Annotated in this window: 51 protein-coding genes and 1 pseudogene (1 of these 52 running past the window's edge); 27 read left to right on the top strand and 25 right to left on the bottom strand. The window is 65.7% G+C overall.

Annotation, left to right across the window (positions count from 1 at the left end):
* A protein-coding gene (locus QH195_RS28825; protein ID WP_280437709.1) for a hypothetical protein crosses the window boundary here: on the bottom strand, positions 1 to 76 show its 5' end (the start). The gene continues 1,952 nt to the left of window position 1, outside the view; only the first 76 of its 2,028 coding nucleotides appear in the window; its start codon is at positions 74 to 76; its stop codon lies beyond the left edge, outside the window.
* Between the two features lie 153 nt (positions 77 to 229).
* Positions 230 to 3,721, bottom strand: a complete 3,492-nt coding sequence (locus tag QH195_RS28820; protein ID WP_280437708.1) for an indolepyruvate ferredoxin oxidoreductase family protein — start codon at positions 3,719 to 3,721, stop codon at positions 230 to 232.
* A 154-nt stretch (positions 3,722 to 3,875) separates the two neighbouring features.
* Here QH195_RS28820 and QH195_RS28815 point away from each other — a divergent pair, with 154 nt between their 5' ends.
* Entirely contained in the window at positions 3,876 to 5,030 is a 1,155-nt protein-coding gene (locus QH195_RS28815; RefSeq protein WP_280437707.1) for a PucR family transcriptional regulator, read from the top strand.
* Positions 5,031 to 5,068: 38 nt separating this feature from the next.
* Here QH195_RS28815 and QH195_RS28810 read toward each other — a convergent pair whose 3' ends face one another.
* The 9 genes from QH195_RS28810 to QH195_RS28770 form a co-directional block, all read right to left on the bottom strand.
* Complete coding sequence (locus QH195_RS28810; RefSeq protein WP_280437706.1) at positions 5,069 to 6,298, bottom strand: CoA transferase; 1,230 nt, start codon at positions 6,296 to 6,298, stop codon at positions 5,069 to 5,071.
* A gap of 62 nt (positions 6,299 to 6,360) precedes the next feature.
* Positions 6,361 to 7,551 carry an acyl-CoA dehydrogenase family protein gene (locus tag QH195_RS28805; RefSeq protein WP_280437705.1) on the bottom strand — a complete coding sequence of 397 codons (1,191 nt, stop codon included), beginning with the start codon at positions 7,549 to 7,551 and terminating at the stop codon, positions 6,361 to 6,363.
* A 25-nt stretch (positions 7,552 to 7,576) separates the two neighbouring features.
* Complete coding sequence (locus QH195_RS28800) at positions 7,577 to 9,034, bottom strand: aldehyde dehydrogenase (protein ID WP_280437704.1); 1,458 nt, start codon at positions 9,032 to 9,034, stop codon at positions 7,577 to 7,579.
* Between the two features lie 76 nt (positions 9,035 to 9,110).
* Positions 9,111 to 10,505 (bottom strand): FAD-binding oxidoreductase, encoded by a 1,395-nt coding sequence (locus tag QH195_RS28795; RefSeq protein WP_432278298.1) that lies wholly within the window; start codon positions 10,503 to 10,505, stop codon positions 9,111 to 9,113.
* Positions 10,502 to 10,912: a Zn-ribbon domain-containing OB-fold protein gene (locus QH195_RS28790; RefSeq protein ID WP_280437702.1), complete on the bottom strand. Its 411-nt coding sequence runs from the start codon at positions 10,910 to 10,912 to the stop codon at positions 10,502 to 10,504. The genes QH195_RS28795 and QH195_RS28790 overlap by 4 nt, the downstream gene beginning before the upstream one ends.
* Before the next feature lie 7 nt (positions 10,913 to 10,919).
* Positions 10,920 to 12,047 carry a thiolase family protein gene (locus tag QH195_RS28785; RefSeq protein ID WP_280437701.1) on the bottom strand — a complete coding sequence of 376 codons (1,128 nt, stop codon included), beginning with the start codon at positions 12,045 to 12,047 and terminating at the stop codon, positions 10,920 to 10,922.
* A 76-nt stretch (positions 12,048 to 12,123) separates the two neighbouring features.
* Positions 12,124 to 13,092 (bottom strand): cyclase family protein, encoded by a 969-nt coding sequence (locus QH195_RS28780; protein WP_280437700.1) that lies wholly within the window; start codon positions 13,090 to 13,092, stop codon positions 12,124 to 12,126.
* Positions 13,089 to 14,672: a class I adenylate-forming enzyme family protein gene (locus tag QH195_RS28775; protein ID WP_280437699.1), complete on the bottom strand. Its 1,584-nt coding sequence runs from the start codon at positions 14,670 to 14,672 to the stop codon at positions 13,089 to 13,091. The genes QH195_RS28780 and QH195_RS28775 overlap by 4 nt, the downstream gene beginning before the upstream one ends.
* A 431-nt stretch (positions 14,673 to 15,103) precedes the next feature.
* Positions 15,104 to 15,745, bottom strand: coding sequence for a TetR/AcrR family transcriptional regulator (locus QH195_RS28770; protein WP_168436136.1), 642 nt, complete (start codon positions 15,743 to 15,745; stop codon positions 15,104 to 15,106).
* A gap of 405 nt (positions 15,746 to 16,150) precedes the next feature.
* On the opposite strand from QH195_RS28770, the gene QH195_RS28765 reads away from it, so the two are divergent.
* Genes QH195_RS28765 through QH195_RS28750 form a run of 4 tightly spaced genes read left to right on the top strand, consistent with a single transcriptional unit; the run spans position 16,151 to position 20,209 of the window.
* Positions 16,151 to 17,419: an MFS transporter gene (locus QH195_RS28765; protein ID WP_280437698.1), complete on the top strand. Its 1,269-nt coding sequence runs from the start codon at positions 16,151 to 16,153 to the stop codon at positions 17,417 to 17,419.
* Positions 17,420 to 17,441: 22 nt separating this feature from the next.
* Positions 17,442 to 18,332 carry an SMP-30/gluconolactonase/LRE family protein gene (locus QH195_RS28760; RefSeq protein ID WP_280437697.1) on the top strand — a complete coding sequence of 297 codons (891 nt, stop codon included), beginning with the start codon at positions 17,442 to 17,444 and terminating at the stop codon, positions 18,330 to 18,332.
* 15 nt (positions 18,333 to 18,347) lie between these two features.
* A complete protein-coding gene (locus QH195_RS28755) occupies positions 18,348 to 19,202 on the top strand; it encodes an HpcH/HpaI aldolase/citrate lyase family protein (RefSeq protein WP_432278299.1) in 855 nt (284 codons plus the stop codon).
* Positions 19,199 to 20,209, top strand: a complete 1,011-nt coding sequence (locus QH195_RS28750) for a MaoC family dehydratase (protein ID WP_280437696.1) — start codon at positions 19,199 to 19,201, stop codon at positions 20,207 to 20,209. Before QH195_RS28755 ends, QH195_RS28750 begins: the two co-directional genes overlap by 4 nt.
* 276 nt (positions 20,210 to 20,485) lie before the next feature.
* Here QH195_RS28750 and QH195_RS28745 read toward each other — a convergent pair whose 3' ends face one another.
* The gene (locus tag QH195_RS28745) at positions 20,486 to 20,860 is read right to left on the bottom strand and encodes a hypothetical protein (protein ID WP_280437695.1); all 375 of its coding nucleotides are present in this window, start codon (positions 20,858 to 20,860) and stop codon (positions 20,486 to 20,488) included.
* Between the two features lie 254 nt (positions 20,861 to 21,114).
* Here QH195_RS28745 and QH195_RS28740 point away from each other — a divergent pair, with 254 nt between their 5' ends.
* Complete coding sequence (locus QH195_RS28740; RefSeq protein WP_280437694.1) at positions 21,115 to 21,735, top strand: hypothetical protein; 621 nt, start codon at positions 21,115 to 21,117, stop codon at positions 21,733 to 21,735.
* Positions 21,736 to 21,840: 105 nt separating this feature from the next.
* On the opposite strand, the gene istB is transcribed toward QH195_RS28740, so the two are convergent.
* The 3 genes from istB to QH195_RS28725 all read right to left on the bottom strand — a co-directional run bounded on the left by istB (position 21,841) and on the right by QH195_RS28725 (position 23,836).
* Positions 21,841 to 22,635, bottom strand: coding sequence for an IS21-like element helper ATPase IstB (istB, locus tag QH195_RS28735; RefSeq protein ID WP_280437693.1), 795 nt, complete (start codon positions 22,633 to 22,635; stop codon positions 21,841 to 21,843).
* Positions 22,636 to 22,760: 125 nt separating this feature from the next.
* The gene (locus QH195_RS28730) at positions 22,761 to 22,928 is read right to left on the bottom strand and encodes a hypothetical protein (protein WP_280437692.1); all 168 of its coding nucleotides are present in this window, start codon (positions 22,926 to 22,928) and stop codon (positions 22,761 to 22,763) included.
* A gap of 170 nt (positions 22,929 to 23,098) precedes the next feature.
* Entirely contained in the window at positions 23,099 to 23,836 is a 738-nt protein-coding gene (locus QH195_RS28725) for an SDR family oxidoreductase (protein ID WP_280437691.1), read from the bottom strand.
* 95 nt (positions 23,837 to 23,931) lie between these two features.
* On the opposite strand from QH195_RS28725, the gene QH195_RS28720 reads away from it, so the two are divergent.
* Positions 23,932 to 24,528: a TetR/AcrR family transcriptional regulator gene (locus QH195_RS28720; RefSeq protein ID WP_280425932.1), complete on the top strand. Its 597-nt coding sequence runs from the start codon at positions 23,932 to 23,934 to the stop codon at positions 24,526 to 24,528.
* A 103-nt stretch (positions 24,529 to 24,631) separates the two neighbouring features.
* Here the strand turns inward: QH195_RS28720 and QH195_RS28715 are convergent, their stop codons facing one another.
* Positions 24,632 to 25,285: a TetR/AcrR family transcriptional regulator gene (locus QH195_RS28715; protein ID WP_280437690.1), complete on the bottom strand. Its 654-nt coding sequence runs from the start codon at positions 25,283 to 25,285 to the stop codon at positions 24,632 to 24,634.
* A gap of 122 nt (positions 25,286 to 25,407) precedes the next feature.
* Here QH195_RS28715 and QH195_RS28710 point away from each other — a divergent pair, with 122 nt between their 5' ends.
* Positions 25,408 to 25,971: a nuclear transport factor 2 family protein gene (locus QH195_RS28710; RefSeq protein ID WP_280437689.1), complete on the top strand. Its 564-nt coding sequence runs from the start codon at positions 25,408 to 25,410 to the stop codon at positions 25,969 to 25,971.
* A gap of 108 nt (positions 25,972 to 26,079) precedes the next feature.
* Here QH195_RS28710 and QH195_RS28705 read toward each other — a convergent pair whose 3' ends face one another.
* Positions 26,080 to 26,913 carry a TauD/TfdA dioxygenase family protein gene (locus tag QH195_RS28705; protein ID WP_280425030.1) on the bottom strand — a complete coding sequence of 278 codons (834 nt, stop codon included), beginning with the start codon at positions 26,911 to 26,913 and terminating at the stop codon, positions 26,080 to 26,082.
* Between the two features lie 236 nt (positions 26,914 to 27,149).
* Here QH195_RS28705 and QH195_RS28700 point away from each other — a divergent pair, with 236 nt between their 5' ends.
* The 9 genes from QH195_RS28700 to larC all read left to right on the top strand — a co-directional run bounded on the left by QH195_RS28700 (position 27,150) and on the right by larC (position 38,755).
* Positions 27,150 to 27,689: a TetR/AcrR family transcriptional regulator gene (locus tag QH195_RS28700; RefSeq protein WP_280437714.1), complete on the top strand. Its 540-nt coding sequence runs from the start codon at positions 27,150 to 27,152 to the stop codon at positions 27,687 to 27,689.
* The gene (locus QH195_RS28695; protein ID WP_280437688.1) at positions 27,689 to 28,594 is read left to right on the top strand and encodes an NADP-dependent oxidoreductase; all 906 of its coding nucleotides are present in this window, start codon (positions 27,689 to 27,691) and stop codon (positions 28,592 to 28,594) included. The genes QH195_RS28700 and QH195_RS28695 overlap by 1 nt, the downstream gene beginning before the upstream one ends.
* A gap of 95 nt (positions 28,595 to 28,689) precedes the next feature.
* Positions 28,690 to 29,361 (top strand): TetR/AcrR family transcriptional regulator, encoded by a 672-nt coding sequence (locus QH195_RS28690; RefSeq protein WP_280437687.1) that lies wholly within the window; start codon positions 28,690 to 28,692, stop codon positions 29,359 to 29,361.
* 221 nt (positions 29,362 to 29,582) lie between these two features.
* Positions 29,583 to 31,544: a hypothetical protein gene (locus QH195_RS28685; protein ID WP_280437686.1), complete on the top strand. Its 1,962-nt coding sequence runs from the start codon at positions 29,583 to 29,585 to the stop codon at positions 31,542 to 31,544.
* Between the two features lie 497 nt (positions 31,545 to 32,041).
* Positions 32,042 to 33,847 (top strand): beta-glucuronidase, encoded by a 1,806-nt coding sequence (gene uidA / locus QH195_RS28680; RefSeq protein ID WP_280437685.1) that lies wholly within the window; start codon positions 32,042 to 32,044, stop codon positions 33,845 to 33,847.
* Positions 33,831 to 35,168, top strand: coding sequence for an MFS transporter (locus tag QH195_RS28675; protein WP_280437684.1), 1,338 nt, complete (start codon positions 33,831 to 33,833; stop codon positions 35,166 to 35,168). The genes uidA and QH195_RS28675 overlap by 17 nt, the downstream gene beginning before the upstream one ends.
* Before the next feature lie 185 nt (positions 35,169 to 35,353).
* On the top strand, positions 35,354 to 36,904 hold the full coding sequence (locus tag QH195_RS28670; RefSeq protein ID WP_280437683.1) for an ABC transporter substrate-binding protein: 1,551 nt from the start codon (positions 35,354 to 35,356) through the stop codon (positions 36,902 to 36,904).
* 103 nt (positions 36,905 to 37,007) lie between these two features.
* On the top strand, positions 37,008 to 37,529 hold the full coding sequence (locus tag QH195_RS28665; protein ID WP_280437682.1) for a gluconokinase: 522 nt from the start codon (positions 37,008 to 37,010) through the stop codon (positions 37,527 to 37,529).
* Positions 37,526 to 38,755, top strand: a complete 1,230-nt coding sequence (gene larC, locus QH195_RS28660) for a nickel pincer cofactor biosynthesis protein LarC (protein WP_280437681.1) — start codon at positions 37,526 to 37,528, stop codon at positions 38,753 to 38,755. Before QH195_RS28665 ends, larC begins: the two co-directional genes overlap by 4 nt.
* Positions 38,756 to 38,799: 44 nt before the next feature.
* On the opposite strand, the gene larB is transcribed toward larC, so the two are convergent.
* Together larB and larE are read right to left on the bottom strand one after the other, a co-directional pair.
* Positions 38,800 to 39,477 carry a nickel pincer cofactor biosynthesis protein LarB gene (gene larB, locus QH195_RS28655; protein WP_280437680.1) on the bottom strand — a complete coding sequence of 226 codons (678 nt, stop codon included), beginning with the start codon at positions 39,475 to 39,477 and terminating at the stop codon, positions 38,800 to 38,802.
* Positions 39,474 to 40,337 carry an ATP-dependent sacrificial sulfur transferase LarE gene (larE, locus tag QH195_RS28650; protein WP_280437679.1) on the bottom strand — a complete coding sequence of 288 codons (864 nt, stop codon included), beginning with the start codon at positions 40,335 to 40,337 and terminating at the stop codon, positions 39,474 to 39,476. Before larE ends, larB begins: the two co-directional genes overlap by 4 nt.
* A gap of 208 nt (positions 40,338 to 40,545) precedes the next feature.
* Between larE and QH195_RS28645 the strand changes: the two genes are divergently transcribed.
* Positions 40,546 to 41,544 (top strand): LacI family DNA-binding transcriptional regulator, encoded by a 999-nt coding sequence (locus QH195_RS28645; RefSeq protein WP_280437678.1) that lies wholly within the window; start codon positions 40,546 to 40,548, stop codon positions 41,542 to 41,544.
* A gap of 41 nt (positions 41,545 to 41,585) precedes the next feature.
* Here QH195_RS28645 and QH195_RS28640 read toward each other — a convergent pair whose 3' ends face one another.
* Positions 41,586 to 42,191 carry a TetR/AcrR family transcriptional regulator gene (locus QH195_RS28640; RefSeq protein WP_280437677.1) on the bottom strand — a complete coding sequence of 202 codons (606 nt, stop codon included), beginning with the start codon at positions 42,189 to 42,191 and terminating at the stop codon, positions 41,586 to 41,588.
* A gap of 223 nt (positions 42,192 to 42,414) precedes the next feature.
* Between QH195_RS28640 and QH195_RS28635 the strand changes: the two genes are divergently transcribed.
* On the top strand, positions 42,415 to 43,500 hold the full coding sequence (locus tag QH195_RS28635; RefSeq protein ID WP_280437676.1) for a LacI family DNA-binding transcriptional regulator: 1,086 nt from the start codon (positions 42,415 to 42,417) through the stop codon (positions 43,498 to 43,500).
* A gap of 593 nt (positions 43,501 to 44,093) precedes the next feature.
* Here QH195_RS28635 and QH195_RS28630 read toward each other — a convergent pair.
* Positions 44,094 to 44,603 (bottom strand): annotated as a pseudogene (locus QH195_RS28630) (lactate racemase domain-containing protein); the annotation flags it as partial.
* Between the two features lie 183 nt (positions 44,604 to 44,786).
* Here QH195_RS28630 and uxaC point away from each other — a divergent pair.
* A complete protein-coding gene (gene uxaC / locus QH195_RS28625) occupies positions 44,787 to 46,211 on the top strand; it encodes a glucuronate isomerase (RefSeq protein ID WP_280437675.1) in 1,425 nt (474 codons plus the stop codon).
* A gap of 41 nt (positions 46,212 to 46,252) precedes the next feature.
* Complete coding sequence (locus tag QH195_RS28620) at positions 46,253 to 47,548, top strand: mannitol dehydrogenase family protein (protein WP_280437713.1); 1,296 nt, start codon at positions 46,253 to 46,255, stop codon at positions 47,546 to 47,548.
* A gap of 106 nt (positions 47,549 to 47,654) precedes the next feature.
* Here QH195_RS28620 and QH195_RS28615 read toward each other — a convergent pair whose 3' ends face one another.
* Both QH195_RS28615 and QH195_RS28610 read right to left on the bottom strand, forming a co-directional pair.
* On the bottom strand, positions 47,655 to 48,311 hold the full coding sequence (locus QH195_RS28615; protein WP_280437674.1) for an MspA family porin: 657 nt from the start codon (positions 48,309 to 48,311) through the stop codon (positions 47,655 to 47,657).
* 62 nt (positions 48,312 to 48,373) lie between these two features.
* Positions 48,374 to 49,066 (bottom strand): MspA family porin, encoded by a 693-nt coding sequence (locus QH195_RS28610; protein WP_280437673.1) that lies wholly within the window; start codon positions 49,064 to 49,066, stop codon positions 48,374 to 48,376.
* 643 nt (positions 49,067 to 49,709) lie between these two features.
* On the opposite strand from QH195_RS28610, the gene QH195_RS28605 reads away from it, so the two are divergent.
* The 4 genes from QH195_RS28605 (at position 49,710) to QH195_RS28590 (ending at position 53,956) form a co-directional block, all read left to right on the top strand.
* Positions 49,710 to 50,651, top strand: a complete 942-nt coding sequence (locus QH195_RS28605) for an ABC transporter permease (RefSeq protein WP_280437672.1) — start codon at positions 49,710 to 49,712, stop codon at positions 50,649 to 50,651.
* On the top strand, positions 50,648 to 52,450 hold the full coding sequence (locus QH195_RS28600) for a dipeptide/oligopeptide/nickel ABC transporter permease/ATP-binding protein (protein ID WP_280437671.1): 1,803 nt from the start codon (positions 50,648 to 50,650) through the stop codon (positions 52,448 to 52,450). Before QH195_RS28605 ends, QH195_RS28600 begins: the two co-directional genes overlap by 4 nt.
* Positions 52,447 to 53,304 (top strand): ATP-binding cassette domain-containing protein, encoded by an 858-nt coding sequence (locus QH195_RS28595; RefSeq protein WP_280437670.1) that lies wholly within the window; start codon positions 52,447 to 52,449, stop codon positions 53,302 to 53,304. The genes QH195_RS28600 and QH195_RS28595 overlap by 4 nt, the downstream gene beginning before the upstream one ends.
* Positions 53,305 to 53,449: 145 nt before the next feature.
* A complete protein-coding gene (locus QH195_RS28590) occupies positions 53,450 to 53,956 on the top strand; it encodes a hypothetical protein (RefSeq protein WP_280421408.1) in 507 nt (168 codons plus the stop codon).
* A gap of 24 nt (positions 53,957 to 53,980) precedes the next feature.
* On the opposite strand, the gene QH195_RS28585 is transcribed toward QH195_RS28590, so the two are convergent.
* On the bottom strand, positions 53,981 to 54,514 hold the full coding sequence (locus tag QH195_RS28585; RefSeq protein ID WP_280437669.1) for a VOC family protein: 534 nt from the start codon (positions 54,512 to 54,514) through the stop codon (positions 53,981 to 53,983).
* 162 nt (positions 54,515 to 54,676) lie between these two features.
* On the opposite strand from QH195_RS28585, the gene QH195_RS28580 reads away from it, so the two are divergent.
* Positions 54,677 to 55,447: an SDR family NAD(P)-dependent oxidoreductase gene (locus tag QH195_RS28580; RefSeq protein WP_280437668.1), complete on the top strand. Its 771-nt coding sequence runs from the start codon at positions 54,677 to 54,679 to the stop codon at positions 55,445 to 55,447.
* Between the two features lie 135 nt (positions 55,448 to 55,582).
* Here the strand turns inward: QH195_RS28580 and chrA are convergent, their stop codons facing one another.
* Positions 55,583 to 56,986 (bottom strand): chromate efflux transporter, encoded by a 1,404-nt coding sequence (gene chrA, locus QH195_RS28575; RefSeq protein ID WP_280437667.1) that lies wholly within the window; start codon positions 56,984 to 56,986, stop codon positions 55,583 to 55,585.
* 169 nt (positions 56,987 to 57,155) lie between these two features.
* Here chrA and QH195_RS35105 point away from each other — a divergent pair.
* Positions 57,156 to 57,671, top strand: a 516-nt coding sequence (locus QH195_RS35105) for a Chromate resistance protein ChrB (protein WP_348537362.1), incomplete at its 3' end; no start/stop codon positions are given.

Genomic DNA, 57,671 nt, shown 5'->3' with positions numbered 1-57,671 from the left:
AGGGATCCTGGTGAGTCGCCCGGATGAGCGGACCGATCGTCAGATCCGGGACGCTGTTGTCGTCGGGTGTCCGCATCTCGGCTCCACTCGTCGGCGCGGCGGTCGCGGTGGCGACCGGCTGCGTTCCTCTACTCCTATCGCCCGTTCATCCTGGCACGTCAGAGTCACGAGACCCGGTGCCCGACTTCCCTTCGCTGGAGATGATCCGGCCGGGCTCGGGTGTCGGTGGTCATACGGACACAGGCACGATGAGGTCGCGCGCTTCGTCGACCTTCCGGTGGTATTCGGCGACGTTGTCCAGCTTGATGTGTTCGTATCCCCGTATTTCCTGAGGCATGGCCAGAATGGCCTCGACCCGATCGGCGGTCAGTGGTGTGGCGAGGGGGACTATTTCCGCGGTGAGCTGGTCGAATTCCTCGATCAGCGCCCGCTCGACCTTCCGCACATGGGCGTAGCCGAACACATCGAGCCGGGTACCCCGGAGGCCGCGGCTGCGGCGCAGAATGTGCAGTGCGAGCTTGAACCACGGCCCGAGGGAGAGTTTGTTCTTCAGTCCCATCGCGCGGAACACGGGCGGATGTAGCTTGTACCGATAGGTCGCGCCGTCGCCGAACTGCTCGCGCACCGCCCGGTCGAACTCGGGATCCAGGTAGTGGCGTGCGGTCTCGTATTCATCCTTGTAAGCCATCAGTTTGAACATCGACTCCACGGCCGTCGCGGTCAGCGCGCCGGGGGATCCCAATGCCCGAGCTTCTCGAACAGCGGTGTTCTCGACGAAGCTGAGGAAGGACAGAGCGTACGTGACGTTCTGGTAATCCACGAGGTCCGCCGCCAGGAAGCCCACACGATCCCGCAGTGCCTCGCTGATGCCGTCGATTTGCGTGAGAGCCCGGTGCAACTCGGCCGAGTCGCCGGTTCTCCCGGACTTCTTCGCCCGCGGTTTCGCGGTTGTATCGGCGTATGGTTCGAGCACATGCCTGCGCCCGACTACGATCGCCCTGCGGTTCGCGGCAACCGCGACTCCATTGAGTTCGATCGCTTTCTCGATCGATGGCAGCGGGATCGGCAGGGCACCGGCCTGCACCGCAATCCCTACGAGCACCATATTGGCCAGCTGATCGGACCCGAATTCGCGGCGTGCGATCTCGCGGGCGTCGGCGTAGACCGAATCGTCTGCGCGGCTGACTGCGTCGAGCGATTTCCGGATCGATGCCACCGAGGGAAAGCCGGTGCCCGGGTCGAGGATCATCGAGCCCGTGGGCACCTGGGCTGTCGAGATCACCGCGATCGTTCGCCGGCTCGACGCGGCCGTCGAATTCTTTTCGTCGGCCGCGACCAGTAGATCGCAGCCGAGGTACAGATCGCATTCACCGTCGGCGAGTTTGTTGGTGCCGGTGATCGGGCCGGCCGAGAATTTCAGATCGGAGACGACTGCGCCACCCTTCTGCGCCAACCCCAGCTGATCGAGACCGCGGACGTGCAGGCCCGCGAGCGCGCCGGCGGTGGCGAGAATCTGTGCCGCGGTGACCACCCCGGTACCACCGACACCGGTGATCCGTACGTTGAAGGCCTCGGGGCTCACCTTCGGCGCCGGTCCCGGCGGTTCCGGCAGACCGGGATCGGCGGTTTTCTTTCGCGCGGATGTGCTCGGTTCGACAGCGACGAACGACGGGCAGTCGCCGTCGAGGCAGGAGTAGTCCTTGTTGCAGGACGCTTGATCGATACGAGTTTTTCGCCCGAACGCGGTCTCGACGGGCTGGACGGACATGCAATTCGACTTCTGTCCACAATCCCCGCAGCCCTCGCACAACCGTTCGTTGATGAAGGCCCGAGTCGGCGGCTCTGCGACAAGTCCGCGCTTTCGCTTGCGGCGCAACTCGGTCGCACATTCCTGATCGTGGATGAGCACGGTCACCCCTGGTGTCGCGGCCAGCTTCTCCTGGATCGGGATCAGCTCTGCGCGGTCGAGCACTTTCACCGATCGAGACAGCTTGATCTTGCGGTACTTCTCGACTTCGTCGGTAGTGATCACGACGCGGGTGACGCCTTCGGCCAGCAGTTCCTGGACGATCTGGGGTACGGACATCTTTCCGACGGCCGTCTGTCCGCCGGTCATGGCCACGGCATCGTTGTAGAGCAGCTTGTAGGTGATGTTCACCCCGGCGGCCACCGCGGCGCGGATGGCGAGGCTCCCGGAATGGTGGAACGTGCCGTCACCGAGGTTCTGGAACATATGTTCGTCGCTGACGAATGGTTGCATCCCGATCCATGTCGCGCCCTCGCCTCCCATCTGGCTGAGGGATGCAATGTTGCCCACGCGGTCTTCGGGCATCAGTTTGGCGAGTGTGTGGCAGCCGATACCGGCACCGACCAGCGAACCATCCGGTACGACGGTGGAGCGGTTGTGGGGGCAGCCCGAGCAGAAATAGGGGGTGCGGGTGAGTAAGGGGAGGGTCAGCCGCGCTGGTCGTCGCTCGATATCGGTCAACCCGAGCTCTGCTACTTTCCCCGGAACCACTGTCCGGATGCGTCGTGCCAGTGTCTCCGCCAGCAATTCGGGCGGTAGATCGGAATTTGCGCGCAGGAGCGGACGGGAATTCTCATCTCGCTTCCCGACGACCCGAGGTGCGCCGGGGGTACCGTACAGGGCGTCCTTGACGGCCAATTCCACGAAGGCCCTTTTCTCCTCGACGACGACGACCTCGTCGAGGCCCGTGCAGAAGTCGCGTACGGCATCCCGGTCGAGCGGGTTGATCACGCCCAGTTTGAGGATCCGGATACCGGATCGTTCGAGATCGGCCTGGGAAATCCCGAGGCGCTCGAGCGCCTGGAGGGTATCCCGGAAGGGTGCGCCGGCGGTGATCACGCCGAGCTTCGCGCGGCTGTCACCGATAACTCGATTGATCTCGTTGACCTGGACATACCGGGTGGCGAGTTCGTACCGCTCGTACACGAGGCTCTTTTCCAGCCGAGCCAGATTCGGCTGGAGAAAATCCGCGGAAACCTGATGCGTGAAGTCGGTTTCGTCGATGACACGGCTGGGCGAGGTCGCGGCTACTCGTGCACGGTCGAGTTGCACTGTCGCTGCACCGTCGACGACATTGGTGGCGAGTTTCATCCCGACCCACAGGCCGCTGAATCGCGACATCGCGATCGCATGCAATCCGAAGTCGAGGACCTCCTGAGGATCCGCGGGAACGAAGATCGGCAGGCCGAGCTCCGCCATCGCAGTCTCCGAACTACTCGGTACCGTGGAGGATTTCGCGATCGAATCGTCGCCGACGAGAACGAGGGCCCCGCCGTTGGGTGCGGCCCCGCCGAGATTCGCGTGGCGCAGCGCATCGCTGGCCCGGTCCAGCCCCGGCGCCTTGCCGTACCAGACGCCGATAACACCGTCGTATTCGCAGTTCGGCGAGGCGGCGGCCAGCTGCGAACCTTGCACAGCATTGACTGCCAACTCTTCGTTGACGCCCGGCCGGAAGACGATGTCCTGCTGGTCGAGGAGCTCACGCTGCCGGTTGAGTTCCAGGTCGTAGCCGGCGAGCGGTGAGCCTTCGTAGCCGCTGATCAGGATTCCCGAACGCAGTCCCGCCGCGGTATCCCGGCGGCTCTGTTCCAGCGGAACACGGACGAGCGCCTGCAGGCCCGTCAGGAACAGCTCGCCATCCGTCATGTTGTATCGGTCGCTCAGGGTGAAATCTCGCGTGTGCAACTCGGGCACAACCGCCTCCTGTCTGCCGAGCCGCGCCGCCCGGATGTCTGGGTATCTTTGTGACATTCTTCCGTGTATTGCAGCGCCATTCCACGGCGAAATTCGCGAAATATCGACGATCGTGACCGCTAGGATTGTGATAGTTACACAAAAGGAGACAACCGTGGGTCAAGCTTCTTGGGGGCCGGTGGTCGACGTCGTCGACTCGGTACTCGACCGGCTCGACACGATCACCGATGACGCCGTCGCCCGGATTCGCACCGAACTCTCCGACTTCGCGCTGGTCCCCTACGACGAGCACCGGGAAGCTGTCCACGAACAACTCCGGCGCAGACTCATAGCGTTCGGGGAACGGAGAACCTGGAACCAGGATGATCTCGGCGAGGTGCGGGCGCTGGCCCGGCGCCGCGCTCGCCAGGCGATCGCCCTGGATGTGGTCATCAGGGCGTACCACGTCGGTGACCGAGAACTCTGGCGGCATTTGAGCGCGGCACGCGGGGAAGTGCAGAAGCTGCTGCCGGAACTGGCTTCGCTCATGCTCGAATCGCTGCAATCGGTGACATCCACCCTTGCCCTGGCACATGGATCCGAGACCCGTGCCCGGGATCGAGTGCAGATGGCGGTGTCGCAGCGACTGATCGACCTGCTCGACTCCGATCCCCCGGACGCCGAGGCCACCCGGCTGGCGGAGTACCTCGGATTCGACTCCGCCCGGCCCTTCGTCGGACTCGCGTACGTGCGGGGGCGCGGGGGATCGGAGAGTGCTGTCGAAGCCGGCCCGCATTTCGCGGACGGGCCGATCATCGCTCGCGGCGGTATCGGCGCTGTCCAGGTTCTCGTGATCCAAGCCGACGACGACAGCATTGCCCAGGTGGTGGAGTCGCTCGCGACTGCCGCCTTCAGGGTCGGTGTCGGTTCCGGTCATCCCGGGGTCGCCGGGGCCGCACGGTCGTTGCGGCAGGCCCAGCTCGCCCTGTCTGCGACTTCTGCCCGGAACGCCGTCAGCAGGTTCGGCGTGGATTGGCTGATCGACTGCGTGATGAGTCTCGCCGACCTCCTCGATCACGACGTGTACCACGCCGCTGAGATCGCCGACGTCCACCCGGCCCTCCGCGAGACAGTCGTTGCTTTCGCCGAGGCCGATATGTCGATCACCCACTGTGCGCGAAGCAGTCACCTGCACGCCAACACGGTGGTCTATCGCCTCGGCCGCTGGCGCGAACTGACCGGCTGGGACCCGCGTACCTTCTCCGGCCTCACCCGGTCGGTCGCGGCATGTGCGCTCGCGGACTCACGGACGGTTCCACCGACGCGGTGACCCGCCGGCTCTCCGAAGCGAACCCACCAGTGCGCACCTCACCCTCGTGCGGACCTGCCCAGAATCCCCGATTCGACCAGTTCCGCTATCTCCGACCCCGGCAACCCGCTGACCCGGGCGAGGGCGTCTGCGGTGTCCTGTCCGAGTTCCGGTGCGGCTCCGCAGTGTAGGTGCCGATTGTCGAACAGGGCTGCCGTGCCGGCCGCCAGGTAATTGCCGATACCTGCCTGGTCGAGCTCGGCGAACAGCGGGTTGTCCTGGACATCCGGTGAGGCGAAGGTTTCGGTGAAGGTCCGGTAGCGCTCGTGCAGGACACCGCATTCGCGCAATGCGGAGGTGATCCGGTCGGCGGTGTGTTGTGCGAACCAGTCGGCGAACAGCGCGGTGAGCAGATCGCGGTAGCGGAACCTGTCGGCGTCCTGGGTGAAGTCCGCGCCCAGTGCCGACTCGAGCGCCTCGACGGTCGCGGTGGTGCCGGTCGCCGCGACGAGCCCGCGGAAATGTCTCGGCGTGAGGGCGACGATCATGAAGCGGGAGCCGTCGGCGGCCACGAAATCGGTTCCGTAGGTGCCGTACACATGGTTACCGGTCCGGGGTCTTTCGGTGCCGTCGACCTGAATTTCGGTGAGGTATCCGAGAGTTCCGGCAAGCGACAATGCGATATTTTCGAGAGGAAGTGTGATGTGGGTGCCCGCACCGGTTTTCGTGCGGTGCAGCACCGCTGCGGTGAGCGCGAATGCGGCGTAGAAGCCACACGCGATATCCCATGCGGGAAGCGTGTGATTGATCGGTTCCGGATTGTCGGCCGGGCCGGTGAGGAACGGGAATCCGACGGCCGCGTTGACGGTGTAGTCGACGCCGGGTGTGCCGTCGCGCCGGCCGAGGATCTCGAGGGTGATGACATCCGGCCGGATCCGTTCGAGGACGTCGTGTCCGAGCCATTCCCGTCCGCCGGCGTTGGTCACCAGGATGCCGCCGCCGTCGCCCGGTGCGGTGATCAGCCGCTGGATCACGCGCTGCCCTTCAGGGCTGCGCATATCGCATGCGACGGATTGCTTGCCTCGGTTCAGGCCGGTCCAGTAGATACTGGTGCCGTTGCCGGTGGTCGGCAATCGGGTGTGGTCGGCCGCGCCTCCCAGCGGATCGACACGAATCACCTCGGCGCCGAGTTGCGCGAGTGTCAGCCCGCACAGCGGCGAGGCGACAAAACTCGATACCTCCACGACTCGAAGTCCGGATAGGGGGAGCTTGTCGGAGTCGAGGGACATGAAGTTCCATCCTGTCGGTGGTGGGCTGTAGCGCGAGCCGTGGATGTGTCGGTGCGCTGCGTTCAGTTTCTCGGCCGGTATTCGCGGAGCAGGCCCCGGCTGATGATGGTCTTCTGGATCTCGCTGGTCCCTTCACCGATCAACAGGAAAGGCGCTTCTCGCATCAGTCGTTCGATCTCGAATTCCTTCGAGTATCCGTAGCCGCCATGGATTCGGAACGATTCCTGGGTGACTTCGGCGCAGTATTCGCTGGCCAGTAGTTTTGCCATACCCGCGCTGATATCGTTGCGTTCGCCGGTGCTCTTCAGGCGTGCGGCGTTGACCATCATGAGATGCGCGGCCTCGATTTTGGATGCCATTTCGGCGAGCTTGAACGCGATGGCCTGGTGTTCGGCGATCGGTTTCCCGAAGGTCTTGCGTTGCTGCGCGTAGTCGATGGCCAGTTCGAACGCCCGGATTGCGACCCCGCAGGCACGCGCCGCGACATTGACGCGGCCGACCTCGACGCCGTCCATCATGAAGGCGAATCCTCGATTCGGTGCGTCGCCGAGGACCTGGCCGGCCGGGATCCGGAAACCATCGAAAACGGCTTCGGTCGTGTCTACGCCCTTGTATCCCATTTTCTCGATTTTCGCGGGAATTGTCAGGCCGGGCGCGACCTCGCCGAACCCCTCCGGCTTCTCGACGAGGAAGGTGGTCAGCCCTCGGCTGGGCTTCAGGTCGTCTCCGCCGGTGCGCGCGAGCAGTGCGATGAGATTGGACGAGGCGCCGTTGGTGAGCCACATCTTGGCGCCGTCGATGATGTAGTCGTTGCCGTCGGGCCGGGCACGAGTTCTGACGGCCGCGACGTCGGAGCCCAGATCGGGTTCCGATATCGAGAACGAACCCCGGACCTCGCCGGTCGCCATCAGCGGCAGATACTTGCTCTTCTGTGCCGGGGTGCCGTGCCGAGCGATCATATGCGCGACGATGAAATGCGTGTTGATCACCCCGGAGACGCTCATCCAGCCGCGGGCGATCTCCTCGACGACCAGCGCGTAGGTGAGCAGCGACTCACCCAGCCCTCCGTACTCTTCGGGAACGGTCAGGCCGAACAGGCCCATTCTCTTCATGGTCTCGACGATCTCGGCGGGGTAGCGGTCGGCTCGTTCGAGCTCCGGTGCGTGGGGAATGATCTCCTTGTTCACGAAAGTTCGTACGGTGGCCAGAATCTCGGTCTGGACGTCGGACAGTCCCGCAGTCTGTGCAAGCACGATGTTCCTCCTTCGGGGGCCGGGTTCAACCGGCCTGTGCGGCGCCGGCGTAGATCGACTTGTACTCGAGATAACCGTCCAGGGCTTCCGGCCCGAGTTCACGTCCGATGCCGCTACTCTTCATGCCGCCGAAGGGCGCCCCGAGGTCCTGCATGTAGTAGTTCACGCCGATGGTGCCGGTGCGGACCCTGCGTGCGACGGCGATACCGCGGTCCTCGTCGGAGGTCCACACCGATCCGCCGAGGCCGTACTCACTGTCGTTGGCCAGCCGGACGGCATCGTCGTCATCGTCGTAGGGCGTGACGGTGACAACCGGCCCGAAGATTTCTTCCCGTGCGATGCGCTCCGAGTTGTCGACATCGGCGAAGACGGTCGGTTCGACGAACCAGCCATCCGGCAGGCCGCCCGGCCGGGCGCCGCCGGCCACGAGCCGGGAGCCGGACTTCTTGCCCAGCTCGATGTAGCCGAGCACGCGCTCCAACTGGGCTTCGCTGGCCATCGGTCCGCAGGTCACCGCGGGGTCCAAGGGGTTGCCCAGCACCACATCGCGCGCGTACTGGGCGACAGCGTCGACGACTTCGGAGTAGCGGGAACGCGGCGCGAGCACGCGCGTCTGCGCAGTACATGTCTGCCCGTTGTTCTGGAATGTGGCGTCGCCCAGCCCGGCGACGAAGGTGGCGAGATCGGCGTCGTCGAGCACGATGGCAGCGGACTTGCCGCCGAGTTCCAGGGTGCAGCGGCGGATCAGCCGGCCGCATTCGGCGCCGATGATCCGTCCGGCCGCGGTGGACCCGGTGAAGGCGATCTTGTCCACCAGTGGGTGCGACACCAGCGCCGCACCTGCCTCCCGCCCCGCCACGACGATGTTCAGCACGCCCGGCGGCAGACCCGCCTCGGTGGCGGCCTCGCCGAGAACGTAGCCGTCGAGCGCCGTTTCCGGAGCCGGTTTCAGCACGACCGTGCAGCCCGCGGCGAGCGCCGGAGCGATCTTCATCATCGCCAGAACCTGCGGATAGTTCCACGGTGTGATCGCCCCGACGACACCGACCGGTTCACGACGCACGAGGGTGGACCCGGCCTGGCTGGGCCGGGCCCGTTCCAGGGGTGTGGACTCGATGGTGTCGGCATACATCTGGAGCAGTCCCGCGGGCGCTGCACCGTTGAAGGCGTGGGACAGCGCGATGGGCATACCGTTCTCCCGGCTGACCAGGGCCGAGGTATCGTCGGCCCGGGCAGCGAGCGCGTCGGCGAACCGGCGCATGATGGTTGCTCGCTCAGCGGCTGTCGTGCTGCCCCACGGACCGTGCAATGCTCGTTCGGCGGCGCGGACGGCGACGTCGATATCGGCTGCCGACCCGAGAGCTGCCGTCCCCAATGGTTTTCCGGTGGCAGCTTCCAGGGATACCCGAGTATCGCCCGCCAGCGGTGTCACCCACTGTCCCTCGATGTAGAAGCGGGTGCGGTCGAGTTCGGTGCTGTTCATGGATATCTCTCCTCGAGTGATCGATTATTGGATGGTCGGTTCGGCGGGGGTGGCGGGCCGGAACCTTGTCGGCCGGTCAGCACTGCGGCGTGCACGGTGCGATCACTTTTCCGGGGTTGAAAATGCCGTGTGGGTCGAGCGCCCGTTTCACCGCTGTATGCATGGCCAGAACCGGCTCGGTCAACTCCCGGGTCAGCCCGTTGCGTTTCAACAGTCCGACACCGTGTTCGCCGGTGACCGTGCCGCCCAGCTCGATCGCGGAATCGAGTATCCGCTCGAAGGCAGCTTCGGCTCGTCGCCGCGCGTGAGCGTCGTCGGCAGGGACGATCAGAAGCGGGTGCAGATTCCCGTCACCGGCGTGGGCAACGTTGGCGATGGTGATTCGGTGCTGCTGCCCGATGGCCTCGATTCTGGTCAGCATCTCGGGGACGCAGGCACGGGGCACGCAGACGTCTTCGGTGAGGACAGGCCCGAGCCGCTCGAGGGCCGGGTACGCGAGCCGGCGAGCCGCGAACAGTGCTTCGGCCTCCTGGAGGTCGGACGAGATCGCCGCCCAGCTCGCACCCGACTCGGTGAAACAGGCCAGAATCGCCGCGGCTTCCTCTTCGCCGCCGGCCCCCGGTGTATCGGTGCGCGCGAGCAGGACGGCATCCGCTTCGTCGGACAGCCCCATGTTTTTCCATGCGTCGACGGCGAGAAGGGTGTGGCGATCGATGAGCTCGAGCGCCGACGGTACGAGACCTGCCGTCCCGACCGCCGCAACTGCGCGCCCGGCCGCGGCAAGTGAGTCGAAGTAGCCGGCGATCGTACGTTCCGGCGGACGTGCCGGGCGGAGACGTACCGTTACCTCGGTGATGATGCCGAGTGTTCCTTCGGAACCGACCATGAGACCCGCCAGGTCATAACCTGCGACCCCCTTGGCGGTGCGGCGGCCGAGCCGCACCAGCTCCCCGCGACCGGTGACCACCTGCATGCCGAGTACGTAATCGCGGGTGACGCCGTACTTCACGCAGCAGAGACCACCGGCGTTCGTCGCGACATTCCCGCCGATGGTCGACCACGGGGCGCTCGCCGGATCCGGCGGGTACCACAGGCCGTGATCGGCACATGCCTTCCGGAGATCGTCGTTCACCACACCGGGCTCGACGACGGCGAGTTGTTCCGTCCTGTCGATCTCCTTGATCGTTGTCATCTGTTCGGTGCACAGCACGACGGCGCCGTCGACCGAGTTGGCGCCGCCGGACAGCCCGGTTCCCGCGCCACGGGCCACCACCGGTGCGCGGTGTTCCAGGCAGATGCGAACGATCTGCTGAATCTCTTCCGCGTTTCGCGGCCGCACGACGGCCGCCGGCCGGCTGTGCGGGGCCCATACGGCTTGGTCGTGTGCGTAGCTGTCGAGAATGCCGGGGTCGTCGATGGTCCGGCTGGGTGGAAGCGCGCGGCGCAGGTCCTCGATCACAGCGGTACTCATCGCGAACATTCGCTGACCACCGGACCGAACTCCGGCAAGGTCGTGTGCTCGCCCACCGTCCGGAATGACACCGAAACCGCCTCGCCGATAACCGGGTCCGTGTCGCCGGCCCATGTCGTCGTGATGTTGGGTCCGCTGTCGAGCCGGACCTGTACCACGATGTAGGGCACCTTGTCCCCGGCGAAATACTGTTTGTGGAACCGGACCCAGCTGTTGACACGGCCGGTTCCCGGATCGTTGTCCCAGCCGATATCGCTGGTGAAGTCGTGGGGACATACGGGCCCGGGTGGCCAGAATCGCCGATCGCAGGTGCCGCATCGAGGGATGCGCAGCAGGGAATTCGCCGCCCCGTCGAGGTGCTCGATGTCCTCGGGGTAGCGGAGGGGGAGTGGGCGTCCGTCCGACACTGTCTGATCACCTGTCCTTCGTGAAAATGAGCGAATCCCCGAAAGGAGTGGCCCACTGGACGGTTTCGCAGCCGGCCACTTGCCGGGGCCCGGCCTGACCACGCAGCTGGCGGGCCGCCTCGACCAGGTGACCCCACCCGCAGATATGTGCCTCGGACAGCAGACCCCCGGCGGTATTGGCCGGGAGCTCACCGCCGAGCTCGATCCGGCCGTTCTGCAGCCAGTCGAGGGCCTGTCCTTCTCCGGCGAATCCGAAGCGCTCGAGGACGAACACCAGATTGGGTGAGAAGGCGTCGTACAGCTGCAGTGCGTCGATATCGGCCGGTCCCGTCAGCCCCGCCTGGGTGTAGACGGTGTTGTGCTCGACGCGCCGGGTGTCGTTCTGCGAGAAGACCCCGAGTCCGGGCGGGGCGAAGATGAATTCGTTGCGACCGGCGTGCAGTCCCTGCATTCCGGCCACGACCACGGCCGGCTGCCGCAGGTCGCGGGCACGTTCGACGGTGGTGACGAGCAGGCAGCCGCCGCCGTCGCTGAGGAGGGCGAAGTCCGGCCGGCGCAACGGTTCGACCACGAAGGGCTGCCGGCGGTACTCGTCGGTCCCCAGGGCATCGGTCTTCTGCGCGGCCGGATTCAGCCGGGCATGCTTGCGGAAGGCGATCGACACCGCGGCGATCAGCTCCGGGTCGTAGCCGTATCGGGCGCAATAGCGCTGGAAGGCCATCGCTGCCCCGGCGCCGGGTGCCGTCATACCGTAGTGCGGAAGTTCCCCGTGCGACCCGCCACCTTGGCGCATACCTTCGAGATCTCCGGCTCCCCCGACCATACCGAGTCCGGAAAAGGACACGCCCGCCACGCATGCCGCGATATCGGACATGCCCAGGGCAACCGATTGCACCGCCGCCTGCAGAGCCGGCCCGACAAAGCGTCCGTGGGTCCACGTCTGCACCGCTGCCCGAATTCCGAGACCGAACGCCTCGGCCATCCGGTCGTAGTCGACGGCCAACGGATAACCGACATTGGTGAACAGCCCGTCGACTTCGTGTACGCACAGGCCGGCATCGTCGAGTGCCAGCCGCAGCGCCTCGGCGGCGAAATCCAGTGCGGTGCGGGGTGAGCGCCGGGAGACTTCGGTCATCCCGATCCCGACTATGGCTACCTGTCGGAGCGGACCGAGTGGCACAGCGGAAGTTCCTTTCCTCGGTGAAGGCGGATCAGATGATGGCGTGGGCGTTCGCGGGGCTGCCCACTCCGCGTGGCAAGGGAAGGACTCCGGACACCAGCAGGAATTCATAGTGACCGCGGTCAGCACACGCGGCGGCGAGCTTTTCGAGATCCCACAACTCGCCCAGCGGCATGCCCTGCAGTGCGATCAGACGGCGGTGCAGGAATCCCTTCCGGCGGTCGATCGGGAAGACTTCCACGCCGACGTTGTCGGCGGCCACCGCGGCGAACTCGTTGTCCCAGAGATAGCCGGCCATCTGTTTCGATGAATCCAGCCCCGGGCAGGCGAACCCGGCACCGATCGTGCCGCGCATACGGAGCCGGTGCTGGAGTGGGCGCGTGCGGTACCACTCGGTCCAACCGGTGCGAACAACGAGTATGTCGCCCGACTCGAAGGTTGTTCCCTGTGCGGCCGCCGCCGCGTCGAGCATGGCCGCGGTGATCACGACCGGTTCGTCCGGAACCATCGGGGTTCCCACGTCGGCGAGGTAGCGGGCGATATCGACCAGGACGCCGCGCCCGCCGAACCCGTGGGCTGCCCAGTGATCGACACCGAGGGTGTCGGTGGTGGCGAGATCGGTCTCCTGCCGGCCGCCCCAGTAGCCGTGCCGTCCGGCACGGATATGCCTGAGCCCGTCCCATTGGGAGGAGCCCTGCAGATAGAAGCGGTCGAGCCGGTCGTCGTGTCCGGCTGCTGTGTCTTCGACGATGTGGTCGTAGGGACCGCGATCGCCGAACACACCCGGATTCGGCTCGTCCAACGGCAGGCACAGCGAGATCATCTCGCCGGTCCGGATGGTGCGGGCTGCGGCGAGCCGCTGCCCAGGTCCGATGAGGTTGAGCGTGCCGAGTTCGTCGTGGCGACCCCACACATCCCAGCCGTGGTGTTCGTCGCGGTCCGGCAGTACCGGAAGCTCGGCGAAGCGCGGCGTACGCCGGATTGCTTCGGCGGTGCTCATCGCACGCCCTCGGTAAGCATGTCGCGCAGTTTCAGCTTGCTCACCTTGCCGGTGGCAGTCTGCGGTACCGCCGCCGACTCCATCACGACGAAACGGCCGGGCACCTTATAGCTGGCGGCACGAGCGCGGATGTACTCGGTCAGCGTGCGGGCAAGCGCTTCGTGGTCGCCGACAGCGACGGCCGGCACCACAACGCAGGCCATCTCCTGGTCGCCTTCCCGGGTCTCCAGCCCGAATACGTACGCCTGGTCCACCGAGGTGTGGCCGGATATGATCTCCTCCACTTCGAGCGGCGCGACGTTGATCCCTTTGATCTTGAGCATTTCCTTCCAGCGCCCGCCGAAGGACAATCTGCCGTCGGCGTCCAGCACACCGAGATCACCGGTGCGGAACCAGTCGTCCGCGGTCCGGGTACCGGCGTTGATCTCGGTGCCACCCAGATAGCCGGGTATGACACAACCGCGGATCTCGATCTCGCCCACGGATCCGGGCGGGCACGGAGCTCCTGTGGAGTCGGTGATCCGAATTTCCTGGGTGGGAAGGCATTTCCCCTGCGTATCGAGCTTGATCGAGAGGTCGTCGTGAGCGTCGGACATAGTGACGAATCCGTATGACTCGGTCAGCCCGTAGGCACTGCACGCTTCGGTTATGTCGAGGCCCTCGATCGCCAGTCGCTTGTCCTCGGCATTGAATCCGACCGGTCCCGTCCGCAGCGACGAGATGTCCCGTCGTCCGAAACTCGGCGCAGCCAGCAGGGCGCGTACGGCGGTGGCCAGGCCGTAGAACACAGTGCAGCGCTCGGCCTCGATGAATTCCAGGGCCGCATCGCCTTCGACCTTCTCCTGGATACAGAGGGTGATCCCGTGGGCCAGTGCGACGGGGAGCGCGTTGCACGCGCCGTACCCGAAGAACAACGGCATCGCGAACCACAGTCGATCACCGGGCACCACGTGCATGCGATCACCCATTGCGCGACCGTTGCGCAGCAGTTTGGCGTGCTCGAGCGGTACTGGTTTGGGAAGCGCTGTGCTGCCGCTGGTGTAGAGAATCATCGCCGGATCGGACGGTCCACACGTCTGCGGTGGGCAGGGTCCGCGCTGCGCCGCAGGCGGAAAGGGCTCGGCGGCCGGCCACAGCAATGCCCCCAGGTATTGCTCGGCGTGGGTAGCGGATGTGTATGTTCGGGGATATCCGGCGGCGGCGAGTTCGGCGGGGATGTCCTTGCCGAAGACGAGATCCTCGGTCACGATCAACCGCAGATCCGCGGTGGCGATCAGATGTGCCAGTTCGTTGGAGCGATACCAGGTGTTGATCGGGACGGCAGTCAGTCCCGCGCGCTGGGCGCCGAGCACAGCGACGAGCCAGCGCAGGCCGTTCGGTAGCAGTACTCCCACCCGGTCACCGGGACGCAGGCCGGCCGCAGCCAGCGATCCGGCGAAATCTTCACAGCGGGAATTCAATTCGGCAAAGGTCAGTCGTCCTTCCGGCGCCACCACGGCTTCCGCATCGGCGAATGATTCGGACAGCGCGGCCATTGCCTCGGGGAAGGTCTCGGGCCGACCCCTGTGGATCTCGTTCACTTGACTGGTCCTGTCTTCCGGATTGGTGCACATCGGTGGGCATGCCACCGGTCGGAGAGGCGGTTCGTCATCGGATCGATGGCACCGCGCGGAGATCGGCGTAAGCGCGCAACAGGAACCCGGCTTCGAAAGGCCGGTCCGTCGGCGGTTTTCGCCATTTCACCATCTGTGGGGGACATTACGCGCAACATGATGGTGAGTCAAGCAACAGTATGTCGAGTGAATTTCGAGTGGCCGCTTCCGTGGGCAGGCGCCGATGACCGGCACGCCGCCGGGGGCGGTGTGCCGGTCTCGGTATCACGCTGTGGCGACGGGAGGGAGGTTGATGGCCGTGTAGGTGAACTCGGCTCCGGTTCTCGACTGCGCGAAAGTGTGGCGACTCGTCGAGCGTGTGTGTATTCGTAGACCGGAGAGCCCGGGCGGTGCAGCGGTCAGGAGCTACGGTCCTTCTTCAGGTTCAGGGCGTCGCCCCACAGTCCGGTCACCACATCGAGCAGGGTCGCGCGCTCCAGTATGAAAACCTTCTGCACGATGCATCGAAAGCACAGCTGATCGAGTTGCACCATCAGCAGTTCGATGCGCAGTTGCCGTTCGTCACGGTGCTCCGGCGGGATCGTCTGCAGGTATCCGTCGAGTTCGTGGGCGAGCTGGTCGATCTGGTCCTTCCAGCGTGCGGCGACCTCGAGATCGCCGGCCATGGCTTCGTGAATCGCGGGCAGCAGTTTCGCGTGGTCCTCCCACCAGGTCAAGGCGTTGTCGAGCCAATTCCGCAGCGCGGACTCGGTGCCTTCCTCGAGTGCGACGTTCAGCAGTGACCAGTAGCGTGCGCTTTGCTGTTTGCGGACGGCCTCGTAGACCTCGTTGAAAACTTCGGCTTTGTTGGCGAAGTGGAGGTAGAGGGTGGATCGATTGATCTTCGCTGCCTTGGTGATATCGCCGATGGACGCTTCCCCGTAACCGCGCTCTTCGAAAACTGTGCGTGCCGCATGCAATATTCGCCGGCGTGTCATCAACCGCTGCTGCTCACGCACCGGGAGCAGCTCTGTCGTCTCAGTCGATGCAGTGTTGTCCATGCTGCGAGCGTAGACCCGAGGGTTGTCGCCGACATGACGCAGCGTCGGCCGACGCCCTGGTGGCAGGCGTAACGGGACAAACTCAGCGACTGACTCGACATGGTGATGGTTGACACAACGGCCTGTTGTGCTTAGGCTCACTTCCGGACATACGCACTTGCCAGTGCACGCAGGTCGCCGCGCAGACAACCCGGCCGATCGCCGCGAGCCGAGGCCCCGGCCGATGCCGCAACGCGCTACTCGATATGCGGCCGGAGTCTCCGATTCGAACCGGTTCGTCGGCGAGGCATCACAGCCTCCCCACCCGTTCGGCCGATTCGGCCGCCGGGGGCCGAGGCCCGCGACGACAGCTCGGCACGCCTCGGCATATGGAGCGCGGAATGTCGTCGATGTGAGGGAGTTACCATGTCCAGAGTCAACGCCAGATTCCGAATCCCGGTACTGGCACTGTGTTTCGCCGGATTGGCATTCGAAGGGTATGACCTGGTCTCCTACGGGACAGTGCTGCCCCAGCTGGTGTCCCCCGAGGGATGGGATATCGGGCCGGCGACAGCGGGGCTGATCAGCACTCTCACGGTCGTAGGTATGTTGATCGGCTCGCTCGTCTCCGGTGCACTGGCCGATTTCATCGGCCGGCGCTTGCTGACCATCGCCTCGTGCGGCTGGTTCTCCGCGTGGATGGCGATCTGCGCCGTGGCGCCGACGGCTGAAATGCTCGGCGGGGCCCGTTTCATGGCAGGGCTGGGTATCGGCGCGTTCGTTCCGCTCGCGGCGGCGCTTGCGGTGGAATTCGCGCCGGAGGGGAAGGGGAATCGGTACAGTGCCATCGCCTGGTCCGGATACCCTGTCGGAGGTGTTGTCGCCGCGCTCGTCGGCGTGGTAGCGCTGGAGCCGTTGGGCTGGCGCTTCCTCTTCGCGCTCGGTGCTCTACCTCTGGTGACCCTGGTGCCGCTGATGTATTTCACCCTTCCCGAATCCTCGGCAACGCGCCGGCCCGCGGATTATGCAGACGCATCGCAGGACGACCGGAGCTCCGGCACTGCGCGGGGCCCGAAGGCGTTGTTCGTCGACGGAGTATGGGTGCGAACCATCGTCTTCGGACTGATGAGTGCGAGTGGGCTGGTGCTGACCTATGGGCTGAATACCTGGCTTCCGCAGCTGATGCGCGCGAACGGATACGAACTCGGGTCGGCACTGACCTTCCTGATTGCTCTCAATCTGGGTGCGGCCACAATTCCGCCGCTACTCGCCAGGCGCGCCGACGCCTCGGGGCCCCGGACGGTGATGATCGCAGTATTTCTCGCCGCCGCAGCGAGCATTCTCGCGCTGAGCATCGCGCTTCCGCTGGGTCTGGTCTATGTCCTTGTATTCGTCGCCGGCGCCGGAACTCTCGGAGCGCAGCTGCTGATGTCCGGATTCGTGGCGACGGACTATCCCGACAACTCCCGAGTCGCCGCACTGTCGTGGATTTCGTGCGCCGGCCGGGTCGGAGCCCTCGGCGGCCCGACGTTGATCGGATTCCTCGTCGCCGCCGGTAGCAGCGTCGAGACAAGTTTCTACGTCTTTGCGGGATTCGGAATTCTCGGTGCGATACTCGCTGCCGCGATTCCGCGACGGCCGCAAACATGGTCTGTCACAGATGCCGAGGGAAAAGCCGTGCGTTCCGAAGCCTGATCCAGGAAATGGAGTATTTTCGATGACTGTCAACTCTTCCTTCGAAGTCGTCGCCGACGGATACTCGTTCACCGAGTGCCCGCGCTACCACGACGGTCGCGTCTGGTTCGTCGACATGCATCTGAACCGAGTGATCTCGGTTCGGCCGGACGGTTCGGATACACGCACGATCGAGGTTGCGAGCGCGCCCGGCGGTATCGGGTGGTTACCCGACGGACGTCTCCTGGTGGTTCTCATGCAGGAGCGAAAAATCGTCCGGCTCGACGACGATGAAATGGTCGTGCACGCGGACCTCTCCGATTCGGTCATCTCGACGCTGAACGATTTGGCTGTGGACTCCGCCGGCCGATGCTACGTCGGCGAAACCGGATTCGACCCGCACGCCTTCCTGTCCGATCCGGAAGATATCGACAACGTATGCCACGGCCGGTTCACCCCGCCGGCGACCAGCCGGCTATTCCTGGTCGAAGTGGACGGCGAATACCGGGAGGTGGCTTCCGGGCTGGCATTCAGCAACGGAATCGTCGTCGACGAAACCCGGAAGTATCTATTCGTCGCCGAGTCGTTCGGCGCCCGGCTGACTCGTTTCCGCCTTGCTCCCGACGGCACTCTCACCGAGCGCAGGGAGCTGTTCGTCGACTTCGCGCCGGACGGCATCGGAATGGATACTTGGGGATATATCTGGGTATCGGATGTATTCGGCCGCGCCGCAGTTCGTATCGACGCGGAGGGCCGGGAAATCGAGCGGGTACGGTCCAGCCGACTCGTCCTGGCCTGCGCAACCGGTGGTGCACACGGTGATCAGCTCTACCTGTGCGCCTCGCCGGCGCTGGACAGCACCGAATGCCTGCGATTGCGCGAGTCACGGATCGAGGCAGTGACCATCGATTCGCCTACACGTGTCGCGAAGTGATCGGCAGGACTCATCGTGATTGCTACATGCCGGCGAGTAACTCTGGTGGCGCCCGGTTCGGACGAGCGTAAAGCCCGCAAGGCACTCGATTCTTCTGTCGACGAGGTCGTTCTCGATCTCGAAGACGCTGTCACTCCCGGTCGCAAGGATGAGGTGCGGGGGATCGTGGCCGAGTTGGTCGGTGAGTACGGACCCCGGCGGCCGGTCTCCGTCCGGGTGAACGGACCGGATACCCGATGGTTCGGCCGTGACCTGTCCGCACTCTGCGAAGTGGCGGATGCCCTGGCTTCGATCGTGATTCCGAAGGTCGGCTCGACCGCGGACCTCGAGGCCGCCGACCGGATACTCGACGAAGCCGGCGGCACGGAGGTGCGACTGCAGGCGCTGGTGGAAACCCCCACCGGAATCCGCAATGTCGACCGGATCGCCGCCGGTTCCCGGATCGAGGCCGTGATCATCGGATACGCCGATCTGGGTGCCGCACTGGGCCGGTCGCCCGCGTCCCCGCCCGAACAGTGGCTCTATGTTCAGGACCGGGTGCTACACGCCGCGCGTGCGGCGGGAGTGCAGGCAATAGACGGTCCCTTCCTCGGAATCGCCGACGACCCGGCCTTCCACCATGCGGGCCACTGGGCCGCGGATCTCGGGTTCGACGGCAAATGGGTTGTGCACCCGGCACAGGTCGGTACCACGCTGGAGTTGTTCACTCCGAGCGTTGAACAGGTCGACTTCGCCAGGCGGGTGCTGTCCGCACTCGAACAAGCGGAGGAACAGGGGGTGGGAGCCGTTCAACTCGACGGCCGGATGCTCGACGAAGCTCTCGCCGTCGCCGCCCGCCGTACGCTGACCAAGATCGGAGCCAGACGATGACAACTCTCGACCACGCGCGGACTGTTGTCGTCGGCGGGCCCTACTTCGACCGGTTGGCCGTCGGGCAGGTCTTCGATACCGCTCCCGCCGTCACCTTGACCGACGGGCTCGCTGCCGCGCACGGAGCGATCGTCGGCAATCGGTTGCGCCTGACGCTCGACAGGTCGCTGGCGGCAACGGTCGCCGGTGGCCCGGTCGCGCACCCGGGGCTTGTCACCGATATCGCGATCGGACAATCGACTCTGGCCACCCATCACGTCAAAGCGAACCTCTTCTACCGAGGCCTGCGGTTACATCGCCTGCCGTTGATCGGTGACACGCTGTCGACCACCACTGCGGTCGTCGGCCTGAAAAGCAACTCGATCAGACCCGGGCGGCCGGCGACAGGTCTCGCCGTATTGCGTATCAGCACTGTGGACCAGCACGGACGGACCGTTCTGGACTTCCACCGATGCGCCATGCTGCCGGTCGACCCCGCGGTCGATCCGGCCGAGGTGGCCCGCACCGACGATGTGTCCACGATCGGCGAATCGCATGCAACGGACTGGGCAGTGCCCGAAGGAATCGATCTCGATGCCTACCGATCCGCAGTGCCAGAACCGCATTTCGACCCGTCACTGGTGGGGGTCGGGTTCACCTCGAGCGGCGATGTCGTCAGCAGTGCACCCGAACTGGCCCGGCTCACCCTCAATATCGCCGCCACCCACCACGATGAGCGGACGAGCCCGACCGGTCGCCTCGTCTACGGTGGCCACACCATCGGCATCGCTCTCGATCAGGCAGTACGGGCGCTGCCGAACATGGTGACAGTACTCGGCTGGCAATCCTGCGATCATACGGCCGCAGTCGCCGAAGGGGATACGCTCACCAGCGACCTGTACGTCGAGAACGCGTCGATACTGCCGACCGGCGGCACCCTCGACCTGCGATCGATTGTTTTCTCTCACCGTCGGGACGCACCGCCACAGCAGGTGCTGGACTGGCGATTCACCGCTCTGTTCGCTTGACGTCCGGTAAAAGCTTCATCCTCCGCGAGCCGCACCCGAGTGACGGTCGCAAAGTCGCCATTGTCGCCACTGGGCAAAGATTCCTCGCTGGACGGTTGATACGCGGTACCGGGCCCGGGTTATGCCAGTGAATTTGGGCGTCGTTCGTCGGCGAATTTGGGCATCGGCGGCCGGGGTGATGGCGGTAGTGTGACGGCGAAATTTGACGTCACTGGACGGCCAAGCGAGAGGGTGCGGTACGCAGCACGATGGTGCCGTCGGGTCAATTGCGCGATGTCATACCGGGGGCTCGCAGCCCTGGCCTCCAGGACCAGACAGGAAGATGACAAGGCCAAATCCGCACATCATGGCGAGAATCCCACTGCTACTCAATGTAAGTCGCAGTAGGCTGATCTTATCGCGACGGGCCCACAGATTAGCCAGCAGGACAAGCCCGCCGGCCAGCATGGTGACGGCGCCTGTGACCTGGAAGCTTTCGACAGCTGTGAACTTCGCGTTGCGTGAAGCTGGTCCACCATGGGCCGCGTCACAGAAATCCGCGACACCTCCGGTGAACAATACGTAACCACCGAGGAAGATGGCAGGTCCAAAAAGGAACGAGCTCACGACATAGGTCAATGCGAGTACAACCGGACGTTCCAAGGGCTTCACCATACGTACCGTAGTTCGCCACCACCACTGGAGATGCCAGGAGAGGAAGAACGGCCAAACTGCAGTCCCGTGAATTCCGACGTCGTTGGCTGGCGAATCCTGGCGGCGGAGGGCGTGGATCAGGGTCGTGTTGATCGGCGGAAAGTGACGTCATCGGTCGGCGTGTCGGCAGCGGCGTCGGGATGGTGGATAGAGTTCGATCACGGTGCTTCTCGCGTGTGAGGGTGCCGGGGCGGAGGCGCTAGTGTCGCGCCGTGGTCGAGAGCAGGGGGATTCGGCTGGGGCGGGAACCCGCAGCCCGGTTGGCGGAGCTTGGTTGTTGCGAGATCAAGCCGGGGTTGACCGACTCCGAGTTCGAGCGGATCGAGAAACACTACGGGTTCGAGTTTGCTGATGAGCATCGTGCGTTCCTTGCGGCCGGGCTGCCGGTGCGCGACCTTGATGACGTCGATGCGGAATGGAAAACGTGGGAAAAGCCGTGGCCGGACTGGCGTGACGGTGCTTCTGAGGATCTGCAGCGGCATCTCGAGTGGCCGGTCGATGTCGCGATCTGGCAGGTCGAGCAGGAAGGGTTCTGGCCGCGGTGCTGGGGTGAGCGGCCGGCCGACCCCGCTGAGGCGGTGGCCCGGGCCCGGCAGCGGCTGCAGGGCGCGCCGCGGTTGGTTCCGGTGTATGCCCGCCGGTTTCTGCCTGCCGGACGTGGAAACTGGGGGCACCCTGTTCTGTCGGTGTGGCGGCTTGGGGACACCATCTGTTATGGCGGTGATCTGAACATGTGGGTTCGTCTGGAGTTCACCGAACGGGGTGACGACTGGCGCAGCGAGGAGTGGAAGTCGCGGGTGACCGTGCCGTTTTGGCGCGACTACCTGTTGTGAGGCACGACGGTTCACCTCGCGAACAGGCCAGCAGATCCGGGATATCGGTGAACCGTGACGTCGGCGCTGTGGGCTGGAGCTGGGTTCGGTCGGTGAATTTCGACGTCACCCGCCGACGGCTTTGGCTTGGGCGGTGCGGGCGAGGCGGTAGGAGTCGGTGCCGGTTTCGAGGATGTGGCCGCCGAAGGTGAGGCGGTCGACGATCGCGGCGCAGAGCCGGGGGTCGGTAAAGGTTTTGGTCCAGCCGGAGAAGGACTCGTTGGAGGCGATGGCGACGGAGTTCTTCTCCTCGCGTTCGGTGAGGACTTGGAACAGTAGTTCGGCGCCGCGGCGGTCGAGTTCCATGTAGCCGAGTTCGTCGATGCAGAGCAGGTCAACGCGTCCGTAGCGGGCGATGGTCTTGGTCAGCTGTTTGTCGTCGGCGGCTTCTACGAGTTCGTTGACCAGCTTGGTGGCCAACGTGTATTTGACGCGGAAGCCCTGCATGGCGGCTTCGGTGCCCAACGCGATGAGCAGATGCGATTTGCCGGTGCCGGAGTCCCCGATCAGGCAGAGCGGCAGACCTTTCTTGATCCAGTCTCCGCTGGCGAGGGTATTGATGGTGGCGGCGTCGATATTGGGGTTGGCGTCGAAGTCGAACGCGCGCAGCGATTTGTCCCGTGGGAAGCCCGCGGCGCGGATTCGGCGTTCGGAGCGTCGGCGGGCTCGGTCGTCGCATTCGGCGATCAGCAGCTCGGCCAGGAAGGCCCGGTAGGTCATCTGTTCGCGGCTCGCGTTCTCGGCGATCTCGTTGAACTGGGACCGGACGGTGGGCAGCCGCAGCATGCGGCAGGCTTGGTCGACTGCGGCGTCGGCGGCCTGTTCGGTCATGCCGTGACGACGGGGTGTGGAGGTTGTCATGCGGTGGTGGATCCTTTCGTCGTGGTGGGCGTTCGGCGGAGTAGCTGGTCGTAGGCCGCGACCGAGGGCAGCGGGCGCCGATCCGGCGGTAGCTGGGCGAGGCGGCGCTCGGTCAGAGACGGCACTTAGCCGGGTGCGTCGAGGTCGACCACCGCAGGTTCGGAATCCAGGGTTTCGCCGATCTTGCGGGCTTCGAGTGCGACCGCGTCGGCGGTCAGTGCGCCTGCCTGCTGCGCGGCTGCGAGGCCGGCGACGGCATGGTCGTGGGGCAGATGGGAGTGGAGCAGAAGCACTTCGATGAGAGCCGGAAGAACCCACCGGCGCCAATCTGCCTGAAATTCCTGTCGTAGAACTACTCTGCTCCCGAGCGCGACCGGTTGATCACCGGTCGACGACGTTCGCGCGCAGTCATCAGATACTCCCCACGGGCCGGGGTGCCGGCGGCCATGTCGTGGACAGTGCTTCAAAGACCGGCGCCGCCGGTGGCGTCCACAACACGTCCCGTCATCCATCGGGCGTCGTCGGAGGCAAGGAATGCCACGATATCGGCGATATCGGCGGGGGCGCCGACACGTCCCAACGCTGCCAGCGCCGCCGCACTGGTCTCTGCTTCCGCGTCGCGGTGCAGCCAGCCCGCGTTCATATCGGTATCGGTGATGCCCGGTGCGAGGGAATTGACTGTGATGCCGCGTGGGCCGAGCTGTGCGGCGAGGTTGAGGGTGAAGGTGTCCAACGCTGCTTTGGTCGACCCATAGGCGATGGCGCCCGGCAGTGCCAGTCGCGCTGCGCCGCTGGATATGTTGATAATCCTTCCGCCGTCGGGTATCCGGGGGAGTCCGTGCTGCACGATGAAGAACGGCGCGCGCACGTTGACGGCGAATACTCGGTCGAAATCTTCTTCGGTGAGAACGGAGATATCGGCGTAGCAACCGATTCCGGCGTTGTTCACGAGAATGTCCACGTGTGCGCCGGGGAGTGCTGCGTCGAACGCCGCCCATAGTTGTTCGGCATCGTTGTGGGTGCCCAATTCGGCCTGCAGGGCTACCGCGTGCCCACCTTCCGCATGGATCCGGGCTACGACGGCGTCGGCTGCCGGGCGGTTCGTGGCATAGGTGAAGGCCACGGTGGCACCGTCACGGGCGAGCCGTTCGGCTATGGCGCGGCCGATTCCGCGGCTGCCGCCGGTTACCAGTGCCGTCATGGTGTCGAGTGTTCCCACGGGTCCGCCTTCTATTTGGTGGTCGATCACTCAACAATTTATCACACATTGTTGAGTGATCGGCCTACAATGTCGGGATGGCAGCAGCGACACGTGGGCGCCCGCGCACCTTCGACCGTGCCGCGGCGCTGGACGCCGCAACCCGGCTGTTCTGGGAGCGCGGCTATCACGCCACCTCACTCGGTGACCTGACCGCGGCGATGGGTATCCGGCCGGGGAGTCTGTACAAAGCGTTCGGAGACAAACAATCGCTGTTCCGGGAAGTGGTCGACTCCTATTCCGCCACCCCGAACGCCGCGTTCGTGCGGCGCGCTCTCGACGAAACCTCCACCGCCCGAGCCGCCTTCGATCGCATTCTGCACGACGCCGCGCGCATCTACGCGGACCCGGCGCACCCGCCCGGCTGCCTGATCATCACCGCCGCGACCAACGTCACCGGGCAGGACGCCGAGATCGAGGCCTTCCTGCGCGATATCCGCAACGCCAATCTGCGGACATTCCGTGACCGGTTCGATACCGCCGGTAAGCAGGGCGAACTGGCGCCCGATGCCGACCCCGCGGCGCTGGCGAACTTCTTCGCCGTCGTGATCCAGGGCATGTCGCAACGTGCCCGCGATGGTGCGACAGCCGACGATCTCCACCGAGTGGCCGATCTCGCGATGAAGACGCTCTGACTCACCGGGCCGACGCCGGAACCCGATGTCACCGAGCCGGGCGGCTTCGTGCGCTTCTGCTTCCTGGACCCCCGTCTCCGCGCCTCCTGCCCGCACTGGGACCTCATGGCCGACGGTGCGGCGCTCGGTTTCGGCGGCGCGGCGACCGTCCGGGTTCGCCTTTCGTGCCGGTCGGCCGGCCCGGACCCAGGTACCGTTCGAACGTGTCGATCAGTTCCTGGTGGGCTGTCCGGACGCCGATTCCCTGCTCGAGCTGAAGAAGTTTCGGGATACCGGTGATGAGTAGCAGTAGGGCGCCCGGAGTGAGCTCCTGGTCGAGGGCCTTGCTTCCGTCGAAACCGCGGGACAAGGCATCGAGCTGCACTTTGCGTAACCGCTCGGTCGCTTCCGCGATTTCGGCTCGGACCGATTCGCGATGATTGCCCAGCGCCATGAACTCCGTGGTCAGCGCGCTGGTTGCCTCATCCCAACTGTATTCCCAGAGTGCGCGCGGCAATTGGTCGCCGGGCACTTGCAGGGCCTCGGTGAGATGTCTGATGTTGCGCTCGGTGTATCGGCGGATGGCGGCGTGGAAGATGCCGTCGAGTGTCCGGAAGTAGTACTGAACCAGGCTCGGGGTGACACCCGCTTCGGCGGCCACCGCGCGGAACGTCACCGCCGCGTAGCCCTCTTCCAGCATCAACTGCTCCACACAGTCCAGTAGGACGCCCCTGGTCTTCGACGTCTCGGCGCCGGTGCGCCGTGACGATGCCGCCATGCCTGCCTCCTGATCTCCCGGTGACACGCATCCTCCCACCTCTGCTGCTATACGATCGTATAGCAGCGTGGTGTGATCCCGGACGGGCAACCCGTGCTCGCCACCTGTCACAGAGGAGAGATATGACCACCGACAGCGATCTGGCAGTGCTTCAGCGAGATGTTCGATACCTGATGGACCGAACCGCGATCCTCGATTGTGTAGCGGGTCATGCGCGGGGCTGCGATCGCCACGACCCCGATCTCGTCACCGCGGCCTATCACCACGACGGGATCGACGAACACGGTGCCGCAGTCAACTCGGGGCCCGGTTACGCCGAATGGGCCAATCGGACACACGCGGCCACCTCCCGCGTGCACACCCACCACATCACGACACATAACTGCGAGATCGACGGCGATACCGCGCATGCGGAGAGCTATGTCATCGTCGTGCTGCTCGGGCTCGACGGCCGTAGCGCCCAGGTGATCACCGGCCGCTACCTGGACCGGCTCGAGCGCCGGGACGGCGAATGGCGAATCGCGGTACGGCGCTCCACTGTCGAGACGATGTTCGCGGCGGATGCGTCGGTGCTGCAATCGAGCTTTTTCAAGAAGGCGGGCTACCTCGTCGGTACCCGCGACGAATCCGACCTCTCCTACCGGCGGCCGTTGTCCATGGAAACCCCGGCGCCGGCGCGCTGGTAACGCGGAAACAGTGGCGGTGCGGGCTGGGCAGCTGTGACCAACTCGGACGAGTGGACCCGTTCCGTATGGAACGGGTCCACTCGTCCGAGGGGCTCGCGCGCCGTCGGGTCAGGCCACCAGTTCCTCGCCCGCGAGGGTTGTACGGTGCATCAGTCGCCGTGAGGTCGGTTCGAACGGCATTGCGCGATGCAGCATCCCCGTGTTGTCCCAGATGACCAGATCGCCCTTTCTCCAGCGATGACGCACGACGAACTCCGGTCGAGTCGACCAGTCGAGCAAACGATCGAGCAGTGTCCGGCTCTCCTCGGGTGCCATCCCGATCACCTCGCCCGCGGTCGCTCCCACGAGCAATGACCGGCGTCCGTTTCGCCGGGTCCACACCAGTGGATGGGTTCTGGTGGGGACACGGTCCCATGCCCGCCGCTCCTGCTCGGTGGCGGCGGGGTTGGCGCGGGCTTGGGCGGCAGCAAAACTGTGGATCACCTGCAACCCCTCCAGCCGGGCTTTTTCCTCGTCCGGAAGTGCGTCGTACGCCAGATAAGTATCGGCGAATTCGGTGTCGCCCCCGGCCTCGTCGACCTCCCGTGCGGTGAGCAGGGTCGCTCGTTGCGGAGTGTGGCCGGTGGCACCGTCGATATGCCAGAGGAAATTGCCGCGCCGATACGACGCCAGAGTGGCGGCAGTCTTCGCCGGGTCCAGCGTGATGGTCTCGATCTCGGAGAGGCGGTGCTCTCCGGTGCGGGCGGCTACCGGCCGGCCCAGCGCTCGGGTGAGAGCGACCAGGTCGTCATCGGTGATATCGAGATCGCGGTAGATCACGACCCCGTACTGCTCCAGGGCGGCCTGGCATTCCGCGGCTGCCGCTCGGCCGGTCAGTTCACTCCCGTGGGCTCCGATGATCTCGACGCCGAACGACGGTAGGGGGTTCACCGTGGCGCTCATCTCTGCTCCTTTATTGGTGATGTGTACAAGAAGACGATATCTCATTCATGAGAGTATGATTTCCGTTCATGGAGAGTGAACCGGTGGAAGGAGTCGGACGGCGGAGGCGCCCAGGACCCGGACGAACATCGGCGAGGACCGTGGCCCGCCACGACGGCACCGAGCTCGGGAGAACGAACTCCGCGTCCGCTGCGCGCGGTGTCGGCTCACGAAGCGCGGGCACTCGGGCCGAGCTCATCGCGGCGACCAGGAGGCTGATGGTCGCGCAGGGATATGCCGCGATCACCTATCGCAGCGTGGCAACCGAAGCGGGAGTCACACCCGGACTCGTCCAGTACCACTTTCCACTCCTGGACCAGCTGTTCGAAGCCGTGCTGGAAACGGGGACGGACCGGCTCGTCGAGCGGCTGGGGCGGGCAGTGGAATCCGAGCAGCCGTTACGGGCGGTGTGGGCCTACGCCAGAGACCCGGCGGGCACCGCATTGTTGCTCGAATTCATGGCCCTGGCCAGGCATCGCAAGTCCATCGCACCCGCGCTCGGCGCCGGCGGCGAACGTCTGCGCAAGGCGTTGCTGGCCGCGCTCGAGCCCACTCTGCAGCGATATCGCATCGGCGCGCACGACGTTCCGGCGTCGGCAATCGTCTTTCTGATGTCGGCGATCCCGCGAATGATCCATCTCGAGGAGTCTCTCGGCACCTTCACCGGGCACGTGGAAGTAGTGGACCTGATCGAGAAGTACCTGGACCAGGTGGAACCGAAAGCGCAGGAACAGTGATGAGGATTGTCAGCCAGCAGCGTTTCGGTGGCCCGGAAGTGCTGGAAACTGTCCAGGCTCCCATGCCGGTTCCCGGACAGGGAGAAGTTCTTCTCCGGCTCGGCGCCACCGCGGTGAATCCGGTCGACTGCAAACTCCGGGCAGGCCGAGTGAAATTCCTCGGTGACCCACCCTTCACTCTCGGTTTCGATGTCTCCGGGACGGTTGTCGAAGCCGGAGCCGACGTCACCGGAATAGGCCCGGGCGACAACGTTTTCGGAATGATTCACAGCCGCACCGGAACCTATAGCGAGTTCGTGACTGCGCGCGCTGACCTGCTCGTACCCCACCCGCCGGGCTTGGACCACATGACGGCTGCTGCCGTGCCCACCGCCGCACTCACCGCCTGGCAGGCTCTGGAAGCAGCGGACCCGAAACCCGGCGAGACCGTTCTCGTGCACGCCGCCGCCGGTGGGGTCGGGCACTTCGCCGTCCAGTTCGCCGAGCGCCGCGGCACGCACGTCATCGGCACCGCACGGGCCGACAACCATCGTTTCGTGCGCAGTATCGGCGCGGCCGGGGTCGTCGACTACACCACAACCGACTTCACCGAGGCGATCGATCAGGTCGACGTCGTGCTCGATCTGGTCGGCGGTGAATACGGCCGGCGATCGCTGCGGGTGCTTCGGAACGGCGGTCGCTACATCACGGTGCAGGAATCCGACGCCTACGACGATCCGCGCTTCCGGATGGTCACCGGTAAGCCGTCGACTACTGCGCTGACGCAGATCGGGGCTGCAGTCGCCCGGGGGCAGGTGCGAGTCCATATCGACCGCGTACTGCCGATGACCGAGGTGCGGGAAAGTCATCGGCTGAGTGAAGCCGGGCGAGTACGCGGCAAGCTCGTACTCACTCCGTGGTCTTGATGTCGGCCGGATGGTGTTGTGACAAAAGGTGCAGCTGACACGACTTCCTCGTGCGAGCATGCGATGCTCGTCTCGCGAAAGCGAGAGGAGCAGCGATGTCGATGGCTGAGCGGCGGACAAGTGCGGTGCGTCGCAGGGGCGAGATTCTGGATGCGGCATTGACGGAGCTGGCGGCCCACGGATATCAGGGGATGACGATCGGTGCCGTGGCCAAACGCGCAGGACTGACTCAGCAAGGCCTACTGCATCATTTTCCGACCAAAGAGACACTGTTGCTCGCGGCGCTGGAATTTCTGGCCGAACGCGATTCGGCGCAGATGCCGACTGCGCCGGACCGGCCGGCGTTGCCGCTGTCGTATCTGCCCGGTCTGGTCGAGCTCAATCAATCCCGGCCCGAGGCTGTTCGGGCGCGGACGGTGTTGTCGGCCGAGTGTCTCACCGACGACCACCCTGCGCGGGACTACTTCGCGGAGAGATTCCGGATGGCGAGGGTGTCGATGGCGCACTCGATTCGCCGCGAATTCGGATCCGGCCTTGCTCCGGGAATTACGCCCGAGGATGCTGCGACTCTCCTGTCGGCCACGATGAACGGACTTCTGCAGTTGTGGCTCCTCGACCCCTCCATCGGAGAACCCGCCGAGTTGGTTCGGAAGATGTTGCATCTCGTCGCTCCTTCGGCAGGTTGGAACACTGCGTCGGCGGTCGAAGAAATCGCTGATGCCGATCCCGGCGGGGAGGGTGGCCGTCCAGGCGGCATGCACACCTGACGTGCATGACTGCGATAGGGAAACCCAAAAGGTAACAAACGAATAGCGTTCCCTACTGAACGGTAGGTGAGCGGGCTATGGTTTCCCGCGGACTTGCTCATGTCGTTCAGAGGTAGCCGATGTCGATTCGCTGCAACCATCCGCGTCCGCGATCTGGACCGCGGCGCATCGGGCGTCTGCTGTGCACTATCGCGCTGGGCGTCGTGATGGTGTCGGCAACGGTGACGATCCCGAGCGCGAGGGTGGCCGCCGAGCCGGCGCTGTGTGTGCCTGCTACGGCAGGTGGCCCCGTTTGGGTGGACGCGGATTGTGTCGATCCGGAATTCGATACACCGGTGATCGACGATGTGGAGGATGTCGCCGCGCCTGTGCCGCACCGCCGGGTGTCGGGCTACTTCGAAGGCACCGACAAACGATTCAATTTCTATTTTCCCGCAAAAGGGAAATGGCAGGGACGATTCTTCCAGCTGGTGTATCCCCTGGTCGATGAGAACGCCGAGCCCGAAGACATCGAGTTCGGTGCGGACAGCGGCGCATACACCGTTCAGACCAACGGCGGGAGCGGCTACCGCGTAGACGCTGCGGCCGCGAAGTTCTCCGAAAAGGTCGCGGCGGATTACTACGGAACGACCGAGAAAATACACGGGTACCTCTGGGGTGGCAGCGGTGGTTCCTATCAGACCATCGGCGCGATGGAGAACAGCGTCGGAGTGTGGGACGGAGCGGTACCGTTCATCCCCGGTGTACCGGTTTCCATTCCGAACTTCTTCTTCATCCGGGCGTTCGCCCGAATGGTGCTGCACGACAAGGCTCCGCAGATCGCCGATGCGGTGAGCCCGGGTGGTAGTGGCGACCCGTATGCGGGGCTCGACCCGACCGAGCGCAGCGTCCTGGCGGAGGTCACGAAGCTGGGAATTCCGCTTCGCGCCTGGGAAGACTACGCCTATGTACTCGGGCTGGACGACGAGCAGGGCCTGCTCGGGTTCGCCGATGCGGTCCGAGGCGCCGATCCCGGCTATGTCGAAGACTTCTGGAATCTGCCCGGTTATCTCGGTACCGAGCGGTCCCCGCTGGGCGAGTTGTTCCGGGCAGCGGTTGTCGATGAGACGGTCACGGTCACTCGGGTAGAACGCGACGGCCGGAACACACCCACCGAATTGATCCTGGAATCTGTGCCTGTCGTCCCCGAATACACGCGCCCGGACTTTGTCCTCTACGCCCCCGACGGCACCGAAGTGGGTTCATTGACGGGTGTCCTCGACCCGGCCGGCAGGTCGTTCGCCATCGGCAGCGACAGTTCCGACGAGGTGCTCCGAGCGATCGACGTCGGTGCCCGGCTCCGTATCGACAACCGATGGGACGTTGCGCTACCTGCGTACCCTCGCTACCAAGTGCCGCAGCGCGAGGGCTTCTACGCTTTCGACCAGTACCGGAAAAGCGACGGTTCGCCGAAGTATCCGCAGCGGCCCATTGAGGTGGGCCCGGAGATCTCGACAGGGGTCAGCGGAGGCGGCGTACACACCGGCAAGATCAACGGGAAGGTCATCGTCGTCGCGAATCTGCTGGACGCCGATGCCTTTCCGTGGGACGGCGACTGGTACTCCCGCCAGGTCCGTCAAGCCTTGGGAGCGGATTTCGACGGCGACTTCCGTGTGTGGTTCAACGACAACGCCGACCACATCGGCCCACGGACCGATCGTCTCGTCGACTATCGCGGAATTCTCGAGCAGGCGCTACGCGATGTGAGCGCGTGGGCCGAGGAAGGGCGAATTCCGCCGGCGTCGACCCGATACGAAATCACACCCGAGAGTCAGGTCGTGGTACCGGAAACGGCGGGGGCGCGCCACGGCATTCAGCCTGTGGTCGACCTGACCGTGGACGGAAGAGATCGAGTCGAAATCAGCGCAGGGGAGAGTGTCACATTGCGGGCGAAAATCGAGGTACCTCCGAATGCCGGAAAAGTCGTGCGAGCCGAGTGGAGCCGCACCGGCGGACCGGATTTCGTGGCAGCGGAAACGGTCGGCCCCGCGCGCACATCGGTGGAGGTGACACAGTCTTTCACCTATGAGACGCCCGGCACCTATTTCCCTGCTCTGCGCGCGACTTCTCAGCGCGACGAGGAGGCGAACACCTCTTTTGCCCAGATCCGCAATCTCGGCAGAGTGCGTGTCGTGGTCCGATAGTCATCCGCGGTTCGGTCGGCCTGTTCGGCTGTCCTCGGGCGGAACGGCAAGTGCTGAAGCGGTAGATGGTCTGGGTATTGCGTTGCGGCGGGGGCGTATTCGGCCAGAAGTCCGTGCCCAGCTCGATACTGCGCAGTCCGGCCGAGGAATGCTGTGGCAAGTCCGTGCAACCACTTGCCAACTATATTGCGGCCGTGTTTCTCTGGGGTCGTTCGAATCGGTCGTTGTCGGGTCGTAAGGAGATAGCGGTGTTCCAGTTTGCACGGCATCGGCAAGTTCGCATCACTGTCCGTCGGTGAGATTCGTGCGCGTATTCGTAGGCATCCGCTGGTCGATTTCGCTTGTGGTATCGGTTCGAAGTATTCGGATAAACCGCTGAAACAACATATGGCCGGACGTCTTTTGTCGGCGCCCGCACGATCGGAAGTCAATGGCAAGCGATTTTCATCGCCAGCGCAAATCTCCAACTGAATGTGGAAGACCCCGGAAGGATCTCGATGCTCAAACCTCGAGTCACCGCGACTCGCGAACTGGTGAACCTGGACGGTATGTGGCGCTTCGCCATCGAAACCCGTCTCGCGCCCGAACCGTGGAAGCGGCCGTTCGATGCCGCCTACGAGGCTCCGGTGCCGGCCAGTTACAACGACCTCTTCCTCGACCCCGAGGTTCGTGACCATGTGGGTTGGGTGTGGTACCAGCGTGAGGCACGAGTCCCGCGCGGCTGGGCCGGGGAACGGATCCACCTGAGGTTCGATGCGGCAACGCACCACGGCAAGGTCTACGTCGGGGATGTCCTGGTGGCGGAGCATTCCGGAGGCTACACGCCATTCGAGGCGGATATCACCGATCTCGTCACCGCAGGCGAGGAGTTCCGGGTAACCGTGGGTGTCAGCGGCGAACTGACCGAGACCACTATTCCGCCGGGGCATATCGAGATCACCGAGGATGGGCGGCGCCGGCAGAAATACCACCACGATTTCTACAACTACGCGGGACTCGCGCGGTCGGTCTGGCTCTACAGCACGCCCGGATCCCACATCGAGGATGTCACGGTGGTCACCGATGTCGACGGCGCCACCGGCCTCGTCGACTACTCGATTACTGCTGTGGGCGAGGGTGGGATTCGGGTCCGCCTTCTCGATGAGAAGGGCCGGGAAGTCGCCGCCTCTCAGGGGACGTCCGGCACTCTGCGTGTTCCGGAAGTTCAGCTCTGGCAGCCCGGCGCGGCCTATCTCTACACACTCGTTACGGAATCGGTCGTCGACGGCGTGGTGGTGGACGAGTATCCCTTGCCGGTCGGCGTGCGGACGGTCGAGGTCCGGGGGACACAGTTCTTGATCAACGGAGAACCGTTCTACTTCACCGGGTTCGGTAAGCACGAAGATACGCCGGTGCGTGGCAAGGGCCATGATCCCGCATATCTCGTACACGACTTCGAACTACTGAAATGGATCGGCGCAAACTCGTTCCGCACATCGCACTACCCGTACGCCGAAGAGGTCCTGGAGTTCGCGGACCGGCACGGCATCGTGGTCATCGACGAGACCGCGGCCGTGGGCCTCAACCTCTACGTCACCGCAGGACTTCTGGGCGGTGCGCCGAAACCCACCTTTTCCGAAGAGACGTACGGCCGGGCCACCAGGGCAACGCATGAGCAGCACCTCCGGGAACTCATCGCCCGGGACAAGAACCACCCCAGTGTCGTCATGTGGTCGATCGCGAACGAGCCGGCGACGAATGAAGAAGGTTCGCGAGAATACTTCGAGCCGCTCGTCGCGCTCACCCGCCGCCTGGATCCATCGCGCCCGGTGACCTATGCCAATTACATGTTCGCGACACCGGAGAACGAGCTGATCGCCGACCTGTTCGATGTTGTGATGATCAACCGTTACTACGGCTGGTACATCGACAACGGTGATCTGCGGAGCGCCGAGCTGAAACTCGAAGACGAATTGCGCCGGTGGGTGGCCGAGTACGGTAAGCCGATCATCATGGGGGAGTACGGGGCCGATACCGCGGCCGGGTTGCATTCGCTGTTCGGCAGCAGCTGGACGGAGGAGTACCAGGTCGCTCACCTCGAGATGCATCATCGAGTCTTCGACCGCTGCCCGGCATTCGTCGGAGAGCACGTATGGAATTTCGCCGACTTCGCCACGGGGCCGGGAATCCACCGTGTAGACGGCAACAAGAAGGGCGTGTTCACGCGCGACCGCCGGCCCAAGGCGGCCGCCCATGCGCTGCGGACTCGATGGTCGGCACTGCGGAACCGGAAGCCGGATGCCACCGGTGCGGACCCGGGCTGACGGGGCTGCCGAGGCCACGACACGGCAGCGGCGCACCGGTGGCCTGATCGCGCTGGGAGCCGGGAGCGTGGTCGACGGCTTCGAGGGTGGTCTGGTGAACACGCTGTTCCCGGTGATTCGGGACGCGTTGCACCTGCAGACCAGTGCGCTCGGGATATTGACGGCAGTCAGCCGGTTCGCGCGGATGGTGGCCGGTCCGGCGTGGGCGGTGCTGGCCGACAAGTACGGCCGCAAGAAGATCCTCGTCCTCGCCACCGGCGTCTGGGGTTTGTGGACCGTTGCGGCGGGATTCGCGCAGAACTTCACCCAGCTGCTCATCCTGTTCGGAATCGGGGTGCTGGGTACGGTGGCGTCCGAGCCGATCAGCAACGGTTTGATCACCGATATGTACGGGCCGAGCGAGCGGGGCCGGGCGTTCGGGCTGCTGCGCACGATGGCGACGGGCGGGTCGGTGCTGGGCACCCCGTTGATCGGGCAGCTGGCGGAGAGCCCCGACGGCTGGCGTTGGGGCCTCTATCTGATGGGCGGGATCAGCGTGGCCTCGGCCCTGCTGATCTTGGCCTTGGTGCCGGAGCCGCGGCGGCACCTGCCGGTATCGGACCGGCGTGCTGAGCCCGGCTTCACGCTCCGTGCGGTCTCGGAGTTGTTACGGACCCGAACCGTCCTGTTCATGGCGGTCCAGGCGGTACTCACCACCAGCGTGGTTCTGTTGTCCTTTTTCGTGACGTACTTCGTCGACGAACGCGGGTGGAGCACGGCCGACGCGGCAACCCTGATGGCGGTCTTCATGGTCGGCGCGATCGCGGGCGGAGTGAGCGGCGGCATACTGGGGGACTGGTGCGACCGGCGGTTCGCTCGGTACGGGCGGATCGGCTTGATGCAGATCTACCTCCTCGCGTACGCGGTGTCGACCTTGCTGCTGTTCCAGCTGGATTGGGGCCACGGCGTCGCCGTCTACGCGGCCGCGTTCGTCACCGGTCTGATCGGCTTCATCGGCCACCCCGCAGCGGTACTACCCATCGTGGGTTCTGTCGTGCCCCATGAGGTCGTGGCAACCGCGTACGCGTTGATCTTCTCGTTCGTCCAGGGAATGGTCGCCGCATTGCTCAGCCTGGTTTTCGGTTTCCTCGCCGATACCGTGGGTCTCGAGGCACTGATGTTCTGGGGTATTTCCTTGCCTTATGCCCTCAATGCCGGGCTCTGGGCACTCATGTATCGGATCTATCCGAAGGATCTGGAGACCGCCCGGCACCGCGAAAGCGCGGCTGCGGTGCCCGGCCTCCGGGATCGGCGCCGGGCCGGTGGCGGTGCCGCCCCGTAGCCCGGGTACGAGATACCTGTGCCGAGGACCCGAGGCCACGAAGTACAGCCCGGTGACCTGCCACTACCTGAAAATTGGTTATCCGTCGCCCACCTTTGCCGAATGCAACCCGCGGCAACTGCTTGTGGCTTCGTGGGGCGAGAACGCGTAATTGACGCACGTCACAGCAGAAGGAAGTTCGACATATGTCCGGTCCAGTGCCACGACCAACGCTGTTCGCGCGAATCCTCGCCGTCGCCACCGTTCTGATCACGGGCGCTGCCCTCACTACCGGGTGCGCCGGGCAGATGGGCTCGAGTTCGGTCCCGGAGGGGACGCTGGCGATCTCCGTTCTGGGCGCCCCCAATTCGTTCGATCCGGCCCACCTCTCCGAGAGCGAGCCGGCCCTTATCTGGAGCGCCGTCTACGACACCCTGCTGTTGACCGACAATTATGGAAAGTTGCAACCCAACGCCGCTGCGAGCTGGGAATACACCGACGAGGCGCATACCTTGACCCTGCGGCTGCGCCCCGGGATGAGGTTCAGCAGCGGGGCTCCGGTCGACGCCACCGCGGTGAAAGTGACGATGGACCGCACCAAGGCGACCCCCGGCCAGGTCCAGGGCCTGCTGAAGAACGTGGCCGCCGTCCATGCGCCCGACCCGCTGACCGTGGTGCTGGAACTCGCCCGGCCGGACGCGGGGCTGTTGCCCGCACTGGCCTCGAGCGCAGGGGTGATCGCCGATCCGGCGACGGTGAACACCGAGCGCACCCCGCTGAACCCGGTCGCGTCAGGGCCCTACACGCTGGACACCGAGCACACGGTGCACGGTTCGAAGTACGTTCTCCAGCGTCGTGACGACTACTGGAACGCCGCCGCCCTGCCCTTCCCGACCGTCGAGGTCCGGGTGATCGGGGACCGGACCGCGGCGCTCAACGCCCTCCAGTCCGGGGAACTGAATGTCGGCAGCGTCGAGGGCGCCTATGTCGACCGGTTGAAGGCCTCCGGCTTCGCGGAGTTCCGGATCGAGGCGAACTCGCTCGCTTATGTGGCACTGGTCGACCGGGCCGGCGAAATGTTGCCACCGCTCGGCGATCTGCGGGTGCGCCGAGCCATCAATCTCGCCTTCGATCGTTCGCGGATCATCGAGACGCTGTTGCGGGACCAAGGGACCGCGACGAGCCAGCCGTTCAACCCGGACGGTCCCGCCTACGACGCGGCTCTCGAGAAGACCTATCCGTTCGATGTCGACGAAGCGAAGCGGTTGCTGGCGGAGGCCGGATACCCGAACGGGTTCGCCGTCACCATGCCGGAGATCTACTACTCCAAAACATTCGTGCCGACGGTGACCCAGTCGCTGGCCGCGATCGGGATCGAGGTGACCTGGGAGCCGATTCCGCCGCAGCAGACCAACGCGGTGCTGTCCTCGAAACGGTATCCGATGTATGTCGCCGTCGAGGGGGTCAATGTCTTTCCGCAGGAGTTGGCGTGGCGGTATCTGGTGGACAGTCCGCGAAATCCGTTCGACAGCCGCAGCCCGGAGCTCACCGCATTGATCGACAGGTACAACCGGGAGCTCGACGAGACCTCGAGCACGGCAATCGCGCGGCAGATCAGTGCATTCATGGTGGAACAGGCGTGGGATGCTCCGCTGTTCGCGGTACCGCGCCACTGGGTGACCAAAGACGGTGTGGTTCTGCTCGGCGACGGGACACGGATCATCTCGACCGTCCGGCAGTTCGGGCTCGCGCAGTGAGCGGCCCTCGAATCGAGTACCGACCTCGTGTCCGGACGGCTGCCCTCCTTCGGCCGGGAGCCGAGAGGGTGTCCGCCGCAGACAGTCTCGCACGGACGTCACGATGGTGATCGTCGTGATGGGCGTGTCCGGGTCGGGTAAAACGACGGTCGGTGTCCGGCTCGCCGAGCGGCTCGGTACCGACTACACAGACGCGGACGCCTTTCATCCGCCGGTGAACATCGAGAAGATGGCCGCCGGCATCCCGCTGACCGATGACGACCGGGCGCCCTGGCTGCGTTCGACCGCCTCCTGGATCGTGGAGCGGGGCGAGCGCGGTGGCGTGGTCTCGTGCTCGTCGCTCAAACGCCGATATCGCGACGTACTGCGCACCGGCGGTGACGTGTGGTTCCTGCACCTGGCCGGACCGATGGCCCTGCTCACCGCACGGATACAGGCGCGCCCGGATCACTTCATGCCACTCTCGCTGTTGGAATCCCAATTCGCGGATCTCGAGCCGCTGGGAGCTGGCGAATTCGGCCACGTCGTACCGGTGAACAACCCCGTCGAGAGTGTCGTCACCGAAGCGGTCGCGGCTTATCGCTTGGCACGAGCCGATATCGAAGCCCGGCGGGCCGGCCGATGACCCTGGCATGGATCGATGCCTCGGCCGGAGTCGCCGGCGATATGTTGCTCGCCGGCTGTGTCGATGCCGGTGCTCCGCTGGAGGTGGTGCAGCGGGCGATCGATGCCGTCGTCCCCGGCTCGGTCGAATTGCGGCGGACCGAGGTGATGCGCGCGGGGATGCGCGCCTGCAAGATCGACCCGGTGGTCCTGGCCGATGATCCGCCACACCGGCATTGGTCCCGGATCCGGCAGATGCTGGAATGTGCGGATTTACCGCAGGCGGTCCGAGCCGGCTCGCTCCGAGTTTTCCGACGGCTCGCCGAGGCCGAAGCGGGGATCCACGGCACCACGGTGGATGACGTGCATTTCCACGAGGTCGGTGCGCTCGACGCGATCGCCGATATTGTCGGAACCTGCGCCGCCCTGTATCACCTCGGTATCGACCGGGTCGTCGTGAGCCCGATCGCGGTCGGCTCCGGAACGATCGGCGCCGCGCACGGGCAGATACCGGTGCCCGTCCCCGCGGTCCTGACCATGACCCGAGGATGGCGAATCCACGCGGGCGGAAGCGGAGAACTGGCGACGCCGACCGGAGTCGCGCTGGTCACCGCGCTGGCCGTCGAATGCGGTCCGATCCCCGATATGCGGCCGGCTGCTGTGGGTATCGGTGCGGGTACCCGCGATTTTCCCGGCCGCGCCAATGTGGTCCGGATCGTCGTCGACTCCGGCGCCGCGGACTTCGGGGAAACCCTGACCACACGGGTGCTGATCGAAGCGAATATCGATGATCTCGACCCCCGGGTATGGCCGGTGGTGGTGCAGCGGCTGCTGGACAGCGGAGCCGATGATGCCTGGCTTGTTCCTGTTCTGATGAAGAAGGGGAGGCCGGCTCACACCGTCACCGCGCTTGTTCCGGCCTGGGCTGTGACTGCCGCTTCGGAAGTGCTCTTCGCCGAGACCAGCACGATCGGCGTGCGGTACCGCGAAGTCCGGAAAACCGAGCTGGCCCGGACCTGGGTACCGGTACCGGTGGATGGCGGACAGGTACGGATAAAGGTCGCCGGCCGGCACGGCTGTATCGACCAGGCGACGGTGGAGTTCGAGGACGCCTTCGCGGTAGCCCGGGAAACGGGCCGGCCGGTTCGCGCGGTCCTCGATGAAGCCGGTGCGGTAGCCGTTGCCGGCGGGCTGGTCACGGGGGCGCCCCTTCCCTTCCCGGGGAAGCCGATACGTCCGGCCGAATGAAGGGCCGTCCGGGCCCCCGGAAAGGGCTGGAGACTCCTTCCCCGTCAGGTGAACGGCGCAGCTATCTGGGCAGCGAGATGTCCTGCACCGTAACCGTTGTCGATATTCACCACACCGACACCGGGCGAGCACGAGTTGAGCATCGACAGCAGCGGTGCGATACCTCCGAATGCCGCACCGTATCCGACCGAGGTGGGTAAGGCGACCACCGGCGCGGTGACCAGGCCGGCCACGACGCTGGGTAGTGCGCCGTCCATACCGGCCACCACCACGAGCGCTCGCGCGCGGCGCAGCACCTCGAGATGAGCGAGTACTCGGTGGAGTCCGGCTACTCCGACATCGGCGATCAGCTCGGAGCCGCGGCCGAGGTAGGTCGCGGTGAGATGTGCTTCGAGGGCTACCGGCAGATCGGACGTGCCGGCGGTGACGACCACGACGCGGCCCCCGCTCGGTCGTGGGGGCGCGGGTGGCCAGGCGACCAGACGAGCGTCGGTGTGGTGGGCGGCGTCGGGAAGCACGCTCCGGATCGCCTCGGCTTGTTCGGGCTCGGCCCGGGTGAACAATGTCGCCGTATGCGGGTGCTCACGGACCTCGGCGGCGATGGCGGTGAGCTGCGCAACCGTCTTGCCGCGACAGAAGATGGCCTCCGGGTACCCGCGACGGCCGGCGCGGTCGTGGTCGAGCCGGGCGAAGATCGGTGGTGCCGGCCAGGACGCAGTCACCGGATTTCCACCAACGGCAGGGTGAACGCGCCGGACTGGATGCCCGCGAGGTCTACGGTGACGAAACGGAATCCTGCCGCCTGTATCGCCGCACGGATCCGGGTGCGGGCCGGCTCGACGACGGCTTTCTCGAACTCGTCGTCCGATAGTTCGATACGTGCGATATCGCCGTGATGTCGCACCCGGAGATCACGGAAGCCCAAGGACCGCATCGCTTCCTCTGCGCGTTCGACCTGTGCGAGTTTATCCGGGGTGACTTCGGCGAAATGCGGTATCCGCGATGCCAGGCACGGTGCGGCCGGTGTGTCCGCACAAGGCAACTGGAGAGCGAGCGCCAGCTTGCGGACGGTGAACTTGTCCACGCCCGCCTCGGCCAGCGGACGCAGGACGTCGAATTCGGCGGCCGCCCGTGCGCCGGGGCGATCAGGTCTGCGGAGATCGTCGGCGTTTTCTCCGTAGGCGATGGCTTCCAGGCCTTCCTGGTCCAGCACAGTTGTCGTGATGCCCTGGAACAGTGCATGTTTGCAGTGGTAACAGCGGTCCGGGCCGTTGGCGCGGTAGGCGGGCACATCCCCTTCACCCGTCGTCAGCTCGACGATGCGCACGCCGAGAAAGGCTGCGAGTTGGTGTGCGCTGCGGCGTTCGGACTGCGCGAGACTCGGGGATACGCCGAGAATCGCACATACCTGGTCCGGGCCCAGTTCCCGTACGGCCAGTGCCAGCAGCACTCCGGAGTCGACGCCCCCCGAGATCGCCACGCCGAGCCGTCCGCAGTGCCGTAACCGGGCGGCGACACGGCGTTCGGCCCGGGCTAGTGCGCCGGAAAGCCGGATCGGTGCCGCGATGTGCCGCTGGCTCATATGCCGTTCTCCCTCACATCCGGTAACTCTGTGTGTTCGCCTATTCAGACCCAGGCCGCCCAGGGGCGGCAAGCGGTTGCCCTGACTTGTTTTCCCGATGCGGAGTCCACGCAAAGTGGTCATCCATGCGGTCCTGGCACGCTAAATTCTTGTAGTGCTAAATTTTGGTGCCCCCGAGTATGCACGCGGCGCCGCGGCCACGGAACCGGTGCGACAGCGGACCTCGTCACCGACCATCTACGACATCGCGCAGGAGGCCGGTGTCGCACCGTCGACGGTGTCACGCGCCTTCTCCCGGCCGGGCCGCGTGAGCGCGGCGACCTCGGCGCATATCCACGAAGTCGCGGAGCGAATGGGCTACCGGACCGCCCCGCGGCCGGTCGCACCGGCGAAGGGCCGGACCGGCACACTGGCACTCGTCGTTCCCGACGTGACGAACCCGGGCTTCTTCGCCACCATCCGCGGTGTGGAAGCCGCGGCGGCGGAGGCGGGCTACCTGGTTCTGCTGGCCGAGACACAAGAATCCGCGATGCTGGAGCGCAAGTTGCTGGACCGCATCGTTCCGGATGTCGACGGGGTCGTACTGGTCAGTTCACGTCTCCCGGACCGCGCCGTGCGCACGGTTGCGAGCCAATGCCCGATCGTCGTACTGAATCGGATCGTTGCCGGGATGCGCTGTATCGTGCCCGACACCGCCGTCGGCGTCCGCGGCGCGCTCCGGCACCTGGCCGGACTCGGGCATCGGTCGGTGACCTACATCGCCGGACCGGAGGCGTCCTGGGTGGACGGTATGCGATGGCGTTCGGTGCAGGATCTCTCCGCCGAGTTCGGCTTGAAGGTGAGCCGACTCGGGCCGTGTCCACCGACGATGTCGGGCGGGCGGGATCTGACGACAGCGGTACTGCGCCAGTCGTCGAGCGCCGTACTCGCCTACAGCGACCTGATCGCCATCGGCCTGCTGCGTGGACTGCGCGGCCACGGGATGCGGGTACCGCACGATATGAGCGTGATCGGCTTCGACAATGTCGTCGGTTCGGACTTCTGTTCGCCGCCGCTGACCACCGTGGCCGCCCCGCTGCGCGCGATGGGCGCGGCGGCGTTTCGCGAACTGCGTCACCTGGTCCGCAGTGAATCGGCCGATTCGCGAGCGGTGGTCTCGGTACCGCCGCAACTCGTCGTCCGGGAATCCACCGGACCGTGCGGGTGACCGCGGACCGGTCCCGGGACGGTCGGCGGCCGCCTGTGCCATCAGTCCTGGTCACCGCCCGGGTCTGTGCGACGGGAGCACATGGCGACAAAGGTGTCGACCATCGCCGTCATATCGATCGACGAATCCATGAGCCACTGGACCTGTAGACCGTCGATCACCGCGAGGAGAAGGCGGGCCATATGCTCGACGGGAACGTCCTCGCGTACCCACCCGCCCTGCTTGCCGTCCTCGAGTGACCGGGTCACCGAGGTCCCGATGGTGCGATACCGGTCGACGAAGTAGCTGTGTGCGTGATGCCCGGGATCGGTAGCTGCCGCCGAAAGGGCGACGAACAACTTGATGATGCCGGGCTCGTCGAGTTTGCGTCGTACGGATTCGGTGGCGGCGGCGATCGGATCATCGGACCGGCGGGCGATCGCGATCCCGAGTTCGTCGCGCCGTTGCAGAATCGCGAGCAGCAGCTCCTCGCGCGACCCGAAATAGTGCAGCAGTGCCGGCTGGGTCACGCCCACCCTGTCGGCGATCTCCTGGAGTGAAGTACCACGATCGCCGTACTCGGCGAAAACACTCAGTGCGGTCTCGAGAATCTGTTCCCGCCGTTCGAGCCCCTTACGGTAAGGGCCACGCCGTTGTCGAGTCGTCACCGGGCCGACGCTACCCCCGGTCCCAACCTCGTTGTCGCGGTTGTCGTTCATTGTGCGCCCTTCACCCGGAGCTGGGAATCTCGGCAGATCGACTCTGCATGGACGATCGGTACCGATCATTCAGCGGGGACTTCGATCGTCCGGGCAACGGATTGCCGCCAGTTGCCCGCACATGGCAATCGGTTGCCACCGAGGTCGCCGCGGGGCTAGCGTCACCCACATCATGGAGAAAGCCGGGCGCGCACCCACGATCTACGATGTCGCCGCCGCTGCGGGGGTTGCGCCGTCGACCGTGTCACGGGCGTTCGCACGGCCCGGCCGGGTGAGCGCAGCGACCGCCGCACGAATCCACCAGGTCGCCGCGGACCTCGGATATCGGGTGAACCCCCTGGCCCGTGCGCTGCAGAACGGGGCGTCGTCCACCGTCGCGCTGGTGGTCTCCGATGTCACCAATCCGGTGTTCTTCGCCATAATCCGCGGTGTCGAGGCAGCGGCCGGTGCGGCCGGCTACACGATGATGCTGGCGGACACCCAGGAATCGGAATCCCTCGAACGGACCCTGCTCGACCGTCTCCTGCCCGCCGTCGGCGGGATCGTGCTGGCGAGCTCACGTCTATCCGACCGGGCGATTCGAGCAGTGGCCGCCCAACGGCCCACCGTAGTCCTCAACAGGGTCGTCGCCGGGACTCGATCGGTTGTGCCGGACACCGCCTCCGGTGTCGAAGCAGCCCTCCGGCAACTGTCCGAAATGGGACATCGGTCGGTGACCTACGTGGCGGGGCCCGAGGCATCGTGGGTCAACGGTGCCCGCTGGCGCGCGATTCTCGACGTATCCGGTGAACTGGGGCTGCGAGTGGCCCGCACCGGACCGAATCTGCCGACGGTGTCGGGTGGGCTGGCAGCGGCCGAGGCGATGGCGCGCCGGGTGCCTTCGGCGGTGCTGGCCTACAACGACCTGCTGGCCATCGGATTGCTCCGGGGCTTCGGGCACGCCGGCATCCGCGTACCCGATCGGACGAGCGTTATCGGGTTCGACAATGTCTTCGGCTCGGATTTCTGCTCCCCGCCGCTCACGACGGTGGCGACGCCGCTACGGGCGATGGGTACCGCCGCGTTCCAGGAGCTGGAGCGGGCGATGAAGGCGGAACCGCTGCCCGCGTCTCCGGTGGTCTCGCTGACCTCTCAGCTGGTCGTGCGTGGGTCGGCCGGTCCACGCAGCCGGAAGAGGACTTCGCCGGCTTCGCGCACGACCAGCGTATCGGCGTCGGCTTCCCAGAGTCCGGGTTCCACCGTGGCGGGGTCGACGTAGTCGAGATTCGCTGCTCGCACACGGTGTTCCGGAATGCCGGTGGCCAGCGCAACGGTGACCCGGCACTGTTCGCCGGTGTGCTCGTCGTAGGTGCCTGCCCCGCGGAGGTGGGTGGAATGTGCGAGTACGCCCCAGTGCAGATGCCGGAAACGGTCCCATTGCTTCACGAAATAGTCGCGGGTGTGGTAGCCGATCTCCTCGATCTCCGGATGCATCTGTGAGATCACGGAGATGTGCGGGCCGTACAGGACGACGGACCCGCCGTCCGCCACGATCGGTTCCACCTTGTAGAAGCCCTTGGCGGCCGTCCACATATCGTCGTACTTCGCCGGGATCAGCGAGAGTACGCGACGTACCGGTGCGTCGAGGTAGCGCACGTGAGTGTCCGCCGATATCTCTGCTGCGGCGGCCCAGGCGGAGAGCGGGTCGCCGAACGTCGCGCTGCGCAGGCGGCCGGTGCCGGATTGCACCACCAGGCACAGCGCATGGTGTTCGCCGGGTACCAGGGCAGCGGCCTCGTGAATGAGTGCCCGGACCGGTGTGATGCCCGTGGTCCCGATGATGTCCCGGCTCGTGATCAGGGCGCCCAGCCAGTGCGATACATCGATCACCTCGGGGCCGGACAGCCCAGGGAAGAAGTATTTGTACCCGCCGGAGAATCCGACCACTTCGTGTGGAAAGACCGGTCCCAGAACAATCGTCATATCGTGTTCCACTACTGCCCGGTTGATCCGCACCTCCACGTCGATGTGCAGCAAACCGTCGGACAGTTCCCCGATACGATCGGCCGGGATTCGGCCCACGGTGACGAAAGTCGCCGGATCCCACCATTCGTGGTTGCGGACGGTGAGACCCGGGTAGCGGTCCGCGCAGCCGCCGGCCGGATAACCCAGCCAGGTGGCCAGCCGTTCCTCGTCCATCGCCGCATGGGTGCCGAGCGCGATGAGCACGGTGATCCGGCTCGCGCGGCCGGACAATTCGGCGTGCAGAATCGATAACAGCATCGGTAGGGGACAACTACGGGTCGCGTCGGGAACCACCAGACAGACGCTGCGCTCGTCGAGGTGCAGCCCGTCCAGTTGTTCCGTGAGAAAGGCGCGCACATCGTCTTCGGACAGGTCGGCGCCGTTGTGGCCGGTAAGGGATACGCGAGGCACGGTCACACCCTCACTTTCTTCGCATGCTCCGGTCGGACGATGCACGCCGGCGAGCGAATCGGCAACGTACTACGGCAACTCGGGGCAAGGGGTTGTCGGTCACCACCGGTTCCGCAGAGCATGGCGGACATGGCTGCTGATTCCCGGCCGTCCCGCGGAACACATCCGGATCGCTTGTTCCCGGCCGATCCCGGTGTTCGTGCACTGGCGCGCCGCCTGCACGCGACCGTGCGGGACGAGCCCATCATTTCGCCGCACGGTCATGTGGATGCCCGGCTGCTGGCGGACAACGAACCATTTCCCGACCCGGTGAGCCTGCTGATCACGCCGGACCACTACGTCACGCGTGTGCTGCACGCGCATCGGGTGCCGTTGAACGCACTCGGGGTCGGGCGGGAGATCCTGGACGAAGCCGAGGCCCGCGCGATTTGGCGGATCGTCTGCGACCACTGGTGGGTATTCCGGGGAACACCGGTCCGCTACTGGCTGGAGAGCGAGCTCAGCGGGATATTCGATATCGCCGAACCTCCGGGCCGAGGACGGCCCGATGCGATCTACGACCGGATCGCCGAATGCTTGCGGCAACCGGAATACCTGCCGCGGCGGTTGTACGAACGGTTCGGCATCGATGTCCTGGCCACCACCGACGATCCTTGTGACGACCTGTCGGCGCACAGACAGTTGCGCTCGGATCCGACGTGGCGGGGTCGGGTGGTACCGACCTTCCGGCCCGACCGCTATCTCGAACCCGCGCAGCCGCAATGGAACCGGGACGTCGACCGGCTCGCCGCCACCACCGGTGTCGACACCGGTGACTATGCCGGGTACGTGACGGCGCTCGAGGAGCGTCGGCGCTACTTCGTTTCCCACGGTGCCACTGCGAGCGATCACAGTCACGAAGACGTGCGCGCCGATCCTCTGGCGCCCGCCGAAGCGCGCCGCATCTACCGTGATGCCCGATCGGGCACCGTATCCGAGGCGGCGGCGACGGCTTTCCGACGACATATGCTGTTCGAAATGGCCCGGATGTCGACGCAGGACGGCCTGACCATGATGCTGCATCCCGCGATCCGCCGAAATCATCACCAGCCGACCGCGGTGGCCTTCGGCGCGGACACCGGACACGATATTCCGCTGCGGGTGGAATTCACCGACGCCCTGCGCAGTCTGCTGGAGAACTTCGGTACCCATCCGAATCTGAATCTCGTCCTGTTCACCGCCGATGAAACGGCGTTCTCCCGGGAGATCGCACCGCTGGCAGGCTTCTATCCCACTGTGTTCGCCGGTGCGCCCTGGTGGTTCCTCGATGCTCCGGACGCGATCGGGCGCTTCCATCGCGCGGTCACCGAAACTGCCGGATTCGGCAAACTCGCCGGGTTCGTCGACGATACCCGCGCTTTCTGCTCGGTCCCGGCTCGGCACGATATGGCCCGGCGGCTCGATGCGAGCCGGCTGGCCGAGCTGGTCGCTCGGCATCAGCTATCCGACGACGAGGCGATATCCACACTTCAGGGACTCGTGTGCGAGCAGCCGCGCCGGGTCTTCAAGCTGTGACACCGCGGCTGGGGCGCCCGTCGCCGGGCGCGCCGGTGCGAATGATTCATCTCGGGCTGGGCAATTTCTTCCGCGCCCATCAAGCCTGGTACACCGCACGGGCCTCGGACGCCGAGGAATGGCGAATCGCCGCATTCGCGGGCCGCGGTTCGGATCTCGCCGCGAGACTCGATGCCCAAGGTGGGCTGTACACGTTGATCACCCGAGGTCGAACGGACGAATTCGAGATCGTCCCCGCTATCTCCCGGGCCCACCGGGCGACCGACCATTCTGCCTGGCAGACCTACCTGGCGGAGCCGATGGTGGGCGTGGTGTCGCTGACCGTCACCGAGGCCGGCTACACCCGGAACGCCGAGGGCGGTCTCGATCACTCCGACCCGTCGGTGCGGGCCGACCTGGCGGCACTTGGCACCGAAGTGGATTCGCCGGGGGCCCCCGCGGTGGCCCCCCAGGGGGGAGGGGTGGCGGCGCCGGGGCCGCCGGGGGCGGGCGGCCCTATCGGGGGGGTGCGGGGTCACAATCTCCCCGTAACCGGGCCGGCTCTGAAACGGGTAGTCCTGGAGTTCGCCGGATATGTGGCTCCCGATCTCGCGATGTGGATAGAGTCGAGCGTTTCGTTCGTCACCAGTGTGGTGGATCGAATCACGCCGGCCGGCGGTGGCGAGGATTCGTTACTGGCCGAATCCGTCACGGGTTACCACGATGCGGCACCGGTGGTGACCGAGCCGTACCACGAGTGGGTGTTGTGCGGCGAGTTCCCGGCCGGTCGCCCGCGCTGGGAGACGGCGGGTGCCGTCTTCACACGGAATATCGCCGCCTACGAACAGCGAAAGCTGTGGATGCTCAACGGTGCTCATTCGCTACTGGCGTACACCGCGCCGCTGCGTGGGCATCGAACCGTGGCGTCCGCCGTGGCGGATCCGGTGTGCCGGGCCTGGGTCGAACAGTGGTGGTCGGAGGTGACACCGCATATCGATCTCCCGGCCGGTGAAGTGCATCGCTACCGAACGGAGTTGATGAGCCGTTTCGCGAATCACCGTATACAGCACCATCTTTCCCAGATAGCGCGCGACGGTGCGCAGAAGTTGCCGGTGCGGATCCTGCCGGTGTTACGCCGAGAACGAGCAGCCGGGCGCATACCGGCCGGGGCCGTCCGGGCGTTGGCGGGCTGGGCCTGCCATATCGCGGCGCGCGGTACCGGCCTATCGGATGTCCGCGCAGCCGTGCGACCGGATGTCCGGGCGGCCCTGTCGGGTCTCGATCCCGCGCTCGGCGCGGACAGCGAGCTGGCGGCGGCTGTCGTCCGGGAAGCCGAAAATTTGTGCGGGAGAGTATGACTGTGCCGGGAATTCCCGGGCGGTAGACGTGGCACCCGTCGAATCCTCGATTCCGCAACGGGGAAAATGCACACGTCCACCGCATGAACGGGGTGATCGGTGGTGGTCAGCCCAGACTGAACGGTTGACCCCATACCGTGACGACCTCTTTGGCGGTCCCGGTCTCCACCTCCGCCTCGACGAACGCCCGGGCCTGCGCGTAGCCCGCGCAGCCGGCGAGGCCGATCGTACTGTTGCTCCAGGTGACGCTGCCGGTGGTGCCCCGGAACGGCGCGAAGTTCCGATGCGATTCCGCGCCGAAGGCATCGGGCGCCTCGAGGTCGAGGAGGTAGAACTTTTTCGCCTGTCCTGGACCGAGGCTGAGATTTCCGCCGAGACTGCCGCCGGCCGATGGGCTCTGGCCTTCCCAATCGGAGCTGTAGTTCGCGCCGCCGTTCGCCCCGCCGCCGGCGATATTGACCTGGCAGCCGACCACGTACCCCGGTTTGATCTTTGCCGTGCGAGCCGGTGCGGAAAGCTCGACCTGCGCGCTGGCCGATACCCAGGCATTGCGATGCAGGGGTGTCGCGCCCAGCGACGGGCTGATCGTGGCGGATTCGGCGGCGATGCGCACGGTGACGGTGGTGCCGTCGCCGAGGCTTTCGGTGATGCTGCCGCCGGGTAGGGGGACGAAGGTGTCGGCTTCGGCGACACCGGTGGCCGCGAATCCCAGAATTGCCGTGGCGGCAAGTCCGATGAGCGTGGATTTCCTGTGGTGGATCATGGTGCTAACCCCTCCGGGTTCGAATCGGCCAGGCCGGGAGCTGTGCTGAAAGTTCGCCCTGATCAGCCGATGCTGAACGGAGCCCCGTACAGAGTGGTCTTGGAGTAGTGGTCCCCGATGATCTCGAGGACCGTGTAGGAGCGGGCCTGGGCGTAGCCGCCACAACCCTGGATCTGTATTTCGAAATCGCGGTAGCCGAGGCTGTAAACGCCCGGCCCGAGAATGTCCTTGAAGCCGATACGGACGAACTCGACGTCACCGGGACCGAGCTGGATACCCGCGGAGCCGCTCAACCCGGCCCCGTTGGTGCTGACATTGCCCGACAGACCTGCGGAGATGGCCTTGTCGCCGATGCTGACCTGGCAGCCGACGATATAGCCCGTGTTCACCTGGGTAGCGCCGTGGGTGGAGGAGTTGTTGGTACCGGGCTGGTTCCCGGGGCTGCTGTACGGACCGGGGCGCTCGACGGTAGGGGTGGCGCGGACATCGGCGGTGACGGTGCCCGACACCCACACCACACGTCCTGCGCCGTTGGCTGCCATCGAAGGAGATACCACAGCCCGCTCGGCGGTCCGGGTGAGCGTGGCCCCGGGGGCATCCGTCCGTCCGTCCGGCAGCGGTACGAAGGTGTCGGCGTCGGCCGCGCCGGCGGACAACAGGCCGACGATCACCGTGACGGCCGTACCGATTCCTGCCAGGCGTGCGCCGTTGCGGAATGCGGCGGTGCGCACGCGGTCCGGGATTGTTGCTTTCATTTGCTGGACCCTCATCTCGATGGGAAACCGGTCGTGCCGGAGATCGGAAAGTGCCGGTTCCGGCGGATGACGCCGGAAGGTGGTGACGGGCGAAGTCCCCGGATTTTTCCTGGCTGGGCGGTCTTTTCAGGCCTGAGCGCCGCGCCGCCGAGAAGCGGTCTTCCGGATCCAGTGGCGCCGGTCACATGGTGTGGTCATGGTTGATGACGGATGGGATCAGGGGCAACCAGTTGCCGCGAGTTGCCGTAAGGCGCGGGTGGGCGCGTGGCTCAGGAGCTGGACGGTTGTCCGGTGTACTGCCCAGGCGTGGCAACACACGGCAACTCCTTGTGTGACGGGGGTCTCCGGCCGCGTAATGGACCCACATCGCAGAACAAGGAAGTTCGCCCCATATGTTTGATCAACCGCCCAGTCCACGGTTGCTCGTGCCTTCCCTCGCTGCTCGGAACGCGGGAACCACCTGCTCCTCTTTCGTTCGCCGCCCCGCGCCAGCTGTGGCCGGACGGTGCCCCGCACACACTTTCCGCCCGGAGACGGATCGGCTTACGAGGCGCGCCGACGACAAGGCCGGCCGGTCCGCCGCACCGACCGGCCCGGTGGCGGGTGCTACCGGCGTCCGCGGACCTGGGAACGAGGCCCCACGATGATCGGATATGCCGGGCGTCGCCTCGCCGCCGGTGTTGTGCTGGCGTTGCTCGTCACGATGATCACCTTCTCGATGCTGAGCCTGACCTTCGATGACGTCGTGGCCGGCCTGCTCGGTCCGGCCGCCACGCCGGAGACCATCGAAGCGCGCAAGGCCGCGATGGGGCTGGACCGGCCGCTGCCGGTGCAGTACGTCGACTGGCTGCTACACGCCGTGCGCGGTGACTTCGGCGTCTCCTATTTCACCAGCGAACCGGTCGAATCCGCGGTCACCGCACGGTTGAGTGTCACGCTGTCCATCGTGGTGGTCGCCGTGTTCTTCACCGCGGTCGTGAGCCTGACCCTCGGGGTGCTGGCAGCCACCCGGGGTGGTGCGATCGACCGGATCACCCAAGGAATCTCGATGACCGGCCTGCTGGTGCCGAACCTGTTGCTGGCCATCGTTCTGGTCTATGTGCTCGCCATCTGGCTGCGCTGGTTTCCGGCTACCGGTTTCGCGCGCTTCGGCGACGATCCCGCGCGGTGGGCGAGCACCATCGCCATCCCCGTGACGGCGCTGACGGTGGCCGGGATAGCCGGCCTCACCGCGCAGGTGCGTGGCGCGATGATCGACGAATTGCGCAAGGACTACGTCCGCACCCTGCGGACACGGGGGCTACCGATGCGATCGATCGTGCTCCGGCATGCCCTGCGCAACGCGGTCGGGCCCGCGCTGACGGTCCTGTCCCTCGAATTCATCACCATGGTGGGCGGCGCCCTCATCATCGAGAACATCTTCGCCCTCCCCGGGTACGGCAGCTATGCCTTCAACGCCTCACTACAGGGTGATGTGCCGGTCATCATGGGCGTGACGACCTTCGTGGTCATGCTGGTCGTGGGGGTCAACCTCGTCGTCGATCTGTTGAACGGCTGGCTCAACCCGAAAGCGAGGATCCATTGAGCACGAAGCTCTCCGGTCCGGAGACTGCCGCCTCGCCCGACACCGTCGAACGGACCTCCGTACTGCGCAGACTTTCGCGGGATCCGCAAGCAGTCGTCACCGCCGGATTGCTGCTGGTCATTGTGCTGTCGGGAGTGATCGGCTCGGTACTCGCCGCGCATGAGCCGAACGCCGCGTCGCTCGATGCCATCAATGCCGACCCCGGTAGCCCGGGCTACCTACTCGGCGGCGACAAAGACGGCCGCGATATCTTTGCGCGACTTCTCCATTCGGTCAATACCAGCGTGGTTTCCGCGCTCATCGCGCCGGGGATCGCACTTGCCATCGGAATAATCTTCGGGCTCGTAGGCGGATACTTCGGCGACCGCGTCCGCGGTGCCACGGAATGGGTGTTCAACCTGTTCATGACCTTTCCCGGGCTCCTTTTGCTCATCATCCTGATGCCGGTCACCCACGGCGACTATCGGGCCAGCATGGCGATACTCGGCGTCATACTGTCCCCGGGCATCTATCGGATCGTGCGTAACCAGGTACTGGGGGTCAAGAACGAGCTCTTCATCGATGCCGCACGGGTGTCCGGGCTACCGGACCACCGGATCCTGGCGAGGCACATTCTGTTCCGGGTGCGTGGACCGGTGATCATCGCCTCCGCGTTCCTGGCCGCCACCGCTGTCAATGTGCAAGCCGGTCTCGCCTTCCTCGGAGTGGGCTCCAGCACCACACCGAGCTTCGGTGCGATGATCGCCGAGGGATTCGCCAACATGTACGTCGAACCGGTGCAGTTGGTCTGGCCCAGCGTTCTTCTCGGGGTGATCACCTCGGCGCTGGTGCTGTTCGGCAACGCGCTACGTGACACCCTCGAGGGCGGTACGAAACCCCGGCCACCCCGGCTCACCGGGGCGCCCGGGCCGACAGCACGTTCATCGGCTGTCGACAGATCGGGCGGCGTGCTGACGGTGCGGAACCTGAGCATCTCCTATCCGGCACCGACCGGCGAGTTGCGCGAGGTGGTCAGCGATCTCAGTTTCGACTTGGCGGAGGGAGAGACGCTCGGTCTGGTCGGTGAGTCCGGTTCCGGGAAAACGCAAACCGCGTTCGCCGTGCTGGGTGTCCTCCCCGGCGAAGCCGTGGTGACCAGCGGTTCCATCGAGCTGGACGGGCGCGAACTGCTCGGGTTGCGGGAGCGGGAACTGCGGGCGCTCCGCGGGCGCACGATCGCCTACATCCCGCAGGAGCCGATGAGCAATCTGGACCCGTCTTTCACGGTCGGAGCGCAACTCGTGGAATCCGTCCGAGCGGCCACGCCGATGCCGCGGCGGGACGCGCGGCGCCGGGTGCTGTCGATGCTCGATCAGGTGGGAATCACCGATCCCGAACGGACTTTCGATTCCTATCCGCACCAGATCTCGGGAGGTATGGCACAGCGGGTCCTCATCGCCGGCGCCGTGGCCGCACGGCCGAGGGTGCTCATCGCCGACGAGCCGACCACGGCGTTGGATGTCACCGTTCAGGCCGAGATCCTCGATCTACTCCACGACCTGCGGCAGCGTTTGAATATGTCGGTGCTGCTGGTAACGCACAACTTCGGCGTTGTGGCGGATCTGTGCGATCGCGTGGCGGTGATGCAGCGGGGTGCGATCGTCGAAACCGGGACCACACCGGAGCTGTTCGCCGGTCCACGGCACGAATACACCCGGACGCTGCTCGGCTCCATTCTCGACGACACCGTAGTGCGCGGCGAACAGCCCGGCAGTGAACCGGGGGACGAGGCCACAGCGATCAGGGAGACGGTGCGATGAGCGCGTTGCTGGAAGTGAACGATCTGCGCGTCACCTATCCGGGCCGTGGTCTGCGGGCGCGGCCGGTGGAGGTGCTGCACGGTGTTTCGCTGACGGTCGGTGTCGGCGAAACATTGGGACTAGTGGGCGAATCCGGTTCCGGCAAGTCGACAATCGGCCGCTCCGTGCTCGGGCTGGCCGCCGCGAACGCCGGTACCATCCGGTTCGGTGGCGCAGACATCACGCATGTGAAGGGAAAGCGCCGCCGGGAGCTGGCCCGCGATATCCAGGTGGTGTTCCAAGACCCCTACAGCTCGCTCAACCCTTCCCTCACGATCGGTGAGATCCTGAGCGAACCGCTGGTAGTACAGGGAATCGCGCCGGCAATCGCGCGGTCGCGAATATCCGAATTGCTCGATCAGGTCGGCTTACCCGGTAATTCTGCCGCTCGGCTGCCCCGGGAGTTCAGCGGCGGCCAGCGCCAGCGGATCGCCATCGCCCGGGCGCTGGCTCCCGAGCCGAAACTCATAGTCTGCGACGAGCCGGTTTCGGCGCTGGACCTCAGCACTCAGGCCCGGGTCCTCGAGCTGCTCGACGGAATACAGCGGCGGACCGGCGTGTCCTACCTGTTCATCTCCCACGACCTGGCGGTGATCCGGCACATCAGCCATCGTGTCACTGTGCTGTACCGGGGCGACATCGTGGAAACAGGCCCTGCCCGGGTCGTCACCGCGACCCCGGACCACCCGTATACGCAGCGCCTGTTGCTCGCCGCCCCGGTCGCGGACCCGGTGCGGCAGCGGAGCCGCCGGGCCGAGCGTCGCCGACTGGCCGAACAGACCGGCCCTGCCGCGGGCCGGTCACCTGCCGAATGACCCGAGCGGATTCCCGTCCGGGTGAATTCGAGCACGGCCGATACCGGTTACTACCATGGGAGCGAATATCGTGGTCGATCTGTCAGCCGGCCCTGCCGGTCGACACGCCTGGCGTGTGTACTCGGGCGAGGGTAAAGACACTGGGGTGGTCCGAAGGCGAACGCTGCGGCCGCGACTGGTCGCCCTCGCGCCGACCGCCGGCACGGTGGTGCGTGACGCCGGGGGATGGCTGTTCGACCGGGCGATGTCCGGCTGGGACGTGACCGTGCTCGTCGCCGACTGCGCCGATACGCGCCCACTGGACATCCTCGGCGTACGCGTGGTGGATATCGAGTTCGGCCTGACGTCCGCGAAGCCCGGAGCCAGACCACAGGCTGTCGCCGTCGACGCCGGACTGCTCACCTCGGACACGCGCGTCCACGAGGGAATGCTCCGGCTCCTCGACAAGTCGCTGGCGCAGGAGGTGACATTGTGGGGAACTCGCTGGCCGGGGGAGTTCCGGGCGCATGCGATACCGGTGCGGCATCGACTCACTTCGGCTGCCCGTGCGTTCAAATCCGCGGCCCTGACCGCGGCGTGCGAACCGGTTCGCACCGATACAGTCGAACGGTTCCGCCGGTGTGAACTCTCGGCCGGCGGTGATCGTGGATGAACACCCGCGGGCCTGGTTGCCTGTTCACAGGGAGCGGATCGGATCCCTGCCGTCCCACTCTTCGCCGGCGTTTCGGACCATCCGGGCGAGCCGAGCCGTGCCCGGGGTGTATTCGCTGACTTCGATGATCGGTGCGGGACCGGTCGGCGGTTCGAAGTAGGCATAACGAGCTCCCCCGGGCGCTCCTCCCGACCAGACCACGGGATGGCCGGCGGCATGGATCGACGCGACTGCCGCATCGAAATCGTCTGCCCACCAAGCAAGCTGATGGAAGCCACCGTGTCCGCCGCCGAGGAACTCGGTGTAGATGCTCGGGGTGTCGTCATGCTGCTGAATGAGCTCGACCTGAAGGTGTCCCGAGTGGGAGAACGCTATCGTGACCGTCACCTCGCAGGCCGATCCTCGATAGAGCGACTGCTGCGACAGACCTCGCAGGATGTACCACGGACCCACGCCGAGGCCGAGCCAGGAGTGGATCTGCTCCTCGATATCGGTGACCACGTAGCCGATCTGCCGTACTGGGCCGGGTAACTGCACCGGCACGCTCGAACTTCTCATGGCCTCTCGGATCTCTTGTGGGCCGCTGTGACTTGTGAACACCGCCGAGAGTATGTCACTCTCATTGATCAGAATAACATTCTTGAAATGGAGAGTGTCAGTCTGAGGCCTGGTCGGTAAGGACGAGCCGGCCTCCCGGCCCGAGTTCGAGGTGAAGGTGTCATGGGCTATGCCGACAGGCTGTTCGATCTGAGCGGGCGGGTGGTGATGATCACCGGCGGTAGCCGGGGGCTCGGCCGCGAGATGGCCTTCGCGGCTGCACGATGCGGTGCGGATCTGGTGATCGTGGGCCGGAACTACGAGAGTTGCGCGGGGACGGCCGCGGAGATCGAGCGGGAAACCGGGCGGGCGGTGCTGCCCTACAGCGCGCATGTAGGCCGCTGGGACCAGCTCGACGGTCTGGTCGATGCCGCATACGCTCGCTTCGGCAGGGTTGATGTACTGATCAACAATGCGGGTATGCAGCCGGTCTACGATTCGCTGAATACGGTGACCGAGAAGCTGTTCGATTCCGTGCTGAACCTCAATCTCAAGGGCCCGTTCCGGCTGTCGGTGCTGGTGGGGGAGCATATGGTCGCCGCTGGAGGCGGCTCGATCATCAATATCAGTTCCTCGGGGTCGATTCGGCCGCGGCCGTCGATCGTCCCGTACGCGGCCGCGAAAGCCGGTCTGAATGCGATGACCGAAGGGCTGGCACTGGCATTCGGGCCGACGGTGCGGGTCAACACCTTGATGGCGGGGCCACATCTGACCCAGGCCACCGCCGGCTGGAAATTGGAGGATATCGCTCCCGAGGACAATCCTTTCGCCGCTCACGCGCTGCAACGTCCGGGACGCCCGGAGGAGATCGTCGGGGCGGCGTTGTTCCTCGCCTCGGACGCCTCCAGTTTCACCACCGGGGCCACGCTGCGTTCCGACGGTGGCATGCCCTGACCTGGACTACTGCCTGATAGCGCCCCAGGGTGAGTCGGCGGGGCCCGCACGTACCGCGGCGGGCGACGGCGGGCTACAAGAGCTGTAGACCGCACCGCCGCCACGTGGTCGGATCGGCGGGGAAGTGCCGTGCGGTCAGGTCAGCGGCAGACCGGCCGATCCGGCGAGGAGTCCGAAGGCGGCGCTGACGGTGAGTGCGCGAGGCATGGACCAGTCGAGCTTGAAGATGAGCAAGGCCGCGAGTGCCGCTATGGACACTGCGATCGGGTGAACGCTGTCGAGAACCGGGAGCTGCATGCTCAACGGGCCCGCGCCGACTGTGCGCGTGCCGGCAAAGAATGTGTGAAGCGCGAAGTAGAGGCCGAGGTTGGCAATGACGCCGACGACGGCGGCGGTGATACCGGTCAAGGCCGCGGAGAGCGCGCGATTGTGGCGGAGGCGTTCGACGTAGGGGGCGCCGAGAAGGATGAACAGGAAGCAGGGCACGAAGGTGACCCAGGTGGTGAGCAACGATCCGAGGAGGCCTGCGACCCAGGGGTTGAGAGTGCCGGGGTGGTGATAGGCGCCGAGGAACGCGACGAACTGGACGACCATGATCAGCGGTCCGGGAGTGGATTCGGCGAGGGCGAGGCCGCGGACCATATCGGTGGGTGAGAGCCAGCCGTAGACCTCGACGGCGCGTTGGGCGACGAAGGCTAGCACGGCGTAGGCGCCACCGAAGGTGACCACGGCGGTGCCGGAGAAGAAGAGGCCCTGAGTGGTGAGTGTGTGGGTGGTGCCGAGGAATACGGCGGCGGCTGCGACGGGGACGGCCCAGATGAGCAGGCCGATCGCGAGCACGGCCAGGTTGCGGCGGGCCGAGGGGGGTTCGTGGTGCAGGGCGTCGTCGGAGATCAGTGGCGCGGACCCGGTGCCGGCGTCACCGGCGTGCCCGGTGGGTGCCAGTGCTGCCGGGAAAGTGCGGGCCAGGGCCCAGCCGGCGGCCGCGGCGGCGGCGATGACGATCGGGAACGGGATCGCGAACAAGGTGAGCGCGGCGAACGCTGCGGCGGCGATCGCGACGAGGCCGGGATGGTGCAGGGCGCGGCGCCCGACACGTAGCAGTGCTTGGGCGACGATGACGACGACGGCGGGGGCGAGTCCGGCGAACAGTGCGGTGACCAGGGTGGTGTCGCCGAATCCGACGTAGATCGCGGAGAGTGCCAGGAGTGCGAGCATGCCGGGCAGGACGAACAGGGTGCCGGCGATCATCCCGCCGCGGCGGCCGTTGAGTAGCCAGCCGATGTAGATGGCCAGTTGCTGGGCTTCGGGGCCGGGGAGCAGCATGCAGTAATTGAGGGCGTGCAGGAAGCGCTGCTGGCCGATCCAGTGTTTTTCGTCGACCAGGATGCGTTGCATGACTGCGATCTGGCCGGCCGGCCCGCCGAATGTTTGCAGCGAGATCAGGAACCATGCCTTGGTGGCGGTGCGTAGCGGGATGACGTCTGGCGTGGTGGTGTCGCGTAACACGGGGTGTTCCCCTTTTTCGATCGGATCCATGCGGGAAATGTAACCGTGGTTGCAGTGTTCTGGAATGTGAGAAGAATTGCAACCACGGTTGCGCTAGGGTTGGGGTGTGGCCGCAGACGAGTCAGAGGCGACGAGGGCGAACAGCACGCCGGCTGCCAGCGCACACGCCGCCGGGCAGTGGGTACTGCTCTCGTATCGGATGCCGCGCAATCCGTCGACGGCGCGGATCACGGTATGGCGCAAACTCAAACGACTCGGTGTCGCCCAGCTCGGCGACGGGGTGGTGACACTGCCCGCGGACGCGCGGACCCGCGAACAGCTGGATTGGATCGCCGAGGAGATCGTCGACGGGGGCGGGGAGGCGATGGTGTGGCTGGCCCGTGCCGCCCCGGCCCGGGGGGGGCGCCCCCGCGCCCCGGCGCTTGGCGCAGCCCCGAACCCCCCAAAAACCCCGGGGGTAGCCCCGGCCCAACCCGGCTGCCCGGGCTGGGCACCGCTCCAGCCTTGTTGCCCGGACGGCCCGACACCCCACCCGTGCTGCCCGGGTTGCTCGGCTCCCCAGTCTTGCTGTCCCGGCTGTCCGCCGCTCCATCCCTGTTGCCGGGGCTGGTCGGCGCCCCATCCTTGGCCGCCGGGCTGGTCGGCGCCCCATCCTTGTTGTCCGGCCTGGCCGGTGCCCCAGCCGGATTGCTCGGAAGGTGGGGTCTCCCAACCG

Origin of the sequence: Nocardia carnea (assembly GCF_029868855.1) — a bacterium.
GTDB classification, from domain to species: Bacteria; Actinomycetota; Actinomycetes; order Mycobacteriales; family Mycobacteriaceae; genus Nocardia; species Nocardia carnea_A.
The sequence above is the reverse complement of the archived record's forward strand: the minus strand, read 5'-3'. Positions and strand labels throughout refer to the sequence as shown.

Excerpts from the sequence above, each read along its gene's own strand:
- QH195_RS28770 (WP_168436136.1), bottom strand. The coding sequence starts at position 15,745 with ATGGACAACACTGCATCGACTGAGACGACAGAGCTGCTCCCGGTGCGT.
- QH195_RS28795 (WP_432278298.1), bottom strand. The coding sequence starts at position 10,505 with ATGAGTACCGCTGTGATCGAGGACCTGCGCCGCGCGCTTCCACCCAGC.
- QH195_RS28695 (WP_280437688.1), top strand. The coding sequence starts at position 27,689 with ATGAGGATTGTCAGCCAGCAGCGTTTCGGTGGCCCGGAAGTGCTGGAA.
- QH195_RS28610 (WP_280437673.1), bottom strand. The coding sequence starts at position 49,066 with ATGAAAGCAACAATCCCGGACCGCGTGCGCACCGCCGCATTCCGCAAC.
- QH195_RS28580 (WP_280437668.1), top strand. The coding sequence starts at position 54,677 with ATGGGCTATGCCGACAGGCTGTTCGATCTGAGCGGGCGGGTGGTGATG.
- QH195_RS28720 (WP_280425932.1), top strand. The coding sequence starts at position 23,932 with ATGGCAGCAGCGACACGTGGGCGCCCGCGCACCTTCGACCGTGCCGCG.
- QH195_RS28620 (WP_280437713.1), top strand. The coding sequence starts at position 46,253 with ATGATTCATCTCGGGCTGGGCAATTTCTTCCGCGCCCATCAAGCCTGG.
- larC (WP_280437681.1), top strand. The coding sequence starts at position 37,526 with ATGACCCTGGCATGGATCGATGCCTCGGCCGGAGTCGCCGGCGATATG.
- istB (WP_280437693.1), bottom strand. The coding sequence starts at position 22,635 with ATGACAACCTCCACACCCCGTCGTCACGGCATGACCGAACAGGCCGCC.
- QH195_RS28705 (WP_280425030.1), bottom strand. The coding sequence starts at position 26,913 with ATGAGCGCCACGGTGAACCCCCTACCGTCGTTCGGCGTCGAGATCATC.
- QH195_RS28710 (WP_280437689.1), top strand. The coding sequence starts at position 25,408 with ATGACCACCGACAGCGATCTGGCAGTGCTTCAGCGAGATGTTCGATAC.
- QH195_RS28785 (WP_280437701.1), bottom strand. The coding sequence starts at position 12,047 with ATGACCGAAGTCTCCCGGCGCTCACCCCGCACCGCACTGGATTTCGCC.
- QH195_RS28780 (WP_280437700.1), bottom strand. The coding sequence starts at position 13,092 with ATGAGCACCGCCGAAGCAATCCGGCGTACGCCGCGCTTCGCCGAGCTT.
- QH195_RS28690 (WP_280437687.1), top strand. The coding sequence starts at position 28,690 with ATGTCGATGGCTGAGCGGCGGACAAGTGCGGTGCGTCGCAGGGGCGAG.
- uidA (WP_280437685.1), top strand. The coding sequence starts at position 32,042 with ATGCTCAAACCTCGAGTCACCGCGACTCGCGAACTGGTGAACCTGGAC.
- uxaC (WP_280437675.1), top strand. The coding sequence starts at position 44,787 with ATGGCTGCTGATTCCCGGCCGTCCCGCGGAACACATCCGGATCGCTTG.
- QH195_RS28725 (WP_280437691.1), bottom strand. The coding sequence starts at position 23,836 with ATGACGGCACTGGTAACCGGCGGCAGCCGCGGAATCGGCCGCGCCATA.
- QH195_RS28635 (WP_280437676.1), top strand. The coding sequence starts at position 42,415 with ATGGAGAAAGCCGGGCGCGCACCCACGATCTACGATGTCGCCGCCGCT.
- QH195_RS28810 (WP_280437706.1), bottom strand. The coding sequence starts at position 6,298 with ATGTCCCTCGACTCCGACAAGCTCCCCCTATCCGGACTTCGAGTCGTG.
- QH195_RS28605 (WP_280437672.1), top strand. The coding sequence starts at position 49,710 with ATGATCGGATATGCCGGGCGTCGCCTCGCCGCCGGTGTTGTGCTGGCG.
- QH195_RS28615 (WP_280437674.1), bottom strand. The coding sequence starts at position 48,311 with ATGATCCACCACAGGAAATCCACGCTCATCGGACTTGCCGCCACGGCA.
- QH195_RS28750 (WP_280437696.1), top strand. The coding sequence starts at position 19,199 with ATGACAACTCTCGACCACGCGCGGACTGTTGTCGTCGGCGGGCCCTAC.
- QH195_RS28595 (WP_280437670.1), top strand. The coding sequence starts at position 52,447 with ATGAGCGCGTTGCTGGAAGTGAACGATCTGCGCGTCACCTATCCGGGC.
- QH195_RS28800 (WP_280437704.1), bottom strand. The coding sequence starts at position 9,034 with ATGAACAGCACCGAACTCGACCGCACCCGCTTCTACATCGAGGGACAG.
- QH195_RS28670 (WP_280437683.1), top strand. The coding sequence starts at position 35,354 with ATGTCCGGTCCAGTGCCACGACCAACGCTGTTCGCGCGAATCCTCGCC.
- QH195_RS28765 (WP_280437698.1), top strand. The coding sequence starts at position 16,151 with ATGTCCAGAGTCAACGCCAGATTCCGAATCCCGGTACTGGCACTGTGT.
- QH195_RS28585 (WP_280437669.1), bottom strand. The coding sequence starts at position 54,514 with ATGAGAAGTTCGAGCGTGCCGGTGCAGTTACCCGGCCCAGTACGGCAG.
- chrA (WP_280437667.1), bottom strand. The coding sequence starts at position 56,986 with ATGGATCCGATCGAAAAAGGGGAACACCCCGTGTTACGCGACACCACC.
- QH195_RS28715 (WP_280437690.1), bottom strand. The coding sequence starts at position 25,285 with ATGGCGGCATCGTCACGGCGCACCGGCGCCGAGACGTCGAAGACCAGG.
- larE (WP_280437679.1), bottom strand. The coding sequence starts at position 40,337 with ATGAGCCAGCGGCACATCGCGGCACCGATCCGGCTTTCCGGCGCACTA.
- QH195_RS28760 (WP_280437697.1), top strand. The coding sequence starts at position 17,442 with ATGACTGTCAACTCTTCCTTCGAAGTCGTCGCCGACGGATACTCGTTC.
- QH195_RS28665 (WP_280437682.1), top strand. The coding sequence starts at position 37,008 with ATGGTGATCGTCGTGATGGGCGTGTCCGGGTCGGGTAAAACGACGGTC.